The sequence below is a fragment of the Anabaena sp. WFMT genome (genome assembly GCF_051781005.1).
Lineage (GTDB): Bacteria > Cyanobacteriota > Cyanobacteriia > Cyanobacteriales > Nostocaceae > Anabaena.
In genome coordinates, this window is sequence record NZ_JBPWOA010000034.1 from 1 (window position 1) to 57,671 (window position 57,671).

At 38.9% G+C, this 57,671-nt stretch carries 53 protein-coding genes (1 of these 53 running past the window's edge); 22 read left to right on the forward strand and 31 right to left on the reverse strand.

The window, feature by feature from the left end; all coding sequences use genetic code 11:
* The 7 genes from ACSQ6I_RS22515 to ACSQ6I_RS22545 all read right to left on the reverse strand — a co-directional run.
* Positions 1-342: AAA family ATPase (locus tag ACSQ6I_RS22515; protein ID WP_438892495.1), on the reverse strand; the 342-nt coding region annotated here is incomplete at its 3' end.
* Positions 343-418: 76 nt separating this feature from the next.
* Entirely contained in the window at positions 419-1,156 is a 738-nt protein-coding gene (locus tag ACSQ6I_RS22520; protein ID WP_438892496.1) for a Uma2 family endonuclease, read from the reverse strand.
* Positions 1,157-1,265: 109 nt separating this feature from the next.
* On the reverse strand, positions 1,266-2,261 hold the full coding sequence (locus tag ACSQ6I_RS22525; protein WP_438892497.1) for an aspartate carbamoyltransferase catalytic subunit: 996 nt from the start codon (positions 2,259-2,261) through the stop codon (positions 1,266-1,268).
* 162 nt (positions 2,262-2,423) lie between these two features.
* Entirely contained in the window at positions 2,424-2,567 is a 144-nt protein-coding gene (locus tag ACSQ6I_RS22530; protein ID WP_438892498.1) for a hypothetical protein, read from the reverse strand.
* An 85-nt stretch (positions 2,568-2,652) separates the two neighbouring features.
* Entirely contained in the window at positions 2,653-4,002 is a 1,350-nt protein-coding gene (mgtE, locus tag ACSQ6I_RS22535; RefSeq protein ID WP_438892499.1) for a magnesium transporter, read from the reverse strand.
* 605 nt (positions 4,003-4,607) lie between these two features.
* Entirely contained in the window at positions 4,608-5,156 is a 549-nt protein-coding gene (locus ACSQ6I_RS22540) for a GNAT family N-acetyltransferase (protein ID WP_438892500.1), read from the reverse strand.
* Between the two features lie 77 nt (positions 5,157-5,233).
* Positions 5,234-5,722 carry a hypothetical protein gene (locus tag ACSQ6I_RS22545; protein WP_438892501.1) on the reverse strand — a complete coding sequence of 163 codons (489 nt, stop codon included), beginning with the start codon at positions 5,720-5,722 and terminating at the stop codon, positions 5,234-5,236.
* A 165-nt stretch (positions 5,723-5,887) separates the two neighbouring features.
* Between ACSQ6I_RS22545 and ACSQ6I_RS22550 the strand changes: the two genes are divergently transcribed.
* A complete protein-coding gene (locus tag ACSQ6I_RS22550; protein WP_438892502.1) occupies positions 5,888-7,789 on the forward strand; it encodes a protein kinase domain-containing protein in 1,902 nt (633 codons plus the stop codon).
* 67 nt (positions 7,790-7,856) lie between these two features.
* Here ACSQ6I_RS22550 and ACSQ6I_RS22555 read toward each other — a convergent pair whose 3' ends face one another.
* The 6 genes from ACSQ6I_RS22555 to ACSQ6I_RS22580 form a co-directional block, all read right to left on the reverse strand.
* Positions 7,857-8,516: a heterocyst differentiation related protein gene (locus tag ACSQ6I_RS22555; RefSeq protein WP_438892503.1), complete on the reverse strand. Its 660-nt coding sequence runs from the start codon at positions 8,514-8,516 to the stop codon at positions 7,857-7,859.
* A 239-nt stretch (positions 8,517-8,755) separates the two neighbouring features.
* Positions 8,756-9,559, reverse strand: a complete 804-nt coding sequence (trpA, locus tag ACSQ6I_RS22560) for a tryptophan synthase subunit alpha (protein ID WP_438892504.1) — start codon at positions 9,557-9,559, stop codon at positions 8,756-8,758.
* A gap of 72 nt (positions 9,560-9,631) precedes the next feature.
* Complete coding sequence (locus ACSQ6I_RS22565; protein ID WP_015216127.1) at positions 9,632-9,931, reverse strand: DUF3007 family protein; 300 nt, start codon at positions 9,929-9,931, stop codon at positions 9,632-9,634.
* Positions 9,932-9,955: 24 nt separating this feature from the next.
* Positions 9,956-10,165, reverse strand: coding sequence for an NAD(P)H-quinone oxidoreductase subunit L (gene ndhL / locus ACSQ6I_RS22570; protein WP_081593707.1), 210 nt, complete (start codon positions 10,163-10,165; stop codon positions 9,956-9,958).
* A 909-nt stretch (positions 10,166-11,074) separates the two neighbouring features.
* A complete protein-coding gene (locus ACSQ6I_RS22575; RefSeq protein ID WP_438892505.1) occupies positions 11,075-11,713 on the reverse strand; it encodes a hypothetical protein in 639 nt (212 codons plus the stop codon).
* Between the two features lie 90 nt (positions 11,714-11,803).
* Positions 11,804-12,721 (reverse strand): lysylphosphatidylglycerol synthase domain-containing protein, encoded by a 918-nt coding sequence (locus tag ACSQ6I_RS22580; protein WP_438892506.1) that lies wholly within the window; start codon positions 12,719-12,721, stop codon positions 11,804-11,806.
* A 234-nt stretch (positions 12,722-12,955) separates the two neighbouring features.
* Here ACSQ6I_RS22580 and ACSQ6I_RS22585 point away from each other — a divergent pair, with 234 nt between their 5' ends.
* Both ACSQ6I_RS22585 and ACSQ6I_RS22590 read left to right on the forward strand, forming a co-directional pair.
* Positions 12,956-13,510, forward strand: a complete 555-nt coding sequence (locus tag ACSQ6I_RS22585; RefSeq protein WP_438892507.1) for a DUF6658 family protein — start codon at positions 12,956-12,958, stop codon at positions 13,508-13,510.
* Between the two features lie 44 nt (positions 13,511-13,554).
* The gene (locus tag ACSQ6I_RS22590; RefSeq protein WP_438892508.1) at positions 13,555-14,157 is read left to right on the forward strand and encodes a hypothetical protein; all 603 of its coding nucleotides are present in this window, start codon (positions 13,555-13,557) and stop codon (positions 14,155-14,157) included.
* Between the two features lie 90 nt (positions 14,158-14,247).
* Here ACSQ6I_RS22590 and larC read toward each other — a convergent pair whose 3' ends face one another.
* Complete coding sequence (larC, locus tag ACSQ6I_RS22595; protein ID WP_438892509.1) at positions 14,248-15,522, reverse strand: nickel pincer cofactor biosynthesis protein LarC; 1,275 nt, start codon at positions 15,520-15,522, stop codon at positions 14,248-14,250.
* A gap of 157 nt (positions 15,523-15,679) precedes the next feature.
* Between larC and ACSQ6I_RS22600 the strand changes: the two genes are divergently transcribed.
* The 3 genes from ACSQ6I_RS22600 to ACSQ6I_RS22610 all read left to right on the forward strand — a co-directional run bounded on the left by ACSQ6I_RS22600 (position 15,680) and on the right by ACSQ6I_RS22610 (position 18,715).
* Complete coding sequence (locus ACSQ6I_RS22600; RefSeq protein WP_438892510.1) at positions 15,680-16,339, forward strand: L-threonylcarbamoyladenylate synthase; 660 nt, start codon at positions 15,680-15,682, stop codon at positions 16,337-16,339.
* Between the two features lie 371 nt (positions 16,340-16,710).
* On the forward strand, positions 16,711-17,931 hold the full coding sequence (locus ACSQ6I_RS22605; RefSeq protein WP_438892511.1) for a HetZ-related protein: 1,221 nt from the start codon (positions 16,711-16,713) through the stop codon (positions 17,929-17,931).
* Positions 17,932-18,235: 304 nt separating this feature from the next.
* The gene (locus tag ACSQ6I_RS22610; protein ID WP_438892637.1) at positions 18,236-18,715 is read left to right on the forward strand and encodes a PD-(D/E)XK nuclease superfamily protein; all 480 of its coding nucleotides are present in this window, start codon (positions 18,236-18,238) and stop codon (positions 18,713-18,715) included.
* Here ACSQ6I_RS22610 and ACSQ6I_RS22615 read toward each other — a convergent pair.
* Positions 18,712-19,539 (reverse strand): DNA adenine methylase, encoded by an 828-nt coding sequence (locus ACSQ6I_RS22615; protein WP_438892512.1) that lies wholly within the window; start codon positions 19,537-19,539, stop codon positions 18,712-18,714. The genes ACSQ6I_RS22610 and ACSQ6I_RS22615 overlap by 4 nt on opposite strands.
* A gap of 164 nt (positions 19,540-19,703) precedes the next feature.
* On the opposite strand from ACSQ6I_RS22615, the gene ACSQ6I_RS22620 reads away from it, so the two are divergent.
* The 3 genes from ACSQ6I_RS22620 (at position 19,704) to ACSQ6I_RS22630 (ending at position 21,428) form a co-directional block, all read left to right on the forward strand.
* Positions 19,704-19,910 carry a DUF751 family protein gene (locus ACSQ6I_RS22620; RefSeq protein ID WP_015216116.1) on the forward strand — a complete coding sequence of 69 codons (207 nt, stop codon included), beginning with the start codon at positions 19,704-19,706 and terminating at the stop codon, positions 19,908-19,910.
* Between the two features lie 64 nt (positions 19,911-19,974).
* Positions 19,975-20,376, forward strand: a complete 402-nt coding sequence (gene rbfA / locus ACSQ6I_RS22625; RefSeq protein WP_438892513.1) for a 30S ribosome-binding factor RbfA — start codon at positions 19,975-19,977, stop codon at positions 20,374-20,376.
* Between the two features lie 815 nt (positions 20,377-21,191).
* Positions 21,192-21,428: a DUF4327 family protein gene (locus tag ACSQ6I_RS22630; protein ID WP_015216113.1), complete on the forward strand. Its 237-nt coding sequence runs from the start codon at positions 21,192-21,194 to the stop codon at positions 21,426-21,428.
* A gap of 221 nt (positions 21,429-21,649) precedes the next feature.
* Here ACSQ6I_RS22630 and ACSQ6I_RS22635 read toward each other — a convergent pair whose 3' ends face one another.
* Entirely contained in the window at positions 21,650-22,003 is a 354-nt protein-coding gene (locus ACSQ6I_RS22635) for a hypothetical protein (RefSeq protein WP_438892514.1), read from the reverse strand.
* A 348-nt stretch (positions 22,004-22,351) separates the two neighbouring features.
* On the opposite strand from ACSQ6I_RS22635, the gene ACSQ6I_RS22640 reads away from it, so the two are divergent.
* Positions 22,352-23,275, forward strand: a complete 924-nt coding sequence (locus ACSQ6I_RS22640) for a cation diffusion facilitator family transporter (protein ID WP_438892515.1) — start codon at positions 22,352-22,354, stop codon at positions 23,273-23,275.
* Here ACSQ6I_RS22640 and ACSQ6I_RS22645 read toward each other — a convergent pair.
* Complete coding sequence (locus tag ACSQ6I_RS22645; RefSeq protein ID WP_438892516.1) at positions 23,272-23,676, reverse strand: response regulator; 405 nt, start codon at positions 23,674-23,676, stop codon at positions 23,272-23,274. The two genes, ACSQ6I_RS22640 and ACSQ6I_RS22645, sit on opposite strands and share 4 nt — an antisense overlap.
* Before the next feature lie 1,015 nt (positions 23,677-24,691).
* Between ACSQ6I_RS22645 and ACSQ6I_RS22650 the strand changes: the two genes are divergently transcribed.
* From ACSQ6I_RS22650 to ACSQ6I_RS22660, 3 genes are all read left to right on the forward strand, one after another.
* Positions 24,692-26,950 (forward strand): ATP-binding protein, encoded by a 2,259-nt coding sequence (locus ACSQ6I_RS22650; RefSeq protein WP_438892517.1) that lies wholly within the window; start codon positions 24,692-24,694, stop codon positions 26,948-26,950.
* Positions 26,951-27,190: 240 nt separating this feature from the next.
* Positions 27,191-27,670 (forward strand): response regulator, encoded by a 480-nt coding sequence (locus ACSQ6I_RS22655; RefSeq protein WP_438892518.1) that lies wholly within the window; start codon positions 27,191-27,193, stop codon positions 27,668-27,670.
* Between the two features lie 2 nt (positions 27,671-27,672).
* Positions 27,673-30,402 carry a PAS domain S-box protein gene (locus ACSQ6I_RS22660; RefSeq protein ID WP_438892519.1) on the forward strand — a complete coding sequence of 910 codons (2,730 nt, stop codon included), beginning with the start codon at positions 27,673-27,675 and terminating at the stop codon, positions 30,400-30,402.
* A 205-nt stretch (positions 30,403-30,607) separates the two neighbouring features.
* Here ACSQ6I_RS22660 and guaA read toward each other — a convergent pair whose 3' ends face one another.
* The 5 genes from guaA to ACSQ6I_RS22685 form a co-directional block, all read right to left on the reverse strand.
* Entirely contained in the window at positions 30,608-32,230 is a 1,623-nt protein-coding gene (gene guaA, locus ACSQ6I_RS22665; protein ID WP_438892520.1) for a glutamine-hydrolyzing GMP synthase, read from the reverse strand.
* 412 nt (positions 32,231-32,642) lie between these two features.
* Positions 32,643-33,758, reverse strand: a complete 1,116-nt coding sequence (cbiD, locus tag ACSQ6I_RS22670) for a cobalt-precorrin-5B (C(1))-methyltransferase CbiD (RefSeq protein WP_438892521.1) — start codon at positions 33,756-33,758, stop codon at positions 32,643-32,645.
* 112 nt (positions 33,759-33,870) lie between these two features.
* Positions 33,871-34,170: a DUF7734 family protein gene (locus tag ACSQ6I_RS22675; RefSeq protein WP_438892522.1), complete on the reverse strand. Its 300-nt coding sequence runs from the start codon at positions 34,168-34,170 to the stop codon at positions 33,871-33,873.
* Positions 34,171-34,437: 267 nt separating this feature from the next.
* Entirely contained in the window at positions 34,438-35,028 is a 591-nt protein-coding gene (locus ACSQ6I_RS22680) for a DUF3177 family protein (protein ID WP_438892523.1), read from the reverse strand.
* A gap of 509 nt (positions 35,029-35,537) precedes the next feature.
* A complete protein-coding gene (locus ACSQ6I_RS22685) occupies positions 35,538-35,777 on the reverse strand; it encodes a Calvin cycle protein CP12 (protein ID WP_438892524.1) in 240 nt (79 codons plus the stop codon).
* Positions 35,778-36,165: 388 nt separating this feature from the next.
* Between ACSQ6I_RS22685 and ACSQ6I_RS22690 the strand changes: the two genes are divergently transcribed.
* Positions 36,166-37,392 carry an FIST signal transduction protein gene (locus tag ACSQ6I_RS22690; RefSeq protein WP_438892638.1) on the forward strand — a complete coding sequence of 409 codons (1,227 nt, stop codon included), beginning with the start codon at positions 36,166-36,168 and terminating at the stop codon, positions 37,390-37,392.
* A gap of 47 nt (positions 37,393-37,439) precedes the next feature.
* Here the strand turns inward: ACSQ6I_RS22690 and ACSQ6I_RS22695 are convergent, their stop codons facing one another.
* Positions 37,440-38,549 carry a metallophosphoesterase family protein gene (locus ACSQ6I_RS22695; protein ID WP_438892525.1) on the reverse strand — a complete coding sequence of 370 codons (1,110 nt, stop codon included), beginning with the start codon at positions 38,547-38,549 and terminating at the stop codon, positions 37,440-37,442.
* Between the two features lie 515 nt (positions 38,550-39,064).
* On the opposite strand from ACSQ6I_RS22695, the gene trmB reads away from it, so the two are divergent.
* Positions 39,065-39,700 (forward strand): tRNA (guanosine(46)-N7)-methyltransferase TrmB, encoded by a 636-nt coding sequence (gene trmB, locus ACSQ6I_RS22700; protein WP_438892526.1) that lies wholly within the window; start codon positions 39,065-39,067, stop codon positions 39,698-39,700.
* A 43-nt stretch (positions 39,701-39,743) separates the two neighbouring features.
* On the opposite strand, the gene ACSQ6I_RS22705 is transcribed toward trmB, so the two are convergent.
* Positions 39,744-44,984, reverse strand: coding sequence for an eIF2A-related protein (locus tag ACSQ6I_RS22705; RefSeq protein ID WP_438892527.1), 5,241 nt, complete (start codon positions 44,982-44,984; stop codon positions 39,744-39,746).
* Positions 44,985-45,086: 102 nt separating this feature from the next.
* Positions 45,087-46,391 (reverse strand): P-loop NTPase fold protein, encoded by a 1,305-nt coding sequence (locus tag ACSQ6I_RS22710; RefSeq protein ID WP_438892528.1) that lies wholly within the window; start codon positions 46,389-46,391, stop codon positions 45,087-45,089.
* Between the two features lie 394 nt (positions 46,392-46,785).
* Between ACSQ6I_RS22710 and ACSQ6I_RS22715 the strand changes: the two genes are divergently transcribed.
* The 7 genes from ACSQ6I_RS22715 to ACSQ6I_RS22745 all read left to right on the forward strand — a co-directional run bounded on the left by ACSQ6I_RS22715 (position 46,786) and on the right by ACSQ6I_RS22745 (position 50,447).
* A complete protein-coding gene (locus tag ACSQ6I_RS22715; RefSeq protein ID WP_438892529.1) occupies positions 46,786-47,043 on the forward strand; it encodes a hypothetical protein in 258 nt (85 codons plus the stop codon).
* A gap of 126 nt (positions 47,044-47,169) precedes the next feature.
* Entirely contained in the window at positions 47,170-47,607 is a 438-nt protein-coding gene (locus tag ACSQ6I_RS22720; RefSeq protein WP_438892530.1) for a nitrogen fixation protein, read from the forward strand.
* Positions 47,608-47,649: 42 nt separating this feature from the next.
* A complete protein-coding gene (locus ACSQ6I_RS22725) occupies positions 47,650-47,967 on the forward strand; it encodes a Nif11-like leader peptide family RiPP precursor (RefSeq protein WP_438892531.1) in 318 nt (105 codons plus the stop codon).
* 64 nt (positions 47,968-48,031) lie between these two features.
* Positions 48,032-48,367: a Nif11-like leader peptide family natural product precursor gene (locus ACSQ6I_RS22730; RefSeq protein WP_438892532.1), complete on the forward strand. Its 336-nt coding sequence runs from the start codon at positions 48,032-48,034 to the stop codon at positions 48,365-48,367.
* A 356-nt stretch (positions 48,368-48,723) separates the two neighbouring features.
* A complete protein-coding gene (locus tag ACSQ6I_RS22735) occupies positions 48,724-49,974 on the forward strand; it encodes a nif11-class peptide radical SAM maturase 3 (RefSeq protein WP_438892533.1) in 1,251 nt (416 codons plus the stop codon).
* A gap of 26 nt (positions 49,975-50,000) precedes the next feature.
* On the forward strand, positions 50,001-50,198 hold the full coding sequence (locus ACSQ6I_RS22740) for a hypothetical protein (protein WP_438892534.1): 198 nt from the start codon (positions 50,001-50,003) through the stop codon (positions 50,196-50,198).
* Positions 50,199-50,249: 51 nt separating this feature from the next.
* Complete coding sequence (locus ACSQ6I_RS22745; RefSeq protein WP_438892535.1) at positions 50,250-50,447, forward strand: hypothetical protein; 198 nt, start codon at positions 50,250-50,252, stop codon at positions 50,445-50,447.
* A gap of 113 nt (positions 50,448-50,560) precedes the next feature.
* Here the strand turns inward: ACSQ6I_RS22745 and ACSQ6I_RS22750 are convergent, their stop codons facing one another.
* The 6 genes from ACSQ6I_RS22750 to ACSQ6I_RS22775 all read right to left on the reverse strand — a co-directional run.
* The gene (locus tag ACSQ6I_RS22750; protein ID WP_438892536.1) at positions 50,561-51,964 is read right to left on the reverse strand and encodes a ferredoxin:protochlorophyllide reductase (ATP-dependent) subunit N; all 1,404 of its coding nucleotides are present in this window, start codon (positions 51,962-51,964) and stop codon (positions 50,561-50,563) included.
* A gap of 187 nt (positions 51,965-52,151) precedes the next feature.
* Positions 52,152-52,991 carry a DUF5331 domain-containing protein gene (locus ACSQ6I_RS22755; protein ID WP_438892537.1) on the reverse strand — a complete coding sequence of 280 codons (840 nt, stop codon included), beginning with the start codon at positions 52,989-52,991 and terminating at the stop codon, positions 52,152-52,154.
* A 32-nt stretch (positions 52,992-53,023) separates the two neighbouring features.
* Complete coding sequence (bchL, locus tag ACSQ6I_RS22760; protein WP_015216056.1) at positions 53,024-53,890, reverse strand: ferredoxin:protochlorophyllide reductase (ATP-dependent) iron-sulfur ATP-binding protein; 867 nt, start codon at positions 53,888-53,890, stop codon at positions 53,024-53,026.
* 621 nt (positions 53,891-54,511) lie between these two features.
* Positions 54,512-54,760, reverse strand: coding sequence for a TIGR02450 family Trp-rich protein (locus tag ACSQ6I_RS22765; protein ID WP_438892538.1), 249 nt, complete (start codon positions 54,758-54,760; stop codon positions 54,512-54,514).
* A 109-nt stretch (positions 54,761-54,869) separates the two neighbouring features.
* Positions 54,870-56,780, reverse strand: a complete 1,911-nt coding sequence (locus tag ACSQ6I_RS22770) for a bluetail domain-containing putative surface protein (protein ID WP_438892539.1) — start codon at positions 56,778-56,780, stop codon at positions 54,870-54,872.
* A 578-nt stretch (positions 56,781-57,358) separates the two neighbouring features.
* On the reverse strand, positions 57,359-57,671 hold the 3' portion of the coding sequence (locus tag ACSQ6I_RS22775) for a hypothetical protein (protein ID WP_438892540.1). It continues 56 nt past the right edge of the window; the window shows 313 of its 369 coding nt (coding positions 57-369); its start codon lies off the right edge, out of view; it ends in the stop codon at positions 57,359-57,361.

The following is a 57,671-nucleotide window of genomic DNA, read 5'->3' on the forward strand; positions in this document are numbered from 1 at the left end:
AGGATAATCAAGATGAACTGATATGTCTAAAAAAGGATGAGTATTTTCAGTTAGTGCGCTAACTTCTAATAAAATAAAATCTGTATTTCCCTGCCAAAATTTAGATTCTAGACTTTGCGGATTTGTGCTTAAAGTTGTTAATGACTGAGACAGAAAACTGATAGCTTCTACATTTCCTGTATTATCCATAAGTCGCTTCAGAAAATCAGACAATACAGCTAAAGCTTCACAAATATTCGATTTTCCAGAGCCATTCGGTCCAATGAATACAGTCAATGGTTCTAAATCCACTTCTGTATCAAAAAGGCTTTTGTAGTGTTGAACTTTTAATTTAGATAACATCTGTTTGAAAGGAAATTGAGATATATTATTATACGCGTTGTAAGGGTTTAGTATTGCTAAACCCCTACAAATATCACTAAGTCGTTCTTTTGGGTAAATTATTCGGATCAATCCCCTGGGATTTTAAATAAGCTATTAGCCGTTCTTTCTCCTGACGTTCTTGTGCAATCTTTTCTACAGACCAAGGTAACAAATTACCCGCTTTATCCCACCATCTTAACCAATACCCTGTTCTGGCTTCTTTTTCTCCTCTCCAAGTTCCCAAAAATAAGCCCATTGCATCAATCCAATGCAGACCATTTTCATTCGGTTGTTTTAATTCGTAGCGACCATTTTCTAGTTGATAAAATTCTAATAAACCGCCATCTGGATCAAAAACTACATAAATAGGAACTTGCAAAATTTGCTCGTAAAAAAACCATTTTCCAGGTGGATATGTTCGCTTAACAGAATATTCTCCACCTTCAGTATCTGATAAAAATTCTATAACTATAGCCGGAACATCCCCTTCTAAATTGGGTGTGTAACTTTTGCGTTCAGGGACAATCTCTTTCACTGAAGGAATATATAGCCAATCAGGTGCTTTAGCGATAAATTGACCGTCTAATGTGGCACATAAACCAAAATTCGAGGCTATCAACATCTGCGGCTGAATAAAACCAGCAATTTCTAAGCTTTCTCGCAAAGCACCAGCCAAAATTGGCTGTCCTGTATTTTCCACCGGTTCATCCTCTAACTGAAAATCATCGGGTAAGGCTTCCCAAGAGATGACCGGTTCAGTGGTAGATTTGATTTCACTGATTTGGGTTGCCATAAAGACTGCCTCTTGTTGATTTGTTTTTATTTTATCCGATCATATCTTTGCCAATTTACGAAAGTGAGATGGGGACTGGGTGATTTTCCCTATCTCCTATCCCCTGCTATCAGGCTCTACCACTACCAATAAAATACAACAACGCCATCCGCACGGCTACGCCACTGGTAACTTGTGATTGAATTAAGCTAAATTCAGGATCATCCATTAAGTCAGAGCTAATTTCCACACCCCGATTAACTGGGCCTGGATGTAAAACTTTGACATTAGGTTTACACAGTTTGAGTTTGGCGCGGGTAATGCCAAATAGTTGATGATATTCTCGCAAACTTGGCAATAAATGAGCCGTCATCCGCTCTTTTTGTAACCGCAATGTCATGACATAATCGGCATTTTCTAAAGCTGGTTCTATTTGCCAATGGGTGAATAACTTTCCTGTGTTTGCTGGTTCACCTAAATATTCGCTAAAGAATTTAGGTAATAATGTTGGAGGTGCAGCGAGATGAACTTCAGCACCACTGGCAATTAAACTCCAAATATTGGAACGTGCTACGCGAGAATGGAGAATATCACCAACCAAGGCAATTTTTTTACCTTGTAATAGTTCAATGCGGGGTCGGGCTGGATCAATTAATGTACAAATGGTAAATAAGTCAAGTAATCCTTGGGAAGGATGCTCGTGTTGACCATCACCGGCGTTGAGGACACTGACTTTGACACCTAGACGATCCATTTCTTGAGCGATCGCTTGCGGTACTCCCGCTTCTCGATGGCGAATCACCATAATATCAGTTCCCATCGCTAAATAGGTCTTCGCTGTATCGAGAATTGTCTCTCCCTTTGTCATGGAAGAAGTCGCAGCTGCAAAGTTGAGGGTATCCGCACTTAACCGTTTAGCAGCAATTTCAAAACTACTGCGTGTGCGGGTAGAGGATTCAAAAAATAGATTGGCCACCACCTGTCCCTGTAAGGTAGGTACTTTTTTTGTTCTCCGTGATAGTACCTCTTGAAATGAGGCCGCAGTTTGCAAAACCGCGTTATATTCAACAGTTGTGAAGTCAGCCAGGGAAAGAATGTGATGACGATTCCAGGTAGTACTAGGCATAAATAACTATTAATTTCGGTTGTAGAGATTGATACTGAATGTTTCTCTACAGCTTGTGAATTTACATATGTAGACGCAAATAATCACACCTTTGTTCTATCATTTTTTTTGTAATATCTGATTCAGTATAACTAAAGTCTCATCACACTAACTAATTAATGCCTAAGTTACATACAGCTCATAACTGGCTGTTATCAGCCAATCAGGAATATTAGGATTCTCGCTTTCTTTGGCTTTTACATTTTCGGTAATTACTAAGTATTTTTGTAGCAATTGCTGTTGTAATTCCCGGAATTGTTCTACCATTTGCCTACCAAATAATAAATCTGTCCATAACTCTCACTCTAAAAGTTGCTAAGTGCAGACTTCAATTTTTCGGCAAATGTGGCTATTAAGGTTGTAGATTAAAAACCTTTAAAGTAATAGAAATCATGCTGAGGAAGGTTAAAAAGCCAATTGTATCCAGAAGTGTGGTGACTAATGGACCACTCATTAAAGCCGGATCTAGCTTCCAACGGGTTAAAGCCATCGGTAGTAACGTACCAAGGGTAACAGCAACAATTGTATTAGTCGCCATGACTGTTCCTGCAATCAAGGCTACCCATCTTTCTTGGGGTTTAGCCCAAATTAGAGACAGCAGCATCATAGTTATGCACAAAGCTAAGGCTGTTCCTAAACCCGCTAACAGTTCTTTGCGAAGAATTTTCAGAGTATCTTTGGGTGTGACTTCTCCCACTCCTAAGCCGCGAATAGTGACGGTTAAAGATTGGATGCCGACAGTGCCACCTGTGTTAGAAAAAATGGGCATAATCACAGCGAGGACTGGTACAGCAGCAATTACAGATTGAAAAGGAGCGATCGCACTAGCAGCACCTATATACAATCCCATAATCCCTAACAACCAAGGCAATCGTTTGCAAATTGTTACCAGTGGAGAAGATAAAGCAGATTCATCACCACTTACCCCCGCCAATTTTTGAATATCTTCAGTTGCTTCTTCTTCTAAAATATCAATGACATCATCAATGGTAATAATTCCTACTAATCTATCTTCTCTATCAACTACTGGCATCGCTATTAAGTCATAACGCTGCATAATGCGAGCAACTTCTTCTTGGGAAGTTTCAGTTTTAACTTTAATTACATGATCACTAGCAATATCTTTAATTAAGACTTCGGGAAAAGTAAATAACAACTGTCGCAAGGAAACAACACTTACTAAGGTACGGTTATCATCTGTGACATAAGCATAGTAAATTGTTTCTTTATCTTCGTCTTGCAGGCGGATTTTACTTAAAGCTTCACCCACAGTTAAGCCTTGACGTAACCGAACATATTCCGTTGTCATTACCCTTCCAGCAGTTCCTTCTGGGTAGCCGAGAATGGTTGCTGTAGCCTGTCTTTGTTCTGGGCTTAATTGTTGTAATAGCCGTTTGACTACTCCTGCTGGTAGTTCATCAAACAATTCTGCTCGTTCGTCAGGACTCATCTCTTCCACTAGATGTACAACTTGGACATCATGGAGAGAATTTATGAGTTCTTCTTGTATTTCTGTAGGTAAATATTCAAAAACATCTATAGCCTGAGCCTTGTTGAGGAGACGAAAAGCGATCGCTCTTTGTTTTTCAGGCAACTGTGTGATGTATTCTCCAACATCTACGGGTTGTAAATGGTTTAAATCCAATTTAAGTTGATTCAAGTCAGCAATGTCTAGGGCATTGCGAACATCTTGTGTGAGCATAGTAAATACCTCCTATAGTCTCCCCCACGCTGGGAGACTATCTCGCCAGCTTAGAGGAGGTTGCTACTGCCATCTGGTGGACATCTGTCCATAAAATCTTAAAAACTCAATATTATTGATATTGGATTAAAGCATCGTTGACTTATCATCCTACCCCAGAATGGTTTTCTCGGATAGATTCTTGGTACTAATGCACCTTGTTGGTAGAATTGTACACTAGTATGGATAACACCGCTTTGATTTCTGTTTAATTTAGAGATTTTACTACTGTATTAATCTGTGTCAAGTCAAACAGCCTCTTTACTGACAAACTTTACAAAATCAATATATTTGAATTACAAAAAATAGTTTTTATTTTTAACTTTGAGGCTTTGTCAGCACGATCACTTTTTTGATTTTTAGTTCAGTCTCAACTAACTGCTGATATATCTTTGACCTACATAGGGCTTGCTGAAAAAGTCTTTCCGTTAGGGCTAGGAGTCAGAAGTCAGGAGTCAGGAGGAAGAATTAGAAGGAGATCAGAATATTCTCAAATCTTTTGCAGTATATATAATAATGCAGATTTGCCCAACCTGATATCTCTTAAATAGTTGGGTAAAATGACTTCATGGGCTACTCATAAAGCTCTTAAACATACGGACAACGGGGAGAAACTGACTATTTTGTAGAGAAATTTCAAACCGCTCAATCACCTGATAACCAAATTTTGTGTAGAGAGGCTCTCCAGCCAGCGTTGCAATAATCTCAGCGTCCTTAAATTTAGCAAGTTCAGCCGCCTTTTCAGATGCTTGCATAATCTGAGTTCCAATTCCTCGACGCGCCCATTTTGGATGAACAAAAAATGCACGAATCTTTGCTGAGTCAGTGTCTGGGTTGAGCAGACTGTCCTCTTGATTATTTTTGCCTGAATCACCTCCATAAAGCGTTTTGCGCTGACTCCAACCACCACAACCAACAATCTGGTGATTATTCTCAGCCACAAAGTACGTTTTGTCTTGAATTAGTTGACTATCAACCCCAAAAACTATGCCCAGTGCGCCTTCAATTTGTTCTGAACTGTAGTAGCCTGATTGCAAAACTCTGGCAGACTCTGAGATTAAAGTCGTCAGCGTCGGAATATCTTCTAAGTGAGCTAATCGAATACAAAAATCCATTTATTCTCATCCCTATGCCCAATACCAAAACCCTGTATATTCGCACACAGCACCCCACACACCACACCCTCCACACTTCAACCCTCTGGTAAACTATCAAATAGGTGTTTAACTAGCTCTTTTGTCTTTTCTTCCAGATGTTGCCAATCCACTTCTCCTAACTCATCAATTAAGCTAGTATCAATATCAACATCACAAATCCCTGCACTGTAATTTAAAAAACACACTTGGTAACAAATATCCCACAAATCCACATTTACTTGCTGCTCTTGACGTTGCAAGCGCAGATGGTATCCTGGATGGGGCATAGGCAGATGGGCAATATTTTCTCTGATATCTTCCACCTGTTCGTGTGTTGCAGATTCCATATCTTGCAACAACTGTGTCACCAAGGCTTTTGTTTCATCAGTTGTGTTAGGCGGCCAAATCAGTACATCGTAGTAAGTTCCTTTCCAGGAAGATACATCAAGATGCTTACGAATATTATCGACAACGCGAATAAATGCAGGTTGCATGAGGAGTTCAGCTTGCTGCCATGTAGTGGAGTTTGTTATCTTAGGTGGCATTACTAGTTAACAGAGATACTAAATGAAAAGTAACAATTTGTTGTTTTTATTAAAAAACTGCGTTTTGAGTCTAAATCTTTTCTCAAGATAGCGGATTTCCTCAAAGAAAATTTGGAGATATCTATTACTATCTGGAAAATTAGGTATTAAAACTGGGGAGGGAATATGATAGGCAAACTACTAGACCACCGATACCAAGTCATTCGCATCTTGGCGAAAGGAGGATTTGGTCAAACCTACATTGCCCAAGATACTAGGCGGCCAGGCAATCCGATCTGCGTTGTTAAACACCTCAAATCCGCCAGCACTGACCCCAAAATTTTTGAAACGGCCAAACGTCTCTTCAACAGTGAAGCCGAAACCTTAGAAAAACTGGGTAATCATGACCAAATACCCCGACTGTTGGCTTATTTTGACGAAAATCAAGAATTTTTCTTAGTTCAAGAATATGTTGACGGACATACTCTGAGTGAGGAATTAATTCCCGGACAACCTTGGAATGAAGGCCAAGTTATCCAATTGTTGCTGGAAGTTCTGGGTATTTTAGAATTTGTCCATCAACAAGGTGTCATTCATCGCGACATTAAGCCAGATAATATTATCCGTCGCGCTGCTGATTATAGATTAGTTTTAGTAGACTTTGGGGCAGTTAAACAATTGAGTTGGCCTTGCCCGTCGCAGGCATCGCCCTTAGTGACAGTTGGCGCACAACTCACGGCGACAGTAGCGATTGGTACTCCTGGCTATATGCCTACAGAACAAGGACAAGGCAAACCCCGTCCTAATAGTGATATTTATTCTCTGGGTATCATTGCTATTCAAGCTTTAACGGGAGTACCCGCCAAGCAATTACAAGAAGATCCCAATACTGGTGAAATTCTCTGGCAGCATTTTCTGCCTGTTGACTACCGTTTGGCAGAAATTCTCAGCAAAATGGTACGTTATCACTTTAAAGACCGCTACCAAACCGCTACGGAAGCGCTGCAAGCCTGTAGAGAGTTGATGAATCTTACTTCTGGATATTCCCTATCTTCAGAGGCTCCTAAGCAAGTTAGTTACCAAATCCCTAAGACCCCCTCTTCTCAAGTGTTTTCACAGCACACGGTGGCTGTTGCACCCGCTAATCCAGTGGTTTCTAAGCCTGTTTTGAGAGAGTCTAACAAACCTGATCCATTGCCTTTGGTAATTGGCGTATTATTAGCAGGTGGTGCAGCGGCTTTGGTGACAAATTTATATCCAAATGTGAAAAATTTAACTGCTAATTGGACAGGGAACGATCGCACATTGGAAAACAACTGCTTGGCTGTAGTGGTGGCTAATTCTAATATCCGTTCTGAACCGAGTGCAATTAATTCTGATAATATTTTGAAAACTGTTGGTGATAATAGCCAATTTGATGTCACTGGCAAGCGCACAAAACGGGGTTGGATTGAACTGAAACTCAAGTCCGGACGTTTGGCTTGGGCGCATTCCGATGTTATTACTAATAATGACAATTGGATTTCTTGCTTAAGGGATCAAGGTATTTCTGTGCAAACGGTAGATGATAGTTCTTTAATTACATCTATCCCTGTTCCTAAACCGCAAGTTAAACCTGTACCTATAGCTACTTCTCAGCCAGAAATATCAGAATCTGAAAAAACTCAAGCTGGTAAGGATAAGGATAAAATTGTCGCACAAGCTAGACAGAAGTTTGAGTCTGGAGATTTGCAAGGTGCGATCGCTATACTGAGATCAATACCTGCCAATGCTGCATCAGGAATCAAGGAAACTGTTCAGATTGTTAATCAATGGCAGAATGATTGGGCAAAGGCTGAAGCACTGGCTAATGATATCAATAAAGCTATTGATGATGGTAAATGGGATCAAGTTTTAGCTTATCGAGATAATCCTGAAAAATTACCCAATATTAAATACTGGCAAGATAAATTAGAACCAATGTTTAAACAAGCATCTGAAAATGCGGCTAAACAGGTTCTTCCTCAGGAAGATAAGAATAGTAATGAAAATAAACCGACTTCTACACAAACTCCAGGTGCTACAGACAAGCCAGCTAGCGCTTTGTAAATGCCTGGTAATGGAAACTATCTTCTTCCCATTACCCATCACCAGCCTGACCGTATTAAATCAAGTTCTAGTGTAGTTCATCGTATTCTGCCGTTTCCATGCGTCTGGTTTCCATCCGAGTGGAGGGTAAAAACTCAGCCCGACGGACATTTGCTAATGGTGGTGTGGGGCCATTGTAGGGATGAATTACCTGCACGGTGCGGGTAGGACGATGTTGTTTTGGAGAAAATAGAGATAAGACTCCAGCCACAACAACACCACCACCGATAGTTAGTGTTGCTCCCCCAACTGCCCAAATTATAGGTGATTCCCACCAAGCTTTCTGTTCAGATGGGAGTACAGATGATATTTTTTGTTGATTTTGCTGCTGGGCTAATTGCCACTGCTGCTGGGTGAAATTCTGTACTTGTCCCTGGAGTTGTAGGTTTTGTAACCTCAACTGTTCGTTGTCGGTCTTCAACTTCTCCATAGTCGTATTCAGCTTTTCCATTTCCACACGCTGGTCGGAATTAGGAGCTACTGGTTGTTGATATGGATATGCTGGTTGCCCGTAATTAGGGGGATACTGCACAGGTTGCTGCATTAACTGGGGCTGTACAAATGATGGCATTTGCGGTGTAGCAGCAAAGTTAGATTGTTGTATAGGAGTATTTGTTCCTTTTAGCAGGAGGAGAGCCGCCAGACCAGCTACAGCAACTCCGCCGATAAATGCCATACTTTCACTCATTGCTTTTATCCCTCAACTACGACGGCAGCGTAACTAGATTTTGACTGACTTACTCTCACACTCATATTGCTTGCCTACTTCAATTCACAATAAGACTCAAACTATAAGCAAATATATCAGGTAGTTTTTTTACCTTAGTATGTGCTGTTAATATTCAAGACCATATCAGTCAAATTGTCCACTAATGGATGGTAAAAAAACTACCCTGTTATACTTTTTAATCTAATTTTCCCAAATCATCAAGAGGTAGTTGTGATTGCGGTCTTCAGATTTTGGCAAAATTGAGCGATCGCATCTAGTCCTTGTTCTGGTGTTCCTTCTGCTAAACGTTTGACTACAGCACTACCCACAATTGCTGCATCTGCGCCCCATTCTCGGACTTGATGCGCTTGTTCAATGTCAGAAATACCAAAGCCCACGCCGATGGGTTTATCTGTCACAGAGCGAATTTGTGTGAGTAAATCGGAAACTCGGCTTTCCATTTGCGATCGCATTCCTGTGACACCAGTCACACTCACCAAATAGATAAATCCTTGGGAAGCACGGGCGATCGCTTCTATCCTCTCAGTAGAGCTAGTAGGAGCTACCAACAGAGTTAAATCAATCTCCATCTCACTCGCTGGTTTTAATAACCCTGCTGCCTCTTCCAAAGGTAAATCAGGAACTACCAAACCTGCTACACCAGCAGCCTTAATTTGCTGAAGAAACTTATCAATTCCCCGGTGTAAAATCGGGTTGTAATACGTAAATAAAATAATTGGTGCTTTTAAACTAGGAGTAGTTGCTTGCAACATTGCCAGCACCTGATCCAAAGTAGTACCCCTTGCCAACGCACGGGTAGCAGCTGCTTGAATCACAGGGCCATCAGCCAAAGGATCAGAATAAGGAACACCCAACTCAATTATGTCGGCTCCAGAGCGATCTAAAACTTGTAAAGCCTTAGCTGTCGTTTCCAAATCAGGATCACCGGCAGTAATAAACGGAATCAGAGCGCACTCTTGATTCCGTCTTAAAGTTTCAAAACAACGAGAAATTGCAGTCATTAGTCAGAAGAGAGGAATAGGAAACTGGGAACATATTCTCCCCATCTTCTGATCTTTTCCGTCACCTGTCACCTAATTCCCTGATTCAATTTCAGCTTGTATTTTTGCTAATTCTTCAGGAGTGAGTTCATCTAGTCGCTTTTGTAAGAATGCCTTTTCATACTCTTCCCGTTGTTGATGGTAGGTCATTTTTTTGCTACCTGCTCGGAAAAGATATGTGGACAACCAGCCCAACAACCCAAAAACCAGTAAAACTTGACTCCAAATTCCAGCTTTTTGTCCATCTAACCCGACTAGCTGTAATCCTGCATAGGCCAAGCCACCAGCCACAAAAATCCCCAAAGCAATTCCGATTGCATCAATGCGTCGCATGAGAGTTATGACCTACCAATCAAGTTAAACAATTTGTCTGCGCCGGGGTCGAAAATTCGCAATGGGCGAAAGCAGCAACAAACCCGGAAAGAAGAAGAACACTAAAAAGTACATGAACACACGTTCAACAGAACTAGCCGTATACCACCGTAGCTTTAGATAAAGCATTACAGCCATTGGGATTACCAGAAGATAAGCTCCGGCCAAAATTAGATATAGTAGCGCTACAACCATAATTCTTTATCGGATTTGAGAAGACTATTCGGTGCATCTATCCCCATAATATGCTGAATGGTCGGACTCAGGGAAGTATCACTCATCAGTTTTGTCGGGAAAGCAAATAAATTAATTTTGTCTGACTTGCAATAATTTGAAAAAAAGTTTATATTGTGTTATGGTAATATTTCGCCATTAAACGCGGTTGTGCAACCAAGTTAAACAAGGTCATCACCTAAAAAGTGTGATTTTGAGGCTAAATTGAAAAAAAGTAGTATTTGAAAAAAATTTTGAAAACTACTTGCACAAAATACGCAATTAATGATGAAATAGATGAGGAGGTTTTTTGAGCCTCTAAACATCAAAAACCCTTGGGGGTGTGGCGGAATGGTAGACGCTACGGACTTAGAAAACTGAGCCTTGATAGAGAAATCTTTCAAGTGGAAGCTCTCAAATTCAGGGAAACCTAAATCTGTTTACAGATATGGCAATCCTGAGCCAAGCCCAGAAATTTTAGGATTAAGATTTTAATTTGGTTTTCAATTTGAAATCAGAAATTCAAAATTCAGGGAAGGTGCAGAGACTCGACGGGAGCTACCCTAACGTAAAGCCGAGGGTAAAGGGAGAGTCCAATTCTTAAAGCCTGAAGTTGTGCAAGCAACAAGGCAACAGTGAAAGCTGTGGAAGAATGAAAATCCGTTGACCTTAAACGGTCGTGGGGGTTCAAGTCCCCCCACCCCCATTTAAATAATTTGTAATTTTGAGTTTACCGATAACTTTACCATTATGGTGAGTTTATGTTTCTAATAAAGGTGGCAAACTTATGATTCCAAACCAACTTCTTTTAGTGTTACTTTAAGAGCAAATCTACTGACTGTCGCACTACTAAAAAAGGGTGTAGAAGGCAATCGTTTACTTGTTTTCCTTTTAGACAATATGCTCCCTAAACTCGTTGTGCAGTGTTTGAAGAGCGATTTGTAGGTATTTCGAGTGTATCCACCCAACATATCCTCCATAGACACATTTTCCTGAACGATCAGTAATAAAAACATGATCAACACCTGCATAATTTTTCCAGGTGTGAATGGTTACGCCATTTTTGAAACCGATATGAGGATGAGACTGAGAAAAATCTGTTTTGTTCGCATCAGTTATGCCCTGTACTCTTTGCAATTGATTGATAAGCTGCATAACTGTAGGTTTACTCGCATCCCTTGCAACGTTTACCTCTATGGACGCAATTATATTTTCCTTTCCCCCTATAATGTACGCACCCCGTTTTGAATACGAACCAGCGATCGCTCCATCTACATAAACCTCAAATGTTCCTAGCCACTCACACTTTCCACCCACCAACCTCAAGGGATCATCTTTGATAGAGTTTGTGTTAACAACAAGTGTGATGATATTAATACCCTCACAAAGGGATGGAGTGATATCAATGCTTGCTCCTGCTTTGAGCGCAAAATGCCGATCATTTACATTGATATGTCCTGTATCGCGTACCTCAATTAAACGTACTTGTACAAAACTTATATCGCTTATTGAGATAGTATTGGTTGCCATATTGCACACCTTAAAAGAGTTCGTTCTAGAGTATTTTCTGCTGGTGTTTTGATTGGGTTTCCTTAGCAATCTTGGATAGTTCACAGTCGCTTAATTCGCAAGGCGTTCGTCGAGGGAAGCCAAGGCAGCACCGGCAATTTCTGCTAAGATGCTAATGAGACGATAAAGTGCGATCGCACTAATTACTAAAGCAGTGGAAAAATGATGCTGTAAAAGCGTCAGTGCTGTAGCTTCAAAAACCCCTAACCCACCAGGGGAACCAGGTACAACTAAGCCTAAAACCCAAGCAAAACTAAAAGCAGCAAGCAATAAAGGAATTTGGCTCAAGTTTAATGAACTTAGAGCAAAGATAGTTAATATAAAACCAGTACCACGCAGCCCCAAAAAAACCAACTCTCCTAATAATGGTTTGAGAGGATAGCGTTCAATAATTAAACTACTAATAGGTTGATTTTCAGATTCAGATTTTTTGTTCTTTAGTTGGTACAAAAAGCGAATTGCTGGGTTCAGAAACCGAGGATGAACTGCACCCAGTACCACAGCTAAACCCACCAATTGGAGAATTTGCACGCCAGTATTAGTATTACTGACAGCTAATTGACTACCGAATAATAAAATAATAATTAAAGCTGCTGCAAGCATCAGTAACGGTTCTAGCAAAACGCTTAAAGTCGCCGCACCAGTAGAGACATTAGCATTTTTAGCCGCTAAAATTCGTCCGTAGTAATGCCAAACATTACCAGGTAAATACTTAGCAATGTTAGTTTTTAAATAAACTTGGATAAATGGAAAAGTTGGTACAGCTTGATTTAACTCTTTCAACACCCAAGTCCATATCCAACCAGCCCACGTATGTGCAAGTAAAGTTACACCTGTAGCAATTGCTAAAATTGCCCATCCCGCTGCATCAATACGGATAGAAGTTACTTCTATCCAATTATCCTTCAACGCTTTTCCTAAAAAAAACAGCGTTCCTCCCAAAATGAACCAGCGTAAAATCTTTTTCATTATTTGTGTAATTTCATCATTAAATTGCCCAAAATAATTATATTAAATAATCTCTCTCTCTAGTTAGAGAAAAACAAAATTGTCTCAGCCGTAAAATGTGACCTAAGCTAGAGGTTGAGACTATTTATAAATAATTAAACTTGATGGAGTTTGTTCACATGAACAAATCAACCTCAATCTGAATAAATGTTTGACAAATGAATTAATGTGTTCTCATCTATTAAGGAGGGATAAATGAATAAATTGATAATTTTTTTAAAGAAACTGCAAATACGCCAGATTGTAACTATCTTTTTGTCAGGAATATTATTGATATTTAGCACAGCTTGTAGTGGAGTAGATGCTCAAGGGACAAATCCCAAAAATACTCCTGTGCAGGCTGGTGGAGCAAATAATCCTTATAAAAATGGTGGCGATAAATATACCAATTCAAATTCACGAATGTCTACTGAATCAAGAAAGCAAAAAGGTGATCAAGCTAGTCTGCCGTTAAATTCACAAATATTATTAGTTGCCAATAAAGAATCAGAACTTCTTTACCCTGGCGCAGAAACACCTTTAGGAAGAATTAAAAAAGAAGCAGAATTACCAATTATCACAGAAGAAGAATTTAAACATCCTGAACCAGGTGGATTAATTCAGCGTGAACCAGATTTGGGAACTCGCATTCAAGACAGAATGGAAACTGTAACAGAGTCAGTTGAAAAAGCTTCAGGATTTTTGAAAGAAAAATCAGATGAAGCAAATGCTAGACCTGAATTACAAAAAAATCCAGCCGTAGGCAAATAGAATTTTATTTCTTACGTCAGTCAATAAACTACCAAGAGGAAAATATGAACAGAGTAATTAATTGGTTACAAAATCTGCGTCCCTTTAAAGTTTTAACAATATTTTTGGCAGGGGCTTTACTTCTTTTGACACAAGCTTGTAATCGTCCCACCATAGCCGGACAACCACCCCAACCTGCTGGACAACCGCCAAATGTGCAAAGATATGATCCCACAAAAGATTATCCTATCTCTAGATATCAAGGGGGGATGAACAATTTTAGTGATGTAGATCCCAGAGCGAGAGATGCAGAAAAAGCAGCCAGAATTAGAGCCGATGAGTTAATAGAAAATGCTCAGAGAAACATTGAAAATAAAGGAATTGATAGTAAGGAACAATATGTACGTAATTATCGTCAAGGCACACCTCTAGGTGAAAGGGTAAAAAACTTAGGTGAAGATGTAGGAGGTTCTGCTGAAGAATTGCGGGAAGGCGTTACTAAAGGAACAAAGCGAGGATTTGAAAACGTTCAGGAAAATGTCGGTAATGCTGCCAAAGATTTGACCAAAAATGTGCAACGTGGAACTGAAGATGTTGGGAAAAATATTCAACGCCGAGCCGAGGATACAGGAGAAGCAATCAACAGAACTGTGAGAGAGGCTGATTAAAATTAATTTCATGTTTAAAAGGTGGGCATTGCCCACCTTTTTTCTTTTGGATATTGCTACTTAAAAGTGAATATTGATGTAAAACATGAGTTAAGTTTGAGAATACCAATTTTGTAGCGCCATGCGTTGAATTTCTCTCCAAGGAATATTATATTTTCGTGCTAAGTCTGCACAATCTTCATATTCTGGCTGTACATTAGTAATTACTTTTTCTGCGGCTGATCCTTTCCAAGCAACTTTAACACCAACTTTGCCATAAAGAGGGATTTCTACTTGTTGAATTTCCCGTCGTAAAATAGTGCGTTGTCCAGTAGTGCGACGAATTCCTAAAGTAGTGGTTTCGCGGAATAAAATCTCTTCACAAGTGACTAAATGTTCTGGATGACAAATTACAGTTAATAAAATACCTGGACGGGATTTTTTCATGCCTATGGGTTGGGTAAAAACATCCACCGCACCAGCAGCAAATAAAGCCTCAAAGATATAGCCGATAGCTTGGGGATTTAAGTCATCAATTTGGGTTTCTAGGACAGAAATGGTTTCTAAATAGGGGCTAGTATCGGCAAAATCAGGAATATTTGTCTGTAAATTTGCACTTTCACCGAGCCAGAGCCGTAGTATATTGGGGATGGGTAAGTCGAGAGAACCTGCTCCTAGTCCCACTTGTGTGATTGTGATTGGGGGGGGTGAACCAAAGTTTCTGGCTAAAGTAGTAGCGATCGCTGCCCCTGTCGGTGTTACCAGTTCTTTTTCAATACCATTACCATAAACTGGACAACTCCGCATTTCCCACAGCTTCAATACTGCGGGGACTGGCACTGCCATTTGACCATGTGCAGCGCGAACAGTTCCCCCACCAGTCGGAAACGCTGAACAATAGATCAGAGGTAATCCTTCTTCATTGCTGTCAATACCTAACCAATCCAACCCCAAGCAAGTACCGACAATATCCACAATCGCGTCTACCGCGCCTACTTCGTGAAAATGAACTTTTTCCGGTTCAATACCATGTACTGCCCCTTCTGCCACTGCTAACTGGCGAAATACAGCTAAACTCCAAGCTTCTGCCTGTGATGGCAACTTAGCTTTGAGAATCATTTCCTCTATTTCTGGTAGGTGACGGCCATGATGGTGAGAGTGTTCATGGTGATGATGGTGATGGTGTACTAAATCGACGTGGATTTTAGTTGCTTGCTGAGTTTGCCGATGAACAAGTTCTGCCCGTAATTGGTATTCTTGCTCAATTCCCAAACAATTGAGTTTTTCTACTAAATACTCTAAGGGAACACCCAGACTTACCAAAGAACCCAGGCACATATCACCGGAAATTCCCGCTGGACATTGAAGATAAGCAATTTTATTCATAAATTATCAATTGGTAATTGGTGATTGGTAATACTATTCACATTACCTTTAACCCATAACCTGTAACCTGTCACCCCTTAACGGTTCATCAGTTACTGATAGGGGAAAGGGAGCCATTAACCATTACCTATTACCCGTTACCCAGTGAGCATCTTTTATGGCAAGAACTTTTTCAATTCATCCTGATAATCCTCAAAACCGTCGAATAGATGAGATAAAGTTAGCGCTCTCTAGCGGCGCTATCATGCTCTACCCTACTGATACAGTTTATGCAATTGGTTGTGATTTGAATGCCAAGTCGGCGGTGGAAAGAGTGCGGCAAATCAAGCAGTTGGCAAATGATAAACCACTGACATTTCTATGTCCCTCGCTTTCTAATGTGGCGACTTATGCCTTCGTAAGTGATACAGCCTATCGGATGATGAAGCGATTGATACCAGGACCTTACACGTTTTTGCTACCTGCTACCAAGTTAGTGCCGCGACTGGTGCAAAGTCCCAAGCGGAAAACGACAGGAATTCGAGTACCAGATCACACCGTGTGTTTGTCATTGCTAGAAGCGTTAGGAAATCCAATTATTTCCACTTCGGCACATTTACCACCAAACGACATAGATGATGAAATAGTAGGAATAGATCCAGAATCTATTTTGTCTAGGGTTGAGCTATTTGACCGTTTGGATAACTTGGTGGACATAATTATAGACACAGGTGAAGAACCTACTTCTCTAGTGTCTACCATTTTAGACTTGACGGAAGAAGAACCAGTAATTACACGGAGGGGGTTAGGTTGGGAAGCAGCAGCAGCTTGGGTATAATAATTAATCCTTACAGATGCGACTTTCTGTTTCGGAAATTGTGATAAACATACTCCAGTTTTAAAATTGTCATACTCACATACGCTGGGATCGCGGAAAACGGGATGGCGGCAAATCTTGGTATTACCAGGTTTTGGATTTGTTTTAGCGCCCTCTCACAACCGATGTCTCAACTTTGATATAGTTGCTGATAAAAAAAGCGACACACTTGACAAGCCCTTAACTTTTGAAATTTACAGCAGTCTTATGTGTGAACAGTATAGACGGCGAGTCTTGATGGATAAATGCCAGCAAGATTTTCCTGTTATGACTGGCCTTAAGTACTGTGTCTGCGTTTTAGTTAAGGTGCAATACCAATTCCAGGAAAAGTCATGAAAGCTAACCTCGTCAATCTGCCAAATTCTACACCTGCTTTTGATAACGATGTTTCGACCGAAGACTTATCAGAGAGTAAATCTGATAGTTTAGTACAACTGCTCTGTCAGGAAATGCAGTCTCAGGTAAAAGCTTCTGTTGGATGTGTACAATCTGTAACAAAGCGTATAGCTAAAGAAGTAGAACGCATTTGTGATAAAAGCTCCCGCATTCAAACTTCTGGCCAAATCAGGTCTTGGCAGATTACTTTAGCAAGACACCGATTACAAAAGTGCCTGCGTTACTATCAATTGGGTTCAAAACAAGGAAGAGTGGAATTACATAGCAGTTTAGGTGCTATTGTTTATCGCCACGTTACGATCGCTGGTTCAGAGTTGGGTTTTGAAGCTCGTTACAATTTGATTGAAGATTTTCTCCAAGCTTTTTATATTGAAGCGATTAAGGCTTTTAGAAGAGAAAACGAGTTACCGGAAGATTACACACCGCGTACTCAGCTACAATTGGCTGAGTATATGGCGTTTACAGAGCAGTATGCTAAACGCCGCATTAATTTACCTGGTGGTGCTAATCAACAGTTGATTGTGTTACGCGCTCAAGGTTTTGCTCGTCGTCAACCCCAGGAAACGACTGTAGATATTGAGATGGCTGTTGATTCGGCTAAGACTGAAGAAGCAGAATCTTATCAACGCAATTTGGCGGTGCAGCAGATTAGGTCACAAATGGTTGCTAAAGCGACATTTGATCCTTCTGAGGAGTCGGAACGCGATCGCGTGATTACGGAATTGATGAAATATCTAGAGTCCCAAGGTCAAGCTGATTGCATGGATTATCTCTCTCTGAAACTCCAAGACCTCTCAGCCCCCGAAATTGACCAAATTCTCGGACTTACTAGCCGTCAGCGCGATTATTTGCAACAACGCTTTAAATATCATGTTGAGAAGTTTGCTAAACAACACCACTGGCAATTGGTACATCAATGGCTAGGTGCTGGTTTAGAACATAAGTTGGGTTTATCGTCCCAGCAGTGGGATACTTTTTGGAATCAACTTACAGAACAGCAACAACAAATCTTTAATTTAAAAACTGCTCATGAAAATGATCAAGCGATCGCAAAAGCTGTCCAATGTACCCCCAAACAGCTACAAAAGCGCTGGACTCAAATGTTAGAACTAGCATGGGCTATCCGCAATGGTCATGCTGAAGTTAAAACCGGCTGAACCCAAGCTGAAATTCCTAAATTTATCTGAATCCCTGATCCACCTTATACACCTGTTCTTACAAAACAAATATCTCCTCTATTTCTCCCCCAGTCACGGGAGAATTAGAGAATAAGGTAGGAAGTAACAATTTTAGATTTTAAATTTGCATAAATACATTTGTTTTGAAGTACAAAAGTACCATATTATTTTTACCCTTTCTGAGAAAAAATCAAAAATTTATACTCAACTAATTACCCTTTGTTACTGCTTTCATGGAATCCTAGAATAAGCAGGACTTTTAGCAGAGGGTTTGAGTATGACTATGACTCAAGGTGGAAAAGCAAATAAAGCTGGGAAAATTTTAGAAAGAACTGTAGAAGGGACTTTAGCCGGTCATGGATATATAGAAGTAAGTCATCAAAAACAAAAACAACGCCACGAATTACTGTTAAATAGTACAAGTTCACCTAAAAGATATGCAAGGCAAGTTTATATAGGGTTAGGAATTTATAGTACTAACATATATGTCGATTTTTATATAATTGGTTCAGTTGCAAATTCTTCCGGTTTAATTATTGAATGTAAATGGCAGAATAGTAGTGGTTCAGTTGATGAAAAGCTTCCTTATGTAAACTTGAATATACAGAACTCTTATCCAGTCCCTGCTATTGTTTTAATAGATGGCGGAGGTATGAAGCCAGGAGCAATTAACTGGTTAACAACACAAGTTAATACCAATAAAAATTTACTAGGTGTTTATGATTTGAGTTCATTTATTGCCTGGTCTAACACTAATCTTTAATAAGAAGTTACTAAAATTTCAGTAATTTTCCCACGTTTTTGAGCATTGGAATTAATTGATCTGGCTGCTGATATAGTACGAATATTGAAATTTCTATAAAGATCACGAATAAATTTGCAGTCTGAATTAGATAGCATAACTCTAACGCCACATTTAGATAATTTTACAAATATATCCTTTAATTCAACTTGCTGATTTTGGGAAAAAGAATAGCGACTATAACTAGTAAAACTGCTGGTGTCACTTATAGGATAATAAGGAGGATCAAAGAACACAAAATCATCACTACTTTTTGCATAATTTAACACTTGAGTAAAATCTGCTTGTTGGATATCAGCCATAGAAAGCGCTTTAGAGGCGACTCTCAGCAAATCTTCTTGACAAATACCAGGGTTTTTATATTTCCCTAAAGGCACATTAAACTTATTTTGAGAATTAACTCGATACAGACCATTAAAACAAGTTTTATTCAAATAAATAAACCGAGCAGCTTTTTCTAAATCTGTGCCTTCAGGATAGGCTCTTACATCATAATAATAATCTCTATCATGTCGTTCTTTATGTTTTTGTAACAGTTCAATTAATTCTTCAATATTATCTCTAACACAGCGATAAGTGATAATTAATTCGGCATTAATATCAGTTAAAACTGCCTTTGGTGGTTGCAGATGAAAAAAAACAGCCCCTCCACCTAAAAAGGGTTCATAGTAAGTCTTGTAATGCTGGGGAAAATAATCTTTATATTGCGGAATCAACCGATTTTTACCCCCAGCCCACTTTAAAAAGGGACGTGGGAAAGTTGCTTTGGGAATTTGACTTACCATTTACTTAATGATTAAACTAAAACTCGGCTCCTAATCAAAGCCAATATAACTAACGAATTATATTTTATATGAATTGAGCTATTTTCAGCATCATAGATTACAATTAGACTAAATAAGCACCTGAAAACAAACTTACATTTTATAACAAGGCAGTCTATATTCAAATGTTTGACGGATTTTGGGATAACGTCTTTCGCTACCCTCGGTACTTGATCACTATCGTCTTAGGTATTTTTCTGAATACCTTTGAGCCATTAATGCCATTGTTGAAACGCCCAATCACCTTAATTTCTCTTTTGGGCTTGTTTATAGGGAGTCTGTTTTTCCTAACGCTGACTCTCCGGGCTATGCTGGGCTTAGGTACAACCTAGCGTTATCCCCCCCTAATTTGCATCTATTCATGTCGTACAACCTCTGTGAGAAGGCGGAATTTTTATGGCTACAAATCGCCGCGTTTCCCGCGTTGCTGAATTAATTAAACGGGAAGTTAGCCAAATGCTACTCAACGGTATTAAGGATGACCGTGTGGGTACAGGTATGGTAAGTGTTACCGATGTGGATGTTTCCGGTGACTTGCAACACGCCAAAATCTTCGTCAGTATTTATGGGACAGAGGAAGCTAAGGCAGAAACTATGGCAGGTTTAAAGTCAGCGACTGGTTATGTTCGCAGTGAGTTGGGTGCTAGAGTCAGGCTACGTCGCACGCCAGAAGTTATATTTGTCGAAGATGATTCTCTCGAACGAGGTACTAAATTGCTGAGTTTATTGAACCAACTCAAGCAAGATCGTCCACCAGAAGGAACTGACGCTGATAACCAGGAATTGACTGATGAGTAACAAGCGCTAAGTAACAAATAGTACCAAATAATTAAGGAAACACCAAAAAATAAATTATTCAAAAATTGTAGTTTTTTATTTGGATGTTCCTTGAACAAATCAGAACCTGGCTAAAGTCCAGGTTTTTGGCGTTTGAGGTCAGTTTACAGAACTTATGTTTATCAAACCAGGAGTCATTAGGACTGACGCAAGTGTCACATTTAATATCTTTTACAGGTGCGTCAGACCTATAAATTGCTTATTATCAACAGATTTACGATATCTGACGCACCCTACAAAGCTGTTTAAGAAAACATAGCTTTCCAGATTAAAAAATTGTTAACAGATAGGTTGCTGCAAAACTTAGTAGTGTAACTTAACTATTGGAATTTGCAACAGTTTATACTTCATTTTTGCTTATGGGTAATTTATTTTTCCTAGAAAAAATCATTACAGCACGGCTAGAAAGAGTTTGCGCTGGGCATTAATCATACTAGTAAGATTTTATACTATGGAAGTTATTTCTAACTGCTAAATTGTAGCTATAGGCATATAGATATTAAAGTGTTAAACCTGTTGAATAGTAGTCACACCGAATTCTCAGTCAGTTTAGTTAATCTCATTGGGATTCATAATATAAAGCGGAGTAAATATTAATGTTAGGATTCATTGACAAACTTAACATTTCTTTAGATAATTTATAGGTCTGTAGCGTCAAAATGATAATAGTTCCGTATAGCAAACTACAAAACCTAGCCACAGGTCTAATTATTGCCATTTTTGTTCCTGATTAAGATTGGGAACACTATCTAATTGTAAATTTGTGAGTAAAAACAATGAGTGTGAATACGGTGCCTTCTATCAATTACTACTCTCTAGATGTAATTCAGGACGAAGCACGCCAACTGGTACAAAGAGGAATGTTGAGCCGTCAGCAACCAATATATACGCTCTGCCAATACATCCCAGCGAGAGAGTGGGTTTGTGTTGAATGTGAGTTAGAGAAATGTGACTTTTTATTGCGCGATCGCATTGGTGATTTGATTGGTCGTGAAGAATGGGATAACGACTAATCAATCTTGAGTTGATGATTTTGGTCAGGCTAGACAGTCTTAATGGGTTTTCATCCAGTTAAGCGATTGCTTCCCTTTGGGTTTCGTAATTGCGCCCAAAGGGATTGGGTGTTAGTTTTTTATTCTAGATTTACGCAATATCTAAAAGTCGATCAATCTAAATAATTAGTCATTGTTTTATTTATACTTGTCCAGATTTCAGAAATCTGGGCAAGTATTTTTTAGCTTACTTGTTCTAAGTACTGGTTAATATCCTCAATCATGCGAGTGAGTTCAGTTTCTGTAGTTACACGAATGTTGATATTGCGAATAGTCAGCAAAACTTTGGCTGCAAAGGGTGTAGGCCAAATATTGGGGTTACAAAAAACTTCTAAAAAGACTTCACCAGTATAGCGATACTCTAGGGAAGGTTGGGGCTTAACTTTACCACCACCTGGGGTGGGTTTAGCAGCAACAGCTTTCAGACTCACCATTAATTCAGCTATTGCTGCTTTTAATTCTTGTGCTGCTTGGGCTGAAAAACTAAAGGAAACGGAACCTTGACCCAGGTTCAATGTCAGAGGGGTAGAAGACATAGCGCTTTGTGATGACAACTTCTTGGTAATTACTTATCTTACCGGATGGGGTAGTGCGGAGATGGTAAAAAAAATAATTTTCCGTTTAATTCAAAAAGCAGATCCTAAAACTGAAAATGATTTTTACTATTAATGATAATTATAGTCTATTGGCAGTCACCATAATACATAAATATATAGATATGTTAGCTAATTTTTATTTAAAATAAATCTCAATAAAATTGTCTAAAAATTAGAGTTAGTCAAGAGACTTATTCCTTACAGTATAGGACTTTGATAAATTTTATTTGTGTTAATTGGTGCGTTAGGTTTTACAGTAGAAGTCATAGAACTTGAGATTATAAATTTATGACTTACGATCACCGCGCTGAAGTAAGAAAAGTTTTAATAATTACTCTACTCCTCAATTTGTTTGTGATGGGATTGAAAGCATTTGTAGGGTACTCAACAGGTTCTCTCAGTCTGTTGGCTGATGCATTACATAGTGTGACGGATAGTGCTAACAATGTTTTAGGATTGTTTGCGAGTCATTTTTCTTCCCCATATCCAGACAGAGAACATCCCTATGGACATCATAAATTTGAAGCAGTGGGAGCTTTAGGAATAGCAGCTTTTTTAGGAATAGCCTGTTTTGAAATTCTCCAAGGAGCGGTGGAGAGAATTCTCAAAGGTGGTGAGCCGGTGAAAGTATCAACATCGGAATTGTGGATATTGCTGGTTGTGTTGGGGGTAAATATTTTTGTGGCGTTTTATGAACGTAATGTTGGTAAGAGGGTGGGTAGTTCAATTTTAATTGCTGATGCTACTCATACAATGAGTGATGTTTGGGTGACTATCTCAGTAATTGGTGGTTTGATTGGTATTTGGTGGCTTGATTTTCAATGGTTAGATGTGGTGTTAGCTTTTCCAGTGGCTTTGTTGGTATTTTGGAGTGGTTGGTCAGTTTTAAAAGAAAATTTACCTTCGTTAGTAGATGAGATGGCGATCGCACCTGAAGCAATTCATGCGATCGCACTTTCTGTTTCTGGAGTGATAAATTGCCATGATATTGCTTCTCGTGGTATTCTCGGTCGTCAAGTCTTTATAGAAATGCATTTAATAGTAGATGCACCAGATGTAGAAACTGCTCACCGGATTACCGAAGAAGTAGAAAGCCAACTAGAACAACGCTTTAGTCCAGTCAGGATTTTAATTCACGTTGAACCACCAGCATACAAATCTGAAAATATTAGCTTTGAACCGATAGCAAAACAGATCGATTCTCAAGGTTAATTGTAAGAAAATGTGACTAATTTGGCGATAATTTCCACTAATTCATCTGGTTCGACAGGTTTAGCTACATGAGTCTGAAAGCCAGCTTGTAAGGCGCAAATTCGATCCTCACTATCTGCATAAGCAGTTAAAGCTACAGCCGGAATTCTTCCACCTTCATTTGCTTTGAGCGATCGCACTTGGCGGATTAAAGCATAGCCATCTTCATCAGGCATAGCAATATCACAGATCAAAGCATCAGGTTTAAACTTGGTTAGCATTTCTAAAGCTGCTGCTGCTGAAGAAACCGCTGTAACAACTGCTCCATCTGCTTCTAAGACGGTAGCAACGTAAAAGCGACTATCTTCATCATCATCAACTACGAGAATGCGTAAGCGAGCAAGAGGGAGATTGGCTGGCATAACATCTCTATTAGTGTTAGAAATTAGCAAGAAGAATCCTCAATCAGAGCTTTTTGTCCTATCCTCATTCACCACACCAGAAATAATTCTACTGTGAGAAAGGTAATTTTTTACTGTTGATTAATTTGGTTTATCTAATAGTAAAATCGAGCATTATGAATAATCTACTGGAAAATTGGGCAAATATTTATTATTTTGAATTATTATTTTATTACTTTTCTCTATAAAATAGAAGTACAACCATTCACTTAACTTTACAAAAATACACTTTTTGTATAATAGTTAAAATTAGGCTTTTAGGCTAAAATTTAGAAATTTTTCCAGAACTTCTAACTGATTTTCATAGATATTCACAGTCTATTTTAGAACCAATGATTAAATCTGTCTATAAAATAGTAAGAGTAGAGAAACGAACATCTATTGATAGATAATCATCACTTTATATATTTAGCAGTTGAGTAGAATATCCCGGAAGTGATCACAGTAAAGTTGTAACTTTCAAGCAAGATACTTACCCTCATTAAGGACTTACAAATGTAAGAATTCAGGAGTCAGGAGTCAGGAGAAAGAAGAAGAATATTTTTCTTTTCTGTTAAGAGTTCCCGGCTATATCAAACATTCTGTATCCTGAATCCTTACTTACAAATAAAAAATCTCCAATTTGTAGGTCGGGTGAGGATAAGTACCTGGACAGAATTAATTACACAATGTCATTGCGAATGGAACGAAGTGGAATGACGCAATCGCAGGGGCTGGGATTGCTGATGCCTCCGGCACGCTACGCGAACGCTTCGCTCGCAATGACTGTAAATATTTTTGTCCAATTACTTAGTAGTCCGTAACCCCCGATAAACTTAAGGAATAATGGTGGTTGGCTGCGTTTAAGCGTGGAGTAAACCATCCTACAATTTTTAGGTAATTTATTGTTTGGTATTCCTGTAGACAAATTAAATTTCCTCTAATAAAACTCAAAAAATAATTCGTGATCATAACTCAGAAATTGAAATTATCAATTATGAATATTAACAATACTAGTAATGATGTCAAAATTGATTTAACAAGCTGTGAAAAAGAAGCGATACATACACCTGGATTGATTCAGCCTCATGGAGTTATTTTATCTTTTAAAAAACCAGAATTAACTATTTTACAAATTAGCGATAATACATTTAATATTCTGGGAATACAGCCAGATAAATTGTTGAATCAAAATTTGAATCAACTACTTGAACCTGAGCAAATTAATTTATTATTAGATTCCTTAGAGCAGGAAAACTTGGAATTTGGTAATCCCCTGGAATTTAATATCAGAGTGAATCAAAAAAATGTATATTTTGATGGAATTGTTCATCGCTACCAAGAAAATTTTATTTTAGAATTAGAGCCTACTTTATCAGAAAAGAGTAATAAATTTTTTAAATTTTATCCCTTAATAAAGTTGGCTATATCCAAGCTACGAGGAGCAGCTACCGTTACTCAATTAAGCCGAGTTATTGCTCAGGAAATCAAAAGAATTACTGACTTTGATCGAGTAATGGTTTATAAATTTGATGATAATTGGAATGGTGTAGTAATTACTGAAGAAAAATCAGAAAACCTCACATCTTATTTAGGTTTACATTACCCAGCTTCTGATATTCCCCCACAAGCTAGACAACTCTACATTCAAAACTGGCTCAGACTTATACCAGATATTAATTATCAACCTGCGGTAATTATACCTACAAATAACCCATTAAATCAACAACCTTTAGATTTAAGTAATGCAGTACTCAGAAGTGTTTCACCGCTACATATTGAATATTTGCAAAATATGGGTGTGATAGCATCAATGTCAATTTCTATTATCAAAAATAAAAAATTGTGGGGACTGATTGCTTGTCATCATCAATCACCTAAATACTTACCCTATGAAATTCGCCATGTATGTGAATTTTTAGGACAAATGACATCTTTAGAATTGGGTGCTAAAGAAGATAGTGAAGATACTGGATATAAATTGCAGTTAAAATCTATCCAATCTAAATTAGTAGAATATATGTCAGCAGAAAAAAAATTTATTCAAGGTTTAATTAACCATCAACCCAATTTACTTAATCTTGTAGATGCTGAAGGAGCAGCAGTCTATTTTGATGGTGAATATATTACTGTTGGTAAAACTCCTGAAATACAAGAAATTCATAATTTAGTGACATGGATTACTAAAAATTTGCATGACGAAATTTTTTACACTGATGGACTATCACAAGTTTATCCAGCAGCAGAAAAATTTGGAAATATCGCTAGTGGTTTAATGGTAATTTCTATTGACAAAAGCCAGAAAAATTATGTTCTGTGGTTTCGTCCAGAAGTTTTGCAAACTGTAAATTGGGGAGGCAATCCCAATAAAGCTGTAGAAGTAACAGTAAATGGGGATTTGCGCTTATCACCCCGTAAATCTTTTGATTTATGGAAAGAAACAGTACAGTTAAAGTCGCTTCCTTGGCAATCCTGTGAAGTGAATGCAGCGCTGGAGTTGAGAAATGCTATTATCAGTGTGATATTGCGAAAAGTAGATGAGCTTGCACAGATAAATATAGAATTGGAGCGCAGCAATAGTGAATTAGATGCTTTTGCGTATATTGCATCCCATGATTTAAAAGAACCACTGCGCGGGATTCATAATTATTCTAATTTTTTGATAGAAGATTATGGTAACACCCTGGATGAAGAGGGTAAGACTAAATTAAAAACCTTAGTGCGCTTGACTCAGCGTATGGAAGATTTAATTGATTCATTACTGCATTTTTCTCGCTTAGGAAGGGTAGACCTTTCTATGCAGAAAACAAACCTCAATCATCTTCTATCTCAGACTTTAGATTTATTGAGCGCACGAATTGAAGAGATAGGAATAGAAATTCGTATTCCTCAACCGCTACCAACAGTTTATTGCGATCGCATTCAAATTGGAGAAGTATTTAATAATCTGATTGCTAATGCCATTAAATACAATAACAAAGATGATCAATGGATTGAAATTGGATATTTGCATCGTCATGAAACATTTATATTCTATGTCAAAGATAACGGTATTGGCATAAAAGATAAACATTTTGAATCTATTTTTCGCATCTTTAAAAGACTGCACAGTCCCAATAAATTTGGTGGTGGTATGGGAGCAGGACTAACAATTACTAAAAAAATTATAGAGCGACATGGAGGTAAAATCTGGGTAGAGTCAACCTATGGTGAAGGTAGTACTTTCTATTTCACATTACAGGTAGGAGAAATTTAATGTAAGAATTCAGGAGATGCTACGCAGACCTCTTCGGTTCAGAATATTTGTGAAATCAGGATTAGAGAAAAGCGGTATTTTATTAAAATTATCAAATTTGACTCAAAAAGCTGTTATTATTCTGATTTTTGTATTCTCTATTCTGAATGCTTATAATTTAATTAAGGAGTTTTTTAATTCAGAAGAAAATTTTAAACCCCACTTAATACGAAGCAGAGATTTCCGGCTTAGGAATATTTTATGAAACAGCCATTAGCTAAATGCACCTTTTGTCAAAAATCAGCACTATTGTTAGTAATTGAAGATAGTGATGAAGATTTTGAAGCTTTTAGTAGAGTCATAAATCAACAAGGAGTTATCAATCCCATCGTCCGTTGTACTGATGGTGAAGATGCTCTAGATTACCTGTATCATGATGGTATTTATAATGATTCTCAAACTTCTCCTCGTCCATCAATTATTTTACTTGATTTGAATTTACCAGGAACTGATGGTAGAGAAGTTTTACAACAAATTAAACAGGATGAAAATTTAAAAATTATTCCTGTAATTGTATTTACTACGTCTTCTAATCCCAAGGATATTGAAATATGTTATCAAAACTCTGTTGCTAGTTATATGTTGAAACCAATCGACATCAAAAAATTAATCAAAACAATTCAAAGCTTTATCAATTATTGGTTAGATATCGTCATCCTTCCTGATATTGGAAGTAATTAGTTATGGTGCAACCGCTAACTGTTTTAATTGTCGATGATTCTTCTGAAGATCGCCAGACTTATCGCCGCTATCTGCTACAAGATAAAGAATATAGCTACACAATTATCGAAGAAGAATCAGGTGATGCCGCGTTGGCTTTATGTCAGCAGTTTCACCCTGATGGCATCTTATTAGATTTTAAGCTGCCTGATTTAGATGGGCTGGAATTTATAGCAGGATTAAAACAGCAGGCTCCAAGAATGATGCCAGCAATAATTATGTTAACAGGTTATGGTAACGAAGATATTGCTGTCCAAGCGATGAAAAATGGTGTACAAGATTATTTGGTGAAAGGACGAACAACAGCCGATTTGTTATGCTCTACTATCCACGCAGCAATTAAAAATTCTCACCTAACTCAAGAACTACAAAGGACTGAGGATCGGTTTCAGACATCTGTAGAAAATCTACTGGACTGTTTTGGTATTTACTCAGCTATTCGTAATGAGAAAGGCGAAATAATAGATTTTCGGATTGATTATGTAAATGCCGCAGCTTGTGAATGTCACGGCATGACAAAGGGAGAGCAATTGGGTCAAAGTCTCTGTGAAATTTTCCCTGCTTATCGAGAAAGTGGTTTATTTAATGAGTATTGCCAAGTACTGGAAATAGGTAAACCTTTAGTTAAAGAATCACAGCAATTTATATGTGCTGATAAACAAGAGCAATCACATAGAGCTTTTGATTTTCGCATCACTAAAATGGAAGATGGCTGTGTTGTTTCATGGCAAGATGTGACTGAAAAAAAACAGGCAGAAGAACAGTTAAGGCAAAGTCAGCAGTTTATTGAAAGCATTACCGAAGCGACTCCAGGGATGTTGTATGTTTACGATTTAGTTGCAGAACGGAATATCTATATTAATAGTCAGGTTAAGGAACTGTTGGGTTATACACCTCAACAAATTCAGAATATGAGTATAGAGGATATAGCCCAGTTAATACATCCTGATGATATTGCTCCAATTTTAGAGATGTATCCACAATTTAATTTAGTCCAGGATGGCGAAATTCTCAAAACTGAATTGCGAATGCGGCACCTCAATGGTGAATGGCGCTGGTTTTGCTGTCGATATGTGGTGTTTGCGAGAAATGCTAATGGTTCTCCTTGTCAGTTTCTCGGTTCAGCAATTGATATTAGTGAGAGTAAATTAACTGAAGAGGCATTACGTCAAAGTGAAGCTAAATTTCGCCGAATTGTAGAATCTAATGTAGTTGGTATTTACTTTGGGGACTTCCGGGGGCAAATTTTTGAAGCTAACGATGCCTTTTTGAAAATGTTTGGCTATACCCATGAGGAATTAGCTAATGGAAGTATCCGTTGGGATATGATGACACCTTCAGAATACCAAACCTTGGACGAGCAGAAAATTCAAGAGCTGCGAACTTTGGGAATTTGCACTCCCTTTGAGAAGGAATATTTTTGCAAAAATGGGACTCGTGTGCCAATTCTTTTAGGAATTGCGTTGATAGAAGGTAGAGAACAAGATGGTTATAGTGCCTGCTTTGTTCTTGATTTGACTGAGCGTAAACAGGCTGAAGAGGCATTGCGCCAAAGTGAGGAATCATACCGTTACTTATCTGATGCTATACCTCAACTTGTGTGGATAGCTAATACTGAGGGTGAATGTGTTCATGTTAATCAACAGTGGCTGGAATATACAGGACAAAGGATTGAGACGGTGATGGGGTTCGGCTGGGCAAAATATGTGCATCCAGATGATCTGCAAATTACTATGCAGGCTTTGTTAAAGGGTGTTCAGACTGGAGAACCTTATGAATGTGAAAAGCGCCTGAGAAGATATGACGGTGTTTATCGCTGGCATTTAGTCAGAGGTGTACCTATCAAAAATGAGTTGGGACAGATTGTGAAGTGGTTTGGTACGAGTACAGATATTGAAGATCGCAAGCAATTGGAAGTAGAACGTGTGCAACTTTTACGTCTGGAACAAGCTGCGCGTCTTGAAGCTGAGACAGCTAACCAAATAAAAGATGACTTTGTGGCGATGGTGTCTCATGATTTGCGATCGCCACTCAATGCTATTTTAGGCTGGGCATCCATACTGCGAACTCGGTCTGTAGATACACAAACTTTCAACCGTGCTTTAGAAACCATTGAACGCAATGCTCACTCCCAAGCGAAACTTTTGGAAGATTTGCTCAATATCTCCCGTATTCTTCGGGGGAAGCTACATCTAGAACTCCGTCAAGTGAATCTGGTGTCTATTGTCCTGGCAGCTATTGAAACTGCTTATCCGGCTGCAAATGCTAATAATATCTTTCTAGAATCTATTATTGATGAGTCTATTGAACCCATTATGGGTGATGAAAATCGCTTGCTACAAGTTTTAGGAAATTTACTCTCCAACGCTATTAAGTTCACGTCCTCAGGTGGCAGAGTAAAAGTGAATCTGTCACAAGTTAATGATCAGGTCAAAAAACTCAAATATGCTCAAATTACGGTTAGTGATACAGGGATTGGCATCAGTTCAGAGTATTTACCGTTTGTATTTGAACGCTATTACCAAGGTGATAGCCTAACTCATACCGTAGATAATCGCACTCACAAACAAGGTGGTTTAGGATTGGGTTTAGCGATCGCTCGTCATTTAGTAGAATTACACGGTGGCACCATTCAAGCCACCAGTCCCGGTGTAGGTAAAGGCGCTATTTTCACCATTAAATTACCTGTTTAGAGACTTCCAAATAAAAAAATATCCCAACATTTCTTGTGGTGCAGGCCGAAAAGCCTGCTAAGAATAGAAGGACGGGCAGGATGCCCATCCCACAAGATTGGATCATCTTTTTTGTGGAGTTCTCTTAGGAACTGGGAATTGGGAAGTATAAAAAGGTGAATTTTCTCCCCCTGCTCCCTGCTCCCTGCTCCCTGCCCCCTGCCTTTTACTCCCACTCAATAGTTCCAGGTGGTTTAGAAGTGATGTCATAAACCACGCGGTTAACGCCTTTCACTTCATTGACAATCCTGGTAGAAATTGCTTCTAGGACATCATAAGGTACACGCGCCCAATCGGCTGTCATGCCATCTTCACTGGTGACAATCCGCAAAACAATGGGGTAGGCGTAGGTACGTTTATCACCCATGACACCCACACTGCGAATTGGTAGTAATACAGCAAAAGCTTGCCACACTTCGTTATACATTCCCCGCTGATTGATTTCTTGACGGACAATTAAATCTGCATCGCGTAAAATATTTAACCGTTCGGATGTGACTTCACCTAAAATGCGAATTGCTAAACCTGGTCCTGGGAAAGGTTGGCGTTGGACAATTTCTTCTGGTAAACCAATGGAACGTCCTACTTTGCGAACTTCATCTTTAAAGAGTTTTCGCAATGGTTCTACCAGTTTGAATCTGAGGTCTTTGGGTAAACCACCAACATTGTGATGACTCTTAATTTTCACTGCTACCCGTTCACCAGTTTTGGGGTCAACATTTGTATCAGCGGATTCGATCACATCAGGATAGAGAGTACCTTGAGCTAAGTAATCAAAATGTCCCAGATTTTTGGATGTTTCTTCAAAGACGCGAATAAATTCATGTCCAATGCGGCGGCGTTTTTCTTCGGGATCTGTGACACCGGCAATTGCAGCGATGAAGCGATCGCGTGCCATAACATATTCTACTGGAATATGAAACTGTTCTTGGAATAACTTCAGTAATCGTTCTGGCTCTAATTTACGCATAAAGCCTTGATCGATAAACACACAAGTTAGCTGTTCACCAATGGCTTTATACAGCAAAAATGCCAGGGTGGAAGAATCTACACCGCCGGAAAGAGCTAATAATACTCGTTTATCGCCTACTCTGGCGCGAATTTCCCGAATTGATTCTTCTACAAAAGCTGCTGTTGTCCAAGTGGGTTCACAGTCGCAGATGTGGTAGACAAAGTTGCGAATTAATGCTATGCCACCAAGGGAATGTACGACTTCTGGATGGAACTGTACACCGTAAAGTTTCTTTTCATGGTCAGCAATAGCAGCACAGGGAGTATTTTCTGTATGTGCTAGTAATTCAAATCCCGGTGGCATTTTTTGGACTGAATCTCCATGACTCATCCACATTGTTGTTCCATCTTCAACATTAGTCAGCAAGTCTGTGGGGTCATCTATATATAAAGATGCTTTCCCATATTCACCTCGTTCAGCTTTGGTAACATTTCCACCCAGCTGATTGACCATCAATTGCATCCCATAGCATACGCCTAAAATGGGGATTCCCAAATTCCAGATTTCTGGGTCACAATGGGGAGCATGATCAGCATATACTGAATTTGGTCCACCAGATAAGATAATCCCTTTAGGATTTAGTTGGCGTAAATGTTCCGCTGTGGTGCGATAAGAAAATACTTCAGAGTATACTTGAGTCTCGCGGATACGACGAGCTATTAGTTCAGAATATTGAGATCCAAAGTCTAAAATTACAATAATTTGGCGATTAAGCTGCCTCAAACCTTCTTGTGTTTGAGGTGCTTGTTCGGTTGGTAGAGTCACCGCTGTATTCATGATGGAGAGAGTGTGTCTTTAAGGATAAATCGGTCTAATGTAAGAATTCAGGAGTCAGGAGTCAGCCCTTCGACTTCGCTCAGGGCAAGGAGTCAGGAGTCAGAATGCTTATGAAATCAGGAATAGAGAGAAGTTATATTTTCTCAAAATCATCAAAGTTGACCCAAAAAGCTTTTATTCTCTTGACTTATGTATTCTCTATCCTGAATACTTACGTCTAATTTCACATGATCACCATTTTTGGCTTTTTTAGGCTAATAATGGTCGAAAAAACCTAATAGATAGACGCGACTCTTGCCGCGTCTGTTTAGCTGATTAATTTGGCTTCGTAAATTAAAAGCAAAAAATCACTCTAAAGATAGGTAATCAAACAAATTAATTATTTGGTTTATTTATGTTAATTCATAATAAGTTAGCATAATTTTCCCACTAACATACAACCAGTTTTACTTTGAACGATAATTTGGCGATCGCGATCAAAGAGAATTGAACCACAGACTGTTGTGGCTGTAACCCTTTCACTGTGGCTGTTAATATATTCTTGGCAACGTGTATCAATGGTTTCGGCAATGGTGCTATACACCTGATTTACCCAATTAGTACCAGTATTTTGGTCAAGCGATCGCAAATGCTTTAATGCAGCTTCAGCGGTGGGGCTATGAAACACTGTTTGGATATCTGAAGATTGTAAACCCAGTAATGCACAGTGTGCTGCTAAAATCTCCCGTCGGCCATCGGCTAAGTGATGATGGGTGTGAAAAATTCCCCCTGCCAGTTTCATCAGTTTACCGTGATAACCAAACAGTAAAATTTCTTTAACACCTAAAATATCAGCTTCTACTAACATTGGCCCTAACCAGTTAGCCGTTTTCACCAATTGTTGAGAATTTATCCCTAGTTTTCGCGCTAAATCTAAGCCATTTTCCCCAATGCAAAAAACGAGAGTTTCAAATTGACTAGCTTTGTCTTTCAACTCGTTGCGGAAAGCTGTGAGTTGATCTGGTGTACTCAAAGGTTGAGAAATACCTGTTGTTCCTAAGAGAGAAAGTCCTTCTACCACACCAAAAGCAGGGTTGGAAGTTCTCATGGCGAGCGATCGCCCTTCTGGTAAAATAATCGTGACTATGATTTTCTCACCAGGTGCTAATAGTCGTTGCAAATTCTCTGTTAACAACCTCTGAGCATAAGCATAAATCGCGGCGTTCCCTTCACCATTAAGCTGCTTACCAATCCCCTCTCCCCCCTTAATAATTACGTTTTCCCCTTCTCCCTTAAACCATTCAACCATTGCCCACATTGGTGTATTTCTAGTCAAATCCAAATTATCACCCGGATCACTGCGGGTAATTGCCAAAGCCGTATTTTCAGATATTCCTGCTACTTGTTCAATTGGTATTTCTACTATTTCGGCTGGTTCAATCAAATCCACGGATGTTACAGTCAAAGATTGACGATGACGTAACCAATGTAAAGCCGCAACAGCAGCAGCACAAGCAAATACAGGAAGCGTGTATCCAGAACGGGACATAATTAGGGAGTCAGCCCTTCGACTTCTCTCAGGGCAAGGATTTAGGATTTAGGAGGAAAAACAGGATTTAGAATAATCTAGAACTTGAAAAAGTGTTTACCAATTACCAATTCTAAACATCCACTTCTAATAACAAAACTTGCATATCTTCCCAAGATATTCCTTGTTGAATATAACGAGGTGATTCAGGATTGTAAGGACTAGCTATGCGGTCAATACTCAGAATTATTGCTTCATCTGGCAATACAGGTATATCTGGATCAGAGGCAGTTGGACGCATTAGAGAGCTAGAAAAGCCCTTGAAGACGGCTATTTTATCTTGCTCATCATTCAAGTCTATCGTGATGATGAGGACTTCTTGAGGGCGTTTGATAGTGTACTGTTCTAGCCGCTTACCAATGGAATTATTCATCAATAGAAAACTGTGTAACTTAGTTGGTTATCTGAGATGAAGTATTAACTTGAAAACTTAATACTTCATTCGTAAGAATTCAGGATACAGAATTCTGAATTTGCAATTTTAGATTGTGTAATCCAAAATCCAAAATTCTCCTGACTCCTTGCCCTGAGCGTTCACGTAGTGTGTCGAAGACAAGCCGATAGCGTAGCGTGGCGTATGACTCCTACGTCGTCACGCAAGCTATAGCCATAGGGCTGACTCCTGACTTCTGAATTCTTTTTATTGTGTAGCAGAACGCCCATGTTTGCCTAACTTAATCGTCACAAATATGCCTAGATAAATCACATAAATTACTAAAGCCAGTACGCCTAAAAAGCCTAGAAATGCAGGTTTACTATTATAGTGGAAGTAGTCTTTAAACATTAAAGGTGCTTCAGTCCAAACGCTACAGAATGGTTTCTTTAATGCGTTTTCTGAAAAAGCACAACCTAAAAATGGTACAAATGTGATTGCTCCTAAAATGCAATAAATCGACATTGCCCAGCGCCAAGATGTGAAAATCAATTTCAGCAGACTATTCGGTTGATAATCAATTTCATCGTTGATATCCACCCAAAACCAGAGCGAAATTGGAATGAGAATACGAGCTATTAAGCCAGAGACAAAACTGACTGCCAAGCCACCAATCATCAAGTAAATTGTGATTGCCAATAGACTTGCTACTCGCCAGTAAATCATTAATAAGCGTTGTATCGCTTCTGATTTTTGTACAAATGCCCAGATCAGGAGAATCAGGGGAATAATTAAAGCAAATAATAATGCTAATCTATAATCCATCCAAACGTAAGGGCGAAACCAAGGTTGTGGCATAACTTTTGTTAGTTGCTAAATGATAAATTTATTTATCTGAATTGTTTAATTAAGTATTTCAGCACAATTAAACATAAGTATGTGAAACAAAAATTAATGATATGCAAATTTTCTTTTCTTCTGCCTCCTGTCTATTTACGCTAGGGTGAATAAATTTAGATGCATAAGTTCTATAGTTTGCTATCTATTAGGCAAAAAAGCAAGCAACACATACATCTGTAGCTGATATTTTGCACTGACCGATAAAGTTATCAGGAAGAATTTAGGAACTCAGCCTAATTTATAATCACTTCAGCATACCCAGAATAACGAAGATTTTTATGGGGTTTTCGGGGTTTTAGCTGAGGTTTTCGCCTCTCTCTGTATAACTTGCTCTTTTTTCCAACTTAGATATTATTCAAGGGGAAGTGTGAGCTTGATATGGGAGTAGACTGAAGGTGCAAGATATTCAGTTGATAGATATTGGTTGCTTGCCTACTAAACTAGAAGAAAAGGGGTGAACTTAATTTCTAGTCTTCGTAAATTTTGCATTCATCAGCATCTGGATTAGCATCACAGTATTTCTCTAAAGAGTTTTTTGGCTTACTTTGACGCTGGTGGGAAGCTTCAGCTTGTAGTTCTTCAACTGCATCCCAAGCAGCAGCACACTCTGCGGAGTTACCACCTGAAATATCACAGACAGTACGCGCTTGCTCAATTTCTTCTTGGATCTGTTCTTGGATGTTGGTTTTTTCTTGGATATTGGTCATTGGGTTAGTCTCGTTATGTGTTGTTTATACTAGTGTAGAAAAAAAATCAAAAATTGTAGTAGTTTTTGCCTATTACTCGCTTACTATTCTAACCACTGAGTTGATCTGTTAGTATTGGAATCTAATCAACGATAACTAATACAGCAAATTACCTCATCTGTAGTTTATTCCTCCCTATGTTTTAAGATTTTGTGGTGTCAGTACTACAGAAAAACAATAATACAATATATTTAAATGGATATATTAGGCAGTAACCGCCCCAGTTAGCTGCCTGTGATTGACAGGGTAATAAGGGGTATACAAAGGGCTGGTGGTCAACTCTTGTAGGATGGAATTTCCCTGGATAGCACAAACTACTAGCCTCAACACAGAGAGAAGCCCAGAACTCATGGCAGACCAAATGCAGTGGGCGAATGCCCTATCAACCCATCATTCTTTGGAAGCAGCTGTTGCAGATGTGGTACAACAAGCTGTCTCGTCTTTAACAGCGCCTGCAAATCTAGGACTGGTATTCATTTCGTCTGCTTTTACGAGTGAGTATTCCCGACTTTTGCCGTTGTTGGCGGAAAAACTTTCAGTACCTGTGCTGATTGGATGTAGTGCTGCGGGTGTAATTGGTACGACATCGAAAAGCCAAACGCAAGAAGTAGAAGCAGAACCAGCCCTTAGCTTAATTTTGGCTCATTTACCAGGGGTGAATCTTCAAGCTTTTCATGTTCTAGCTGACCAATTACCTGATTTGGATAGTTCACCAGATGCTTGGATTAATTTACTCGGTGTGCCAGCATCACCTGTACCCCAGTTTATTTTGTTGTCTAGTGCCTTTTCGTCGGGAACGAATGATCTGTTGCAGGGGTTAGATTTTGCTTATCCTGGTTCGGTGGTTGTGGGTGGACAAGCTAGTGGGGGATTTGTGAGCGATCGCATTGCTCTATTTTGTAATAATCGTCTGTATCGTCAAGGTACGGTAGGTTTGGCTTTGAGTGGCGATATTGTGCTAGAAACAATTGTCGCTCAAGGATGCAGGCCTATTGGGGAACCATTACAAGTTACCAAAGCTGAACGGAATATTATTTTGGAGTTGGATGAAAAAGTACCTTTGGTGGTGCTGCGAGATTTAATTAGTAATCTCAGTGAACAAGAGAAGATGCTGGCACAGCATTCTCTATTTGTGGGTTTAGCAATGAATGAGTTTAAGCTGTCTTTAAAGCAGGGAGATTTTCTCATTCGCAATTTACTGGGAGTAGATCCATCCGCTGGTGCGATCGCAATAGGCGATCGCGTTCGTCCCGGTCAAAGGCTACAATTTCACCTCCGTGATGCTCAAGCATCCGCTGAAGACCTAGAATTTCTCTTACAAGAATATCAAGACCAAAGCAGCAATGAATCCTCTCCCTCAGTAGCTTTGATGTTTAGTTGTGTGGGACGTGGTGCGGGACTCTACGGTAAATCGAATTTTGATTCTGAGTTATTTAAGCGTTACCTCCATGACATCCCGATGGGAGGCTGTTTCTGTGGTGGTGAAATCGGACCGGTTAGCGGCAGAACTTTCCTTCACGGTTACACTTCAGTTTTTGCAATTTGCCGAGGGAAGAGGGAGGCAGAGGGCAGGTGACAGAAGGCAGGGGGCAGGGGGCAGAAGAGATAATTACGAATTACGAATTACGAATTACGAATTAAAATCGTGCTGTTGTTGTCAATTAGGTAAGGATTACTATCTTGAGTAATTGCACCATATTTTTGAATGTAATGGCGGACTTCTAGGGGAAATTCAGGGTAGTCTAAGACTCCATCTCCATCAGCAACAGCTGACCAAAAGTCTCGCAAATCGGGAGCTAGTTGTTTTGCTTGGGCTAATGGTAGGTTGAGGGGAGGTAGGGTTAGTAGCTTGATGAGGAAGGGGAAAGAGCGATCGCCCATCCATTCCCGTGATGATTGCTGCAAGTTGGGAAAATCAGGTACTGATTCCACCCGATGAGATACAATCTGCAACCATTCCCTATCTAAATGATCTCGTTGAAATTCTAGAACCCGATAAGGATGAGGATAGCTGACTAATGAACCTGTCGTAATATCGTATATTCCATCTGCACAAGCTACATCTTGAACGTGCAAATGTCCTGTAAATACTAATCTCACTCCATATTGACGCAGCAAACCTAGAAGTTCTGGCGCATTTTGCAACATATAACGATTTGCCATTGGGTGGTCTGATTGATTAGGCAAATGCTCAACAACGTTATGATGTATCATTACTAAAACTAATTCATTCTCAATCGCTGCCAGTTCTGCTTCTAACCACCTGAGTTGTTCGGAATCTAAACGCCCTACTTGCTGACCTTGCTCATCAAATGAGTTAGAATTTAGACCAATCAGCCGGACTCCAGGTAACAATTGACAGTTGTAATAAGATTGCTCTGGGTTTTCATAACCAAACTTGCGGTAATAATGGGGAAAATCTGCAAAAGCAATAGATTGCTCATTTGCCTTTAATACAGGAACATCATGATTACCCGGAACAACATAAACGGGAAAAGGTAGTTGAGATAATCTTGTCTGTAACCAAGTGTGGTTTTCTGGTTCACCGTGTTGAGTTAAATCTCCTGGTATCAAAAGAAAATCTAAATCTAATTGTGTTAAATGTTCTAGTACACTTTCAAAAGCTGGAATACTCACTTCCACAAGATGAAAGCGGCTAGGATGATCCCAAATTGTATGGGGAAGTCCAATGTGTAAATCGCTAACTATGGCAAAACGAAAATTCATATTCATTGATTTAAGAAAATGTTAAAACCCGAAGTGCAAATACTCTTTTTTACAAAGTATAACTCTTGCTTTGTCTGACTGGGGATCAGCGGTTAGACTTAATATTTATATACATTTGAGTTTAATTTTTATGTATGACATTTAATATTTTCTTGTAGGGTGCGTCAGACCTACTTCAAGATAAACGTATCCCTTACGGGAGCGTTAGCCATACCGCAGAGACGCAGAGGACACAGAGGAGGGAAAAAACCACGAATTATTTCAATATCTCTTGTAGGGTGCGTCAGACCTACAAATTAGTTATTATCAACAGATATTTGACATCTGACGCACCTAACTAATATGCCAGTTATACTAAAAACGGGTTAAAAGTGTCATTCTGAACGAAGTGAAGAATCTCCGAGATACTTCTCTACGAGACGCTCCGCGAACGCTGCACTACGTTACGCTCAGTATGACATAAGTCCAGATTTCACCCGTTTACAGTATATGTAAGCCCTGTACTTAAAGGAGATTTGATTTTGGCAGTTGTTCGAGTTCGTCAACACGTTAACCCACTTGCCAGCAAGTATAAAATACCAGCTAATCCCCTAGAGTGGGAAAAAGTTTATGCACAGCCAAATCAACCTCTGCACTTAGATATTGGTTGTGCTAGGGGCAGGTTTTTACTAGAGATGGCACAAATAGAACCGAACTGGAATTTTTTAGGTTTGGAAATTCGGGAACCTTTGGTAGTGGAAGCAAATAAGTTGCGATCTGAACTGGATTTAATAAATTTGCATTATTTATTTTGCAATGTAAATAATTCATTAACACCAATTTTATCTACTTTGCCACCAGGAATTTTACAACGTGTAACAATTCAATTTCCCGATCCTTGGTTTAAAAACCGTCATGCTAAAAGACGTGTAGTGCAACCAGAGTTAGTGGCAGAACTAGCAGGTTATTTGACAGTGGGAGGAGTTGTTTTTGTGCAGTCTGATCAAAAATTTATTGCAGTGGAAATGTCGGAACGCTTTTCCGAACACCCAGCATTTGAGAAAATGGGTACAGAGGAATGGTTAGCAGCAAACCCCCTCCCAGTTCCCACAGAACGGGAAATAGGCACTATTAACAAGGGTGAACCAGTTTATCGGGCTTTATTTGTGAAGCGGTAATTGGTGATTGGTAATTAGTGATAAAATTCCAGTCTTAATCCTGTTAATCCTTAAATCCTGCAAATCCTGATTCAGACAATTTCACATCATCACACAACCGCCGATCCTCTGGACTCAAATTAATACCCGGATTGTGCAAATAATACTTTAACCAATCACAACCATCCACAAGTAACCGATCTAAATTCCGCACAGGCCACAACCGCGCTGTTTTGTCATCTGAAGCAGTAGCAATGGTTTTGCCGTCGGAGCTGAAACTCACACTAGTGAAATAACCCTGATGTCCCTTAAATTCTTGCAGCAGTTCCCCCTTCAAGTTCCACAACCGCGCTGTATTGTCCCCTGAAGCAGTAACAATGGTTTTGCCGTCGGGGCTAAAACTCACACTAATGACAAAACTCTGATGCCCCTTAAATTCTTGCAGCAGTTCCCCCTTCAAGTTCCACAACCGCGCTGTATTGTCCCCTGAAGCAGTAGCAATGGTTTTGCCGTCGGGGCTGAAACTCACACTTCTGACCTTATTCTGATGCCCCTTAAATTCTTGCAGCAGTTCCCCCTTCAAGTTCCACAACCGCGCTGTATTGTCCCCTGAAGCAGTAGCAATGGTTTTGCCGTCGGGGCTGAAACTCACACTAGTGAAATAACCCTGATGTCCCTTAAATTCTTGCAGCAGTTCCCCCCTCAAGTTCCACAACCGCGCTGTATTGTCCCTTGAAGCAGTAACAATGGTTTTGCCGTCGGGGCTGAAACTCACACTAGTGAAATAACCCTGATGTCCCTTAAATTCTTGCAGCAGTTCCCCCCTCAAGTTCCAAAACCGAACTGTTTTGTACCCTGAAGCAGTAGCAATGGTTTTACCGTCGGGGCTGAAACTCACACTTGTGACACGTTCCTGATGCCCCTTAAATTCTTGCAGCAGTTCCCCCTGTAGATTCCACAACCGCACTACTGTTTTGTACCCTGAAGCAGTAGCAATGGTTTTGCCGTCGGGGCTGAAACTCACACTATTGACACCTTCCTGATGCCCCTTAAATTCATGCGGCTTTTGCCCCTTTAAGTTCCACAACCGCACTGTTTTGTCCCATGAAGCAGTAGCAATAGTTTTTCCATCAGGGCTGAAACTCACACTTGTGACAACTTCCTGATGCCCCTTAAATTCATGCAGCAGTTCCCCCTGTAGATTCCACAACCGCGCTGTATTGTCTAATGAAGCAGTAGCAATGGTTTGACCGTCGGGGTTGAAACTCACACTATTGACATAACCCTGATGTCCTTTAAATTCCCTCAGCAGTTCCCCCTGTAGATTCCACAACCGCGCTGTATTATCCCATGAACCAGTAGCAATAGTTTTTCCATCAGGGCTGAAACTCACACTAGTGACAACTTCCTGATGCCCCTTAAATTCCCTCAGCAGTTGCCCCTGCAAGTTCCACAACCGCGCTGTATGGTCCAATGAAGCAGTAGCAATGGTTTTTCCATCAGGGCTGAAACTCACACCCCAGACTTCACTCTGATGCCCTTTAAATTCCCTCAGCAGTTGCCCCTGCAAGTTCCACAACCGCGCTGTTTTGTCCCCTGAACCAGTAGCAATGGTTTTTCCATCAGGGCTGAAACTCACACTAGTGACACGTTCCTGATGCCCCTTAAATTCTTGTAGCAGTTCCCCCTGTAAGTTCCACAACCGCGCTGTATTATCCCATGAAGCAGTAGCAATGGTTTTTCCATCAGGGCTGAAACTCACACCCCAGACATAACCCTGATGTCCTTTAAATTCCCTCAGCAGTTCCCCCTTTAAGTTCCACAACCGTGCTGTATTGTCCGATGAAGCAGTAGCAATAGTTTTTCCATCAGGGCTGAAACTCACACCCCAGACTTCACTCTGATGCCCTTTAAATTGGTTACGGTCTTTAATATTATCGAGGATATTATTTAAGGCATAGATAGGGCTAATCGTGGGATATTTATCAAGGGGACTATTTTTAACTAATGTTTTTAAAGTTTTACCATTCTGAACAGCAGACACTAAAGCTGGTAACTCTTCAAATTGGAACTGTCTTAAAACATTCACTCCACCTTGTTCTAGTTTGGTAACTAGTAATGCTTCTTGTTGGGCTTTGAGTGCTGTATTCAAGTTTTTTCTGGCTGCAACTATAGCTTTATCGGCTTTTTCAAGAGCGTTTAATGATTTTAAATAAGCATCATTAGCTTGTTTGAATGTTCCTTGTGCGTTTAGTACTTTTTGTTCTGCTTCCGTTTGTTGTTTGCTTGCCTGTTGTGATTTATCCTCTGCAATTTTTATACTGGCATTAGCTATTTGAATTTTTGACTCTGCTTCTGTATTTTTTTGTTTTAATATTGCCGCTTGTTTATTTACTTCTACTAACGTTGTTTTAGCTACTGATAGATTTTGTTGTGCTTTTTGAGTTTCCTGTGTTGCTTGTGTAAACTTAATTTCTGCCGCTTTTTTATTTTCTTCTGCTTGTTGAGATTTTAGTTCTAAGTCTTTAGTTTGACTTACTAATTGTTGCGTTTGTTGTTGTAATTCATCTTGTTTAGTTCTGGCTTTTTTAGTTTCGCTAAATTGATTCATGCCATAAACCGAAGCAATACCAGAAATTATTACTAAACCCACAGCTAAAGCAGAACTTAACTTTAATCTTTTTTGTCCTTCTTTAATTTGTGCGTCAGCTTGAAGTTTTGCATTTTCTACTATTTGTCTTGCTTCCTGTTCCTGTTTTAATTCTGCCTCGGCTTTGGCTAATTTCGCTAATAACTCATTTCCTTGCTGTTGACGAATAAACTCAACTAAATAATCATGCACTAATTGATATCTATCCGCAGGTGATTCTGGTAAAAGTAAAACCAAACCTGACGCAACAAAAATATTTAAGATTAAATCCAGGTTTTCAATTCCTGCTGCTAACTGTTCTACTAATTCAGCACGAGTTTTTAAAGGTCTTGTGCCATTTTCATCTGTGAGTAAATATAAAACCAGTCGCGCTATTTGTTCATTTTCTGCACCACAGTCTTTAATGACATCTTCTAAAAATTTCTCAACTAATTTTTCTTTACCAAATTCTTGATATTTATCTAAATTTTTAATTTGTTCTGTTTGTAATTGTGTCCCGACTATTTGTAATTCAATTGGTCTAACTTCTCCAATATCTCCTGCTAAATCTTTGACTAATTCATCAATTAATTCTGCTTGTAAATAAAAGCGTGTTTTTTCAGTCAGACTTTTAATCACAGCTTTAGCATCTGCGGGTGAAAAATTACCCAAATAATAACGAATATTTTTATCAAGAATGTTATTATTCGTAACTGTCAAATCAACTAAACGGTCTAATTCTAATAAATAATGTAAATAATCTTCTCGTAAAGAAAGCACGATTTTCACAAAGGGAATATCTAGAGAAACTCGTAAAAAATCATAAAATTGTCTTCTTTGTTTTTGTTCACTATACACAAAGAAAAATTCTTCAAATTGGTCAAATATCAAAACTGTTAACAAATTCCTGTTTTCATTTTTTCGTAATTGTTGAATAATTGCATCTGTAGAGTGTAGGGGTAATTCATGAATTGTCCCTACATTTGATATATTTGATTTTAAAGATTCTCCTAAAATTTCTAACCAATTTGTATAAACCCGTAAAAGAATCGGTAAAGCCTCACGTTCTCCAATTGGTTCTTGTTGCAGTGCAGGAATTAAACCACCTTGTAAAATTGAACTTTTCCCAACTCCAGACTGTCCATGAATAACAGTTAATTTATGTTCATTTCCCGCAATTCTTCCCCGCAACCGTTTTACATCTTCTTCTCTCCCAGAAGCGGAAATTTCTTGAGCAATTATTCCTGTATTTTCAACTTCTGAATTTTCAGATTTAATAACTTTGCGTTGGGGGTTTAGATAAGATGCACCAATAAAAGCTACAAATCCATATTGTTGTTTAACTTGTAGTCTTTTTTGTTTAATTGTAAAAGCTTTTAAATATTGTTTTTCTTGAAAATACAGGAAATTTAATTGTTCTAAGATATCAATATATAGCTTAGGATTATACTGAGGATGACTTTCATTTTTAGCGATTTCTAAAGTTTCAATTGCTGCGATATTGTCTCCTAAACCTATCTGAGAACGTGCAAAAAATAAGCGATATAAACCATATTCTTGAGATGGTAAATTAGGAATATTCGCTAAAATATCTAATGCTTTTTGTGCGTATTGATTCGCTTTTAGCCATTCTTTATTTTTTAATGCGACTTCTGCGAGAAAACCATAATTTTGCCCTAACCCTCTAACCCCCTTCCCTGCGAGGTTTGGAGAGAGGTTTTCATATAATTTTAGAGATTTTTGAGCAAAACTTTCTAAATCATTCCATGATTTTAGTTGTCGTAATATTTCACCCAAATGGTTGTTATATTCAATTACTAAATCTAATCTTTCTGCTTGTTCAAAAATTTCTAAAGCTTGCTGTAAATTATCTCTCGCATTTTGCCAATCTTCTTTATTTTCGGTATTACTGATTTCAGCTTTTCGAGTATAAGCTGAAGAGATTTTAACCAATGCCATACCGTGACGTTCTAAGTGATTATGAATTTGCCAAAATTCTCGACTGCGTTGATAATAAATTAAAGCATTATCTAGATGATCTTGTTGATATTCCCGTAAACCAAAAGCTAAATCTAAACCTGCTTGTATTTCTGGGTTTATATCTTCTCCTCTATCTTGTAAATCCTGATGTGCTGATTCTATTTCTTTGTAAACTTGGGGATTAGGGGTAACGTCATGATTAAATATTTCTTCTGTTGTTTCTTGCAATAAATCAATTAAATCATCAGTATCATTTTCAAAGTCAATAATACTCCCCCAATTTTCTAAATCTGGTGCGACTCTGATGATTTTTTTGAGAATTTGATCATCTATCCAAATCAAAATCGGAAAAGGAAAGTTTTTTCTAAATTCCTCTCGAATTTGATTAGATAAACTCAAAATTGCGTCGATGTTTTTAACGGAGTCTAACCCAGAAATCATTACAGCTTGTGGTTGTTCATCTGCCAATTCTTGAGATATATTATTGTAGAGACTTTTAGATGATTCTGGTAAAGTAATTTCTCTAATGGGTATAGAAGAAACTTCTTTGAGTTGTGCTGCTATCTGCTGACGTAGTTTTGCATAGTTGCAGCGAAGGAAAATCAGTGATAATTGACCTTGTGAGAAATTAATTGCTCTTAATATGGTTCTGAGCGAATTATCATTATTTCCAGGAGGACTTTCTTGATTATTCATGATGTTAAATGCTGATTTGAAAATGTTTTAATCTACCCTAACACCCCACCCCTAACCCCTCCCCGCAAGCGAGGAGGGGAACTGGATACGCAATGTGATTATTTATGATGTTAATTCTTTGGAATCTATCAAAATTGGATTAATATCAAACCAAGATCCATCTTCATCTCGATATTCAAATACAAACATACTGCGGAGTAAGATATCATATTTGTCTTCACCTCTATAGGTTTTTGTTGTCCATACTTCTTTTAGTAACTCCCATTCATCATCTGTAATTGCTAAACTTAACTCATTACAACGTTTTTTGATAACACTTTCTACACATTTTTTAGAAATTGGTGTATCTTCTATTTGCAAACAGCGAAACAATAACATTAATAAGTTACGTAAATGACCACCGCTAACTTTACAAAGTCGTTCTAATGTTTCAGGACTATCAAATATTTTTGTAACTAAACTTTGACTTTGTTCCCAATTTACATCAGGAAAAGCTCTAGCCATTACCATTTGTTGTAGGAGTGTAATTCCTGCTTGGTAATCTTGACCGTTTCTCTGTTTAATTGCAACCATTGGTAAGACTTTAGGATCTACTCCAAAGCGATTGGTTAATCTACCTAAAGCGTTAGAAAATATGAGAACTAGGGGAATTGTATACACAACATGACAGTTTAATTTGTTTAACTGTTCACCACGTTCTACAAATAGATATTCTGGTTGATATTGACCATTTGGTTTAAGTGCATTATCTATTCTATCTAGGTTATCAATGATAACTACTAAACCTGATTTACCCTGTTTTTTAAGTCTTTCTTTTGCAGGTATGAGTAATTCTTTGTTAATTGCTTCTAAAATGCCATTGGTGCGGGGTTCTAAATATTGTCGTAACTGACTACGCAGTTTAGGACTATCTTTAGTTTTAGCGGTAATTTTGCCAATACATACAGATAATTCGGCTTCAACACCAATATCTAGGGGAGTTTGTAAAAGTTCAGCTATTTCGGTAAATAGATTTTGAAAATATCCTGGTTTGAGTTTAATTTGTGCTGCTTCTAAACTTTGGCTAACTTCACGTGCTATGGCTAGTAAAATATCTGTAATATCAATATCAGCTAAATCTAAACTTTGACTAGATTCAAAATAAACTACATGAAATCCCTGTTCTTCTAATTCTGCTTTCAGTCGTAGTAATTCTGTAGATTTACCGCAACCTATATGTCCTGTAAATAATTGACAAGTTGGTGATTCTGGAGAAAGCAGTGTAATAGTTCGTTTTAATTCTCTAATTATTTCTGCACCCCGCACCTCGGAAAAATCAATATAGTATTGTCTATCCTCAGCTTTGCTTTGATCAAGAGTTTTATTAGGGTTGCAAGCTTGATAAAATCTTTTTAAATCAAGTGTCATGAGAAATTGCCTAAAACGAGTCTAATCTTAATTCATATCTCAGTAATTATACAGGTAATGATAAAATTAAGCTAGAAATTAGACTCGTGATAGCGCGGCATAAGCGATACTCCTCACACGCACTGTTGTTTAAAATGTATTCCAGTGGAAATGTGCGAATTTAGTCCCTACACCAACTTTTTGGGACATAAATATTTTAGTTATTACTAGGACTAGCCCTTTCAAGGTGACTAACGGAAATACGTCATATTTTTGAGGTTGGATACCTGGGATATTTTAGTGACATAAAAGGTTTATTTCTGGTTAATAAAAATCACAGGATTATCTTTAAATAATTTTTCTCATAGATAAAATAAGGCGGTGTAGGTACACACTCACTATAAGGAAAAATAAAATGGAAATCAACAATAAACATCACAACAATCAATTTGAAATTAACGACCTGATTGATGAAGCTGTAAACAATGCAGTAGCACGTCGTCACGAAGCTTTAGATTCAGAAGAGGCTTTGTTAGATTTATCTGATGAGGAAGCAAAAAACGTTGCAGGTGGGGCTTCTTTATCCATTAAGCCCATTATCTTTGGTTACATTATTTGTCCTCCTATCACAATAGGACTCATCGCTGTTGATCCTAAAATTCAAACCATTTAGGTATTGACTTATAAGAAAATTGCCCAGCCGTATTTAGTTATTGTCGAACCTACAAAAGTAGTTGTAGGATGCGAATTTCTAAGCAGAGGTTGGGTTACGGCTGGTCATTTTTTCAGAAGGCTCATCATGAAAGAAATTCCTACTGATAAAACTACACTTTGCCCCAGTGCTAGACCTGAATCTGAGAATAGCGTTGTTTTTGGCATTATCAGCGGGACAGTGGCAGAACCCCGTGTAGCTTATCTCAAACAGCCCCAACCTATCACAGATGAACTAATAGCAAAGGCTAGTCCAATTACACCTGCTGAAATTTTCCGCACAGCAGCACCTTGTGCAGCTACAGGTTGTCAGCATTTTGATGGACAAGATTGCCGTTTAGCAACACGAATTGTCGAAAATTTACCCGCAGCAACAGAAGAATTACCACCTTGTTCCATACGTCGAGATTGTCGTTGGTGGAACCAAGAAGGTAAGGCAGCTTGTATGCGTTGTCCGCAAGTTATTACAGATAACTACAAAGCATCTGAATTAGCAGTTAAAGTTGCCGCACCACATTCTAATTAACCAAAATAATAAACTGCATTCAAATTATTTCAGGAGAAGATCATGTCTCTAGAAAACGTGAGAGCTTTTTACGAAAAACTAGCTTCTGATGAGGCTTTTCGTACCCAAATTCAAGAAGTTGATACGAAAGAAGTAGGTAGAGAAATTCTAGAAACTTCTGGTTATAACTTTACTCAAGAAGAGTTTGAAGAATATACAGAGCAATTGCTGGAATCAGGTAATTCTCCTGAAGGTTTAAGAGACCTCAATGAAAAAGAATTAGAAGCTGTTTTTGGTGGAGCGACATCTGTTCTTTTACCTATAGGTTTTCCGATTCTGTTATACGGAGTTGTTATCAGTCAAATCTGGCGGATACTCTAAGTCCTTTTCTATAATTTTGAAGTTGTACGGTAACACATCCAAAAATTTTAATCAGGAGAAAATTATGTCTCTAGAACACGTTAAAGCTTTCTACGAAAACCTGGCTGCTGATGAGGCTTTCCGCACTCAAATTGAAGGTGTTGAAAATAAAGAAGAATGTAGCCAAATAGTTAAAGCTGCTGGCTATGATTTCACTCAAGAAGAGTATGAAGAATATACTTATCAACTTTTAGAATCGGCTAATTCTGAAGGTGAAATTCAAGATTTAGGTGAAAAAGAACTAGCAGCCGTGTTTGGTGGAATCATTGGAAGACCAAAAATTCAACCACTATATGGAGTTGTTTGGCCACCTTTTCAGCTTATGTATGGAATTATTCGCATAGATGACACCCTAGCTTAGAAAATCTCTATTTCCGAACTCGCAAATTAAGTAAGTTTCTGGGGATGGATTAATGTATATCTGTCCCTTTCTAAAGAACAGGAATTATGCAATTGGCATATTAGTAAAGTGCGTCAGAAAAATCTGTTGATTGTTACAAAAAAGGGAACAGGGAACAGATAAGAAACTTTAGTTCTGAGTTGAAAGATCAGTCAAAAAAAGATGTTTTTACCAAATAATTACTAATTTGTAATTCATAATTAAAGAGGGTACAAGCCTCCACTGATTGCAATTACGAATTACGAATTATCAATTACGAATTATTTTGACGCACCCTACAAGAGATAGCCATAAAGAAATTGATTGAGGATATTTGAATGAATTATCGCCGGATTAGTTATGCAGTTTGGGAAATTACACTTAAATGTAATCTAGCTTGTCAACATTGTGGTTCTCGTGCTGGTCATACAAGGGCAAACGAACTTTCTACAGCAGAAGCCCTTGATTTGGTTAAACAAATGGCTGATGTAGGAATTACAGAAGTTACTATTATTGGGGGTGAAGCTTTTCTTCGTCCTGATTGGTTGGAGATTGCCCAAGCAATTACTAAAGCTGGTATGCTTTGTGGCATGACTACTGGGGGTTATGGTATCACTTTAGAAACAGCCCATCGGATGAAAGCAGCAGGTATTCAAGTTGTTTCTGTTTCTGTTGATGGTTTAGAAGCTACTCATGACCATATCCGGGGTAAACAAGGCTCATGGCAATGGGCGTTTAAGACTATGAGTAACCTCAAAGAAGCAGGAATTCCTTTTGGTTGTAATACTCAAATTAATCGCCTCTCTGCGCCAGAATTTCCTCGAATTTATGAACATCTCCGCGACGCGGGTATTTTCGCTTGGCAAATTCAATTAACTGTACCGATGGGGAATGCAGCAGATAACAGCGAGATTTTGCTGCAACCTTATGAACTCATAGATTTATATCCCATGATTGCTGGTGTTGCCGAACGGGCAAAGCAAGAAGGGGTACAGGTGCAAGCAGGAAATAATATTGGCTATTACGGACCCTATGAGCGATCGCTCCGAGGAGGTGATGCTTGGTCTTTTTGGCAGGGATGTAGCGCGGGATTGTCTGCGTTGGGTATTGAAGCTGATGGTGCAATTAAAGGTTGTCCGTCGCTGCCAACCACAGCTTATACAGGAGGTAATATCCGCGACCATTCATTGCGAACAATTATTGAAGAAACTGAAGAACTGCGGTTTAATATCGGGGCTGGTACTCCCAAGGGAATAGAACACCTATGGGGTTTCTGCAAGACTTGTGAATTTGCCGAACTCTGTCGTGGTGGTTGTAGTTGGACTGCCCATGTTTTCTTTGATAAGCGAGGTAATAATCCTTATTGTCATCATCGCGCCCTTACTCAAGAAAAAGATGGGATTCGAGAGCGAGTATTTCTGCAACGTCGTGCGGATGGCAACCCTTTTGATAATGGGGAGTTTGCGTTGATTGAAGAACCCATTAATACACCTTGGCCAGAAAATGATCGACTTCACTTTACTGCTGATTTAATTCAATGGCCAGAAGGGTGGAAAAAGGAACCAGAGTTAGTCAAATATGAAAGTTAATGCAAACTGAAATCCTGTTTATAAATATGAACCATATTGACCCTGATTCTATCACTTTAGAAAATCCGAATACTGTGGCACAATCTGAGGATAGTTCAGATACTCCACAACGTTTATTACCTCGTTTGGCTTGGGATAGTCAAATCACTTATTTACGACTTCTTTTTAGAGCCAAGAAAGCTTTAGACAGAATCGAGAAGGAAGCTTGTATTTCGAGAATTTAACGCTGATTGACTGCATCAATATCCAAAAAGTAACAACTCAAAAACGGTACTATGTCTAAACTCAAAGTTTCTGATTTAAATCCTGCTGGGTTTCAATTTTTCCAAGATTCTGAAACCTTTCTTATAGATTTGAATGATGATGATCTGTCTATTCCTCGTGGTGGAATTTTTATTACTACTAATATTAGTGTGATTCAAGTTGCCGTTTCTGAGGATATTTTTGCACCATCTATATCTTTTATTTGGTGATGGAATAGAGGGCGGGAAAACCCCGCCCCTACAGAATTTGTGATTTAAAACCCACATTCCGCACTTCATAAGGACGAACCCAAAAGTCCGCCCTTAGATATTGCCGAAAAAATCTAAATCTTCGCTTCTTCTCTCACCAACTTATCCCAACCCAAATCCTTCAAATTATTATTCCTTCTTAAAGGACGAGTTACCAATTCCAAAATGTCACGGGTATTACCAAAACCGTGAATTTGAGCAAAGGTAAACTCCACAGACCACTTAGTATTAATACCTCGTGCTTCTAGTGGGTTAGCATGAGCCATACCAGTAATTACCAAATCAGGTTTCAACTCATAAATCCGTTGAAGTTGATTGTAATTATCAGGCTTCTCCATAATTGTTGGTAGAGGTGAATTCATTTCGTGACAAGTTTTTTCTAACAAAGCCAACTCAGCAGCTTGATAGCGTTTATCCATGTAAGGAATACCGATTTCCTGAACAGTCATTCCACAGCGAATCAAAAACCGCGCCATAGAAATTTCCAACAGGTTATCACCCATCAAAAACACAGATTTACCACGAATTAATTTCACATAATCTTCTACACCAGCCCATATCTGCGCTTCCCGTTCGTCTAAACCCTTGGGTGTAATTCCAAACACCGAGCAGATTTTTTCAATCCAAGCGCGAGTTCCGTCGGGGCCAATGGGGAATGGTGCGCCAATTAGCTTACACTTGCGGCGACGCATTAAAGTTGTAGCGGTGCGGCTGAGGAAGGGGTTAACACCAGCGACATAATACCCTTCTTCGATCACAGGTAATTCTGTAAATCGTTTTGCAGGTAGCCAACCAGAAACTTTGATACCTTGTTTTTTCAGTTCCAAGGTTAACTGAGTCACTACGGGGTCAGGTAAAGAACCAAACAGCACCAAAGGTGGGTGATCTACATACTCAGATTCATCTTGGGCGATGTCTTCTTTTTTCTTACCGAAATTCATCAGCTTCTGAATGGCGTTGCGCTCAACTTTTTCAGTTTCTGAAACTGGAGACTTTTCAGGACAACGATGAGCCATAGCGGCTAATACAGTGTCCTCTCCTTGGGTGAATGCGTAGTCGAGTCCGTTAGCACGGGCGACAACAATGGGAATACCTAAATCAGCTTCTAACTTGGGTGCTAAACCTTCCAAGTCGGTTTTAATAATTTCTGTGGTGCAAGTACCAATCCAGACAATTACACTAGGATTGCGATCGCGCTTAATTTGCTCACACAATCGTTTTAATTCTTCATAATCATTCAATTGTGCCGAAATATCCCCTTCTTCTAACTCTGCCATTGCATAGCGGGGTTCAGCAAAAATCATCACTCCCATTGCATTTTGCAGAAAGTAACCGCAGGTTTTTGTCCCAATCACCAAAAAGAAGCTATCTTCAATTTTTTGATATAACCACGCAACGCAGCTAATAGGACAAAAAGTGTGATAATTTCCGGTTTCACATTCAAAATTTAAAGCTTCTGGCTGTTGAGCAACAGTCATATTAATATTCTCCCTTTAATTTTTTAAGCTTGTAAAGCAGATGATTGGGGACTAGGGATTGGGGACTGGGTACTAGGTACTAGGTACTAGGGATTGGGGAGATGAAAAGAATATTTATCTTTCTTCTGCTCCCTGCTCCCTGCTCCCTGCTCCCTGCCTTTTGCCTCCTATCACCTGCTTTCAACAATTAATTATTGGGGAAGAGACGAGCCATTTCTGATTCATCAAAAACCTCTGATGGCAGTTCTTCACCCAAAAGGTCGTTATTTTCTTCACCCTCTTGGAGGGATTTTTCATCACCCCAGACATCAGACAACACATCACGAAATGCGCTCTCTTCAGGTTGACCTAGATCATCAAACCCATTGTCATCAGAGAGACTTAAATCACCTAATGCAGACGCGTGGTTGTCTTCCGTTAAAGTCATAGACTCAAAAGAAATCCCACTAAACTCATCCACTGTTTCTACACTGGATGCTGGTTCGGACTCCTCTAGGATGCTTTCATCGGCTAAAGAAATCTCATCGAAAGCATTGTCATCTACCAGTAAATTGCTTTCGTCCCAGTTGACTTGAGTGACATCGATCATTGTGAATTCTTGATCAATCTCCTCTTCCCCAACATCACTTAAATCAGTGCTTGCTGATGGTTCCTCTTCCAGAACATCTTCAGCAATATCTTCTAGCACTTCAGGGATATCTTCAGAAACGTCCAAGTATCTTTTTGGTTCTGTTGTCGGACTCAAACGGTTTCCGAGGACAATATCTGGGTCAAAATGTAAATCCAATACTTCAATCAGAGTATCAGCATCTGGATTTAATTTAGCAAAGGGAAACATTAGCTGGGCTAGTTTGGGTTCTAGCGCATTTACCACTCCCAGGATGAGGTACGAAGATGGTCGCTTCCCTCCATCGGGGGTATAAACCGATTCTATTGCCATTTGCAGGGTAATCCAATCGCGGTTCACCTGAAAGAATTGCAACCACTTTTGCTTGATTGAGTCCGTAAAGCTATTAAAGAATGCCATAGTCTCCCCCCATCCTGACGAGGTAAAATGTTTTATACAATCATCAAGTCTAATTCCTCTTCTGCATTAGTGGCTTGTGGTTTACTCGGATTTAGATAAAAATCTGACAACAAAGAGAAAAGTTCTCTATCTGGAGCATCGTTAGGAACAACACCTTCAGGACGCGCTAATATTTGGTCAGCAATGCTCAGGTAATAGTCGCAAACATAGTCCAGTGAAGGATCTGACTCTGCCATTTCAAACAGGGTTTTACCTTTCACGCGGGAAACACGGATATCTTCGATTAGAGGTAATACCTCCAAAACTGGCATTGGTACTGCTTCGATGTATTTCTCAATCAAGTCGCGCTTGACAGTGCGATTACCGATTAACCCAGCCAAACGTAGTGGGTGAGTCCGTGCTTTCTCACGGACTGAAGCTGCAATCCGGTTAGCAGCAAACAAGGCATCAAAGCCATTATCAGTAACAATCAGGCAATAATCGGCATAGTTGAGTGGTGCTGCAAAGCCACCACACACAACGTCACCCAGTACGTCAAATAAAATTACATCGTACTCATCAAAAGCATTGAGTTCTTTAAGTAGTTTTACAGTTTCACCTACTACATATCCACCACAACCTGCACCAGCCGGAGGACCACCAGCCTCTACGCAATCTACACCACCATAGCCTTTGTAAATTACATCTTCAGGCCAAACATCTTCGTAGTGGTAATCTTTTTCTTGCAGAGTGTCAATAATTGTAGGAATCAAAAACCCGGTAAGTGTGAAAGTGCTGTCATGTTTAGGGTCACAGCCAATTTGTAGTACTTTTTTACCGCGTTTGGCTAGGGCAACTGAGATGTTACAGCTAGTTGTTGATTTGCCAATTCCACCTTTTCCGTAAACTGCTAATTTCACTTTTGATTGCCTCTTTAATAGTTTCTTTTCAAACTTGCAGCCTTCACCTAGCCTGTATTAGCGACGTGTGAGGTGTGTGAGTGTCATTATTGTGCAAATTTCCTAGAAAAGAAAGAGGCTGGAAATTTGGAATTTGGCTTTAGACGGCGTAATTTACATATATAAAGACTTTAAGTGATTAATTAGGCTTATAAAGCTCAAAAAATTCTCAAAAACTCTATTAAATTAATTTATAAAAAATAAATAATAAAATAGTTACAAAAAACAAAAAAAATAAATTCGCTATTTATAACTGTTTACAAACAATTATACTCATGTATTTACAGCTTATTATCAAGCAGCCAGGCGTATTTTATTCTAAAAAAATAATTATTATCAGTTAATACTAAAAAGATAGCAATGCTTACGGCTGGCTATACCCAAGAATTTGAGAGAGTCTATAAATAGATGCTTTCAGGCAATTTACTCAATATGGAATGATTTAAGTGAATGAAAAATGCCTTCTGCTGGCTACGGCTAAGAATTGTTAGTTGTAAATAATTATTAAATTAAAAAATTTATATCTAAAAACTAATTAAATCATGACAACCATAAATTTGATATATAAATATTAATTTTATCTTAATTTTTTTCAACAGCATTGATTTCCTGCAATGATTGCCAACCGGCGTGCCACTGGGAATTATCTTGTAACAATTTCGCATTCAACCAAAAGCGGACTTGAGGGTCACAAGCAGCCACCATTTCTGCATATACCCACTTACCCTGATTTTTCCGGTTAACAACTTGAAAATGTCGCCACCCATCAACTTTTTTTTGTGCTGTCCACTTAGAACCGAGTAAATAGGGAAACTTCTGTTTTTTAGGCATTTTTCAGGTTCTAAAGATCCATATCGGAAATTGAATAATTAGTGCGCTCATTGTTCTGAGCAAGCGAACATTGCTCAGAACAAACAGATTAAGTCCAACTACAAAATTACTAGATTATTCTTATATTGTTCAAATTACCGCTAAAACCAGTAATCTCAATAATGGAGTCGGTAGCAGCAGAGAAGCCAGCAATGTCATCATTAAGTGCTACAAATGTCTGTTGAGTTGCACCACTACCCAAAGTAAAAGTAGCTGCACCATTAGCCGCAAAAGAACTATTAGTTAACACTGCTTGAATATCAGTAGCAATCAAGCTTTTAACCGTGCCTCCGTCAAACACATTCCGTTTAGAAACGGCATTAATACCATCAATCCTATCTTTACCAATCTTAAAGTCGGTGATCTTGTCGTAACTGCTTAACAGGGAATCGCTCAAATCTTTGTAGCGGAATTTGTCTGTACCCTTCCCACCTGTGAGGACATCAGCCCCTGCACCACCCACTAGAAGATCAGCACCATTATCACCATTGAGAATGTCATTACCCTCTAAGCCAAACAGTTTATCTTTGCCATTACCACCAGAAATATTATCAATGCCATCAGAACCGAATAACGAATCTTTGCGATTAGTACCGCTGATGAATTGGGTTGTTTCCACTACATTGTTCAGCAGTTTGGTGACATTGCCATTCACATCATAGAGATATCTGTATTCAGGAATGATGTTACCGTTGTAATCATAGCTTTCTGAAGTTAGGTTGCCATTGGCATCGTAAGTGGAGGTGTAGATATAATCTGGCGTGCCATCAGCATTGTAGTCAGATATTTGTGAAATCAGGTTGCCATTACCATCGTAAGTGTAAGTGTCGGTATAATCTACCGTGCCATCAGCATTGGTGTCAGAGTTGACTGAAGTCTGATTGCCATTGGCATCGTAGGTGTAGGTGGTGATATAATCCGGTGTGCCATCGCCATTGTAGTCATAGCTTTGTGAAGCCAGATTGCTCTTGGCATTGCCATTGGCATTATAAGTGTAGGCAGTGATAAAATCTGGTGTGCCATCAGCATTAGTGTCAGATATTTGTGAAATCAGGTTGCCATTGGCATCGTAGGTATAGGTGTCGATATAATCTGGCGTGCCATCACCATTTGTGTCAGAGTTTACTGAAGTCAGGTTGCCATTGGCATTGTAAGTGGAGGTGTAGATATAATCTGGCGTGCCATCAGCATTAGTGTCAGATATTTGTGAAATCAGGTTGCCATTGATATCGTAGGTGGAGGTGTAGGTAGAGTCGATTGTACCATCAGCATTGGTGTCAGAGTTTACTGAAGTCTGATTGCCATTGGCATCGTAGGTGTAAGTGGTGATATGGTCGATTGTGCCATCACCATTGTAATCAGATGTTTGTGAAGTTAGGTTGCCATTGGCATTATAAGTGTAGGTACTGCTAAAGTCTGGCGTGCCATCACCATTGGTGTCAGAGTTTACTGAAGTCTGATTGCCATTGGCATCGTAGGTGTAGGTAGTGATATAATCCGGCGTGCCATCAGCATTGTAATCAGATGTTTGTGAAGTCTGATTACCATTGGCATTATAAGTGAAGATACTGATGAAATCTGGCGTGCCATCAGCATTGTAGTCAGATGTTTGTGAAGTCTGATTGCCATTGGCATTGTAAGTGGAGGTGTAGATATAATCTGGCGTGCCATCAGCATTAGTGTCAGATATTTGTGAAATCAGGTTGCCATTGATATCGTAGGTGGAGGTGTAGGTAGAGTCGATTGTGCCATCAGCATTGGTGTCAGAGTTTACTGAAGTCTGATTGCCATTGGCATCGTAAGTGTAGGTGGTGATAGAGTCGATTGTGCCATCAGCATTGGTGTCAGAGTTTACTGAAGTCAGGTTGCTATTGGCATCGTAGGTATAGGTGTAAATCTGATCAATAGGAACGTATATGCCAAAATCAGCTTTGACTGGTGTGGATTTTGCGACGATTAGGTTTTGTGGATTGGTAGACATAATTTTCTCTGATACAAAAAAACTAGCAATTGTCTGTTTCTCTTCCTGTTTCATCCTGGAAGTGTTGGCACTATCCAGTCTATATAATAACACGGTCAATCTGACCGCTTTTTCTTTTACAATTAATACTAGTATTTAAATCTCTATCACACTCAAAACCACAATTAATGGCTTACGCCACACTGTGCGAAAACATACTACATAAAATAAAGTCTATCCACAATCAGAAGTGTTGATCTTGCAACAAAATTTCAGGACTTACGCAACTGGCACATTGATAAGGTGCGTCAGACTGCATAAATCTACTAAATAAACAGATTTTTGATATCTGACGCACCCTACAATAGATTTTTGGTGTGACACTTGCGTACGTCCTAAATTTGATATTTTTTGCGTCTTGTCCAGGTAAAATATCTTGTCTATTAAGAATAGAGTCATTAATCACTCAGATTTGGTATCACCAATGCCAATAGACAATTTGAGCAAGATATTCAAAATCTTAACATTCAACACTTCTGATCCACGAAGACTAATTAGCTATTGTTAATTAACCCTGAAATCTATATCGCGTCAAGGTTTCAAAAGCGATCGCCATTACGGTTAAAAGTTTGACAATCTAACCGTCCATTCTCCTGGATACATAAGGAAAACCACCTGATCTGACTCCAGCAACCATTAATGTTATTTGTAATTTTACGCTTTTTTTTGGATAGACGTTGACGGACAATTTCATTTGGACAAAGTATTTCTAAAGTGCCGGTACCATCTTCATCATTGACAATCCGAAAAAGACAGTCTTGTAACATAGAGCGGGTACTGCTGTCAAAAAAGCGTTTAAAGCGCTGTAGCTTCTCGCCTTCGGTCATTTTGCTAACGGGATTCATGGGAAAT

What these genes read in the sequence shown, in the direction of transcription:
- ACSQ6I_RS22520 (WP_438892496.1), bottom strand. Translation starts at nt 1,156, where the DNA reads ATGGCAACCCAAATCAGTGAAATCAAATCTACCACTGAACCGGTCATC.
- ACSQ6I_RS22525 (WP_438892497.1), bottom strand. Translation starts at nt 2,261, where the DNA reads ATGCCTAGTACTACCTGGAATCGTCATCACATTCTTTCCCTGGCTGAC.
- ACSQ6I_RS22530 (WP_438892498.1), bottom strand. Translation starts at nt 2,567, where the DNA reads ATGGTAGAACAATTCCGGGAATTACAACAGCAATTGCTACAAAAATAC.
- mgtE (WP_438892499.1), bottom strand. Translation starts at nt 4,002, where the DNA reads ATGCTCACACAAGATGTTCGCAATGCCCTAGACATTGCTGACTTGAAT.
- ACSQ6I_RS22540 (WP_438892500.1), bottom strand. Translation starts at nt 5,156, where the DNA reads ATGGATTTTTGTATTCGATTAGCTCACTTAGAAGATATTCCGACGCTG.
- ACSQ6I_RS22545 (WP_438892501.1), bottom strand. Translation starts at nt 5,722, where the DNA reads ATGCCACCTAAGATAACAAACTCCACTACATGGCAGCAAGCTGAACTC.
- ACSQ6I_RS22550 (WP_438892502.1), top strand. Translation starts at nt 5,888, where the DNA reads ATGATAGGCAAACTACTAGACCACCGATACCAAGTCATTCGCATCTTG.
- ACSQ6I_RS22555 (WP_438892503.1), bottom strand. Translation starts at nt 8,516, where the DNA reads ATGAGTGAAAGTATGGCATTTATCGGCGGAGTTGCTGTAGCTGGTCTG.
- trpA (WP_438892504.1), bottom strand. Translation starts at nt 9,559, where the DNA reads ATGACTGCAATTTCTCGTTGTTTTGAAACTTTAAGACGGAATCAAGAG.
- ACSQ6I_RS22565 (WP_015216127.1), bottom strand. Translation starts at nt 9,931, where the DNA reads ATGCGACGCATTGATGCAATCGGAATTGCTTTGGGGATTTTTGTGGCT.
- ndhL (WP_081593707.1), bottom strand. Translation starts at nt 10,165, where the DNA reads ATGGTTGTAGCGCTACTATATCTAATTTTGGCCGGAGCTTATCTTCTG.
- ACSQ6I_RS22575 (WP_438892505.1), bottom strand. Translation starts at nt 11,713, where the DNA reads ATGGCAACCAATACTATCTCAATAAGCGATATAAGTTTTGTACAAGTA.
- ACSQ6I_RS22580 (WP_438892506.1), bottom strand. Translation starts at nt 12,721, where the DNA reads ATGAAAAAGATTTTACGCTGGTTCATTTTGGGAGGAACGCTGTTTTTT.
- ACSQ6I_RS22585 (WP_438892507.1), top strand. Translation starts at nt 12,956, where the DNA reads ATGAATAAATTGATAATTTTTTTAAAGAAACTGCAAATACGCCAGATT.
- ACSQ6I_RS22590 (WP_438892508.1), top strand. Translation starts at nt 13,555, where the DNA reads ATGAACAGAGTAATTAATTGGTTACAAAATCTGCGTCCCTTTAAAGTT.
- larC (WP_438892509.1), bottom strand. Translation starts at nt 15,522, where the DNA reads ATGAATAAAATTGCTTATCTTCAATGTCCAGCGGGAATTTCCGGTGAT.
- ACSQ6I_RS22600 (WP_438892510.1), top strand. Translation starts at nt 15,680, where the DNA reads ATGGCAAGAACTTTTTCAATTCATCCTGATAATCCTCAAAACCGTCGA.
- ACSQ6I_RS22605 (WP_438892511.1), top strand. Translation starts at nt 16,711, where the DNA reads ATGAAAGCTAACCTCGTCAATCTGCCAAATTCTACACCTGCTTTTGAT.
- ACSQ6I_RS22610 (WP_438892637.1), top strand. Translation starts at nt 18,236, where the DNA reads ATGACTCAAGGTGGAAAAGCAAATAAAGCTGGGAAAATTTTAGAAAGA.
- ACSQ6I_RS22615 (WP_438892512.1), bottom strand. Translation starts at nt 19,539, where the DNA reads ATGGTAAGTCAAATTCCCAAAGCAACTTTCCCACGTCCCTTTTTAAAG.
- ACSQ6I_RS22620 (WP_015216116.1), top strand. Translation starts at nt 19,704, where the DNA reads ATGTTTGACGGATTTTGGGATAACGTCTTTCGCTACCCTCGGTACTTG.
- rbfA (WP_438892513.1), top strand. Translation starts at nt 19,975, where the DNA reads ATGGCTACAAATCGCCGCGTTTCCCGCGTTGCTGAATTAATTAAACGG.
- ACSQ6I_RS22630 (WP_015216113.1), top strand. Translation starts at nt 21,192, where the DNA reads ATGAGTGTGAATACGGTGCCTTCTATCAATTACTACTCTCTAGATGTA.
- ACSQ6I_RS22635 (WP_438892514.1), bottom strand. Translation starts at nt 22,003, where the DNA reads ATGTCTTCTACCCCTCTGACATTGAACCTGGGTCAAGGTTCCGTTTCC.
- ACSQ6I_RS22640 (WP_438892515.1), top strand. Translation starts at nt 22,352, where the DNA reads ATGACTTACGATCACCGCGCTGAAGTAAGAAAAGTTTTAATAATTACT.
- ACSQ6I_RS22645 (WP_438892516.1), bottom strand. Translation starts at nt 23,676, where the DNA reads ATGCCAGCCAATCTCCCTCTTGCTCGCTTACGCATTCTCGTAGTTGAT.
- ACSQ6I_RS22650 (WP_438892517.1), top strand. Translation starts at nt 24,692, where the DNA reads ATGAATATTAACAATACTAGTAATGATGTCAAAATTGATTTAACAAGC.
- ACSQ6I_RS22655 (WP_438892518.1), top strand. Translation starts at nt 27,191, where the DNA reads ATGAAACAGCCATTAGCTAAATGCACCTTTTGTCAAAAATCAGCACTA.
- ACSQ6I_RS22660 (WP_438892519.1), top strand. Translation starts at nt 27,673, where the DNA reads ATGGTGCAACCGCTAACTGTTTTAATTGTCGATGATTCTTCTGAAGAT.
- guaA (WP_438892520.1), bottom strand. Translation starts at nt 32,230, where the DNA reads ATGAATACAGCGGTGACTCTACCAACCGAACAAGCACCTCAAACACAA.
- cbiD (WP_438892521.1), bottom strand. Translation starts at nt 33,758, where the DNA reads ATGTCCCGTTCTGGATACACGCTTCCTGTATTTGCTTGTGCTGCTGCT.
- ACSQ6I_RS22675 (WP_438892522.1), bottom strand. Translation starts at nt 34,170, where the DNA reads ATGAATAATTCCATTGGTAAGCGGCTAGAACAGTACACTATCAAACGC.
- ACSQ6I_RS22680 (WP_438892523.1), bottom strand. Translation starts at nt 35,028, where the DNA reads ATGCCACAACCTTGGTTTCGCCCTTACGTTTGGATGGATTATAGATTA.
- ACSQ6I_RS22685 (WP_438892524.1), bottom strand. Translation starts at nt 35,777, where the DNA reads ATGACCAATATCCAAGAAAAAACCAACATCCAAGAACAGATCCAAGAA.
- ACSQ6I_RS22690 (WP_438892638.1), top strand. Translation starts at nt 36,166, where the DNA reads ATGGCAGACCAAATGCAGTGGGCGAATGCCCTATCAACCCATCATTCT.
- ACSQ6I_RS22695 (WP_438892525.1), bottom strand. Translation starts at nt 38,549, where the DNA reads ATGAATATGAATTTTCGTTTTGCCATAGTTAGCGATTTACACATTGGA.
- ACSQ6I_RS22705 (WP_438892527.1), bottom strand. Translation starts at nt 44,984, where the DNA reads ATGAATAATCAAGAAAGTCCTCCTGGAAATAATGATAATTCGCTCAGA.
- ACSQ6I_RS22710 (WP_438892528.1), bottom strand. Translation starts at nt 46,391, where the DNA reads ATGACACTTGATTTAAAAAGATTTTATCAAGCTTGCAACCCTAATAAA.
- ACSQ6I_RS22715 (WP_438892529.1), top strand. Translation starts at nt 46,786, where the DNA reads ATGGAAATCAACAATAAACATCACAACAATCAATTTGAAATTAACGAC.
- ACSQ6I_RS22720 (WP_438892530.1), top strand. Translation starts at nt 47,170, where the DNA reads ATGAAAGAAATTCCTACTGATAAAACTACACTTTGCCCCAGTGCTAGA.
- ACSQ6I_RS22725 (WP_438892531.1), top strand. Translation starts at nt 47,650, where the DNA reads ATGTCTCTAGAAAACGTGAGAGCTTTTTACGAAAAACTAGCTTCTGAT.
- ACSQ6I_RS22730 (WP_438892532.1), top strand. Translation starts at nt 48,032, where the DNA reads ATGTCTCTAGAACACGTTAAAGCTTTCTACGAAAACCTGGCTGCTGAT.
- ACSQ6I_RS22735 (WP_438892533.1), top strand. Translation starts at nt 48,724, where the DNA reads ATGAATTATCGCCGGATTAGTTATGCAGTTTGGGAAATTACACTTAAA.
- ACSQ6I_RS22740 (WP_438892534.1), top strand. Translation starts at nt 50,001, where the DNA reads ATGAACCATATTGACCCTGATTCTATCACTTTAGAAAATCCGAATACT.
- ACSQ6I_RS22745 (WP_438892535.1), top strand. Translation starts at nt 50,250, where the DNA reads ATGTCTAAACTCAAAGTTTCTGATTTAAATCCTGCTGGGTTTCAATTT.
- ACSQ6I_RS22750 (WP_438892536.1), bottom strand. Translation starts at nt 51,964, where the DNA reads ATGACTGTTGCTCAACAGCCAGAAGCTTTAAATTTTGAATGTGAAACC.
- ACSQ6I_RS22755 (WP_438892537.1), bottom strand. Translation starts at nt 52,991, where the DNA reads ATGGCATTCTTTAATAGCTTTACGGACTCAATCAAGCAAAAGTGGTTG.
- ACSQ6I_RS22765 (WP_438892538.1), bottom strand. Translation starts at nt 54,760, where the DNA reads ATGCCTAAAAAACAGAAGTTTCCCTATTTACTCGGTTCTAAGTGGACA.
- ACSQ6I_RS22770 (WP_438892539.1), bottom strand. Translation starts at nt 56,780, where the DNA reads ATGTCTACCAATCCACAAAACCTAATCGTCGCAAAATCCACACCAGTC.